General features: G+C 65.0%; 59 protein-coding genes, 2 pseudogenes and 1 other annotated feature (2 of these 62 cut by a window edge). Of the genes and pseudogenes, 32 read left to right on the top strand and 29 right to left on the bottom strand.

The window, feature by feature from the left end; translation table 11 throughout:
* The 7 genes from AC3WLM_RS20580 to AC3WLM_RS20550 all read left to right on the top strand — a co-directional run.
* Positions 1–456: the 3' portion of an RNA polymerase sigma factor gene (locus tag AC3WLM_RS20580; RefSeq protein ID WP_039335440.1), read on the top strand. It extends 111 nt beyond the left edge of the window; 456 of the gene's 567 nt are visible here — the last part of the coding sequence; its start codon lies off the left edge, out of view; its stop codon occupies positions 454–456.
* 67 nt (positions 457–523) lie between these two features.
* Positions 524–2452: a copper resistance system multicopper oxidase gene (locus AC3WLM_RS20575; RefSeq protein WP_039335437.1), complete on the top strand. Its 1929-nt coding sequence runs from the start codon at positions 524–526 to the stop codon at positions 2450–2452.
* The gene (locus AC3WLM_RS20570) at positions 2452–3570 is read left to right on the top strand and encodes a copper resistance protein B (RefSeq protein ID WP_039335436.1); all 1119 of its coding nucleotides are present in this window, start codon (positions 2452–2454) and stop codon (positions 3568–3570) included. The genes AC3WLM_RS20575 and AC3WLM_RS20570 overlap by 1 nt, the downstream gene beginning before the upstream one ends.
* Before the next feature lie 90 nt (positions 3571–3660).
* Positions 3661–4134, top strand: coding sequence for a DUF305 domain-containing protein (locus AC3WLM_RS20565; RefSeq protein WP_015449253.1), 474 nt, complete (start codon positions 3661–3663; stop codon positions 4132–4134).
* A 58-nt stretch (positions 4135–4192) separates the two neighbouring features.
* Positions 4193–5728, top strand: a complete 1536-nt coding sequence (locus AC3WLM_RS20560; protein WP_030089528.1) for a PAS domain-containing sensor histidine kinase — start codon at positions 4193–4195, stop codon at positions 5726–5728.
* Entirely contained in the window at positions 5718–6341 is a 624-nt protein-coding gene (locus AC3WLM_RS20555) for a response regulator transcription factor (RefSeq protein WP_015449255.1), read from the top strand. The genes AC3WLM_RS20560 and AC3WLM_RS20555 overlap by 11 nt, the downstream gene beginning before the upstream one ends.
* A gap of 81 nt (positions 6342–6422) precedes the next feature.
* Entirely contained in the window at positions 6423–6830 is a 408-nt protein-coding gene (locus AC3WLM_RS20550) for a response regulator (RefSeq protein ID WP_013039094.1), read from the top strand.
* Positions 6831–6891: 61 nt separating this feature from the next.
* Here the strand turns inward: AC3WLM_RS20550 and AC3WLM_RS20545 are convergent, their stop codons facing one another.
* From AC3WLM_RS20545 to AC3WLM_RS20535, 3 genes are all read right to left on the bottom strand, one after another.
* The gene (locus AC3WLM_RS20545; protein WP_236727151.1) at positions 6892–7125 is read right to left on the bottom strand and encodes a hypothetical protein; all 234 of its coding nucleotides are present in this window, start codon (positions 7123–7125) and stop codon (positions 6892–6894) included.
* A gap of 393 nt (positions 7126–7518) precedes the next feature.
* A complete protein-coding gene (locus tag AC3WLM_RS20540) occupies positions 7519–7836 on the bottom strand; it encodes a Rossmann-fold NAD(P)-binding domain-containing protein (protein ID WP_234792544.1) in 318 nt (105 codons plus the stop codon).
* Positions 7833–8348: an SDR family NAD(P)-dependent oxidoreductase gene (locus AC3WLM_RS20535; RefSeq protein ID WP_236727150.1), complete on the bottom strand. Its 516-nt coding sequence runs from the start codon at positions 8346–8348 to the stop codon at positions 7833–7835. Before AC3WLM_RS20535 ends, AC3WLM_RS20540 begins: the two co-directional genes overlap by 4 nt.
* Positions 8349–8417: 69 nt before the next feature.
* Between AC3WLM_RS20535 and AC3WLM_RS20530 the strand changes: the two genes are divergently transcribed.
* From AC3WLM_RS20530 to AC3WLM_RS20515, 4 genes are all read left to right on the top strand, one after another.
* Entirely contained in the window at positions 8418–8984 is a 567-nt protein-coding gene (locus AC3WLM_RS20530; protein ID WP_039335533.1) for a TetR/AcrR family transcriptional regulator, read from the top strand.
* Between the two features lie 738 nt (positions 8985–9722).
* A complete protein-coding gene (locus AC3WLM_RS20525; RefSeq protein WP_492478629.1) occupies positions 9723–12425 on the top strand; it encodes a TonB-dependent receptor domain-containing protein in 2703 nt (900 codons plus the stop codon).
* Between the two features lie 10 nt (positions 12426–12435).
* Positions 12436–13140, top strand: a complete 705-nt coding sequence (locus AC3WLM_RS20520; protein WP_015449260.1) for a PepSY domain-containing protein — start codon at positions 12436–12438, stop codon at positions 13138–13140.
* Positions 13137–13871: a PepSY domain-containing protein gene (locus AC3WLM_RS20515; protein ID WP_004213137.1), complete on the top strand. Its 735-nt coding sequence runs from the start codon at positions 13137–13139 to the stop codon at positions 13869–13871. Before AC3WLM_RS20520 ends, AC3WLM_RS20515 begins: the two co-directional genes overlap by 4 nt.
* Before the next feature lie 3 nt (positions 13872–13874).
* Here the strand turns inward: AC3WLM_RS20515 and hutC are convergent, their stop codons facing one another.
* The 20 genes from hutC to AC3WLM_RS20415 all read right to left on the bottom strand — a co-directional run bounded on the left by hutC (position 13875) and on the right by AC3WLM_RS20415 (position 31140).
* A complete protein-coding gene (hutC, locus tag AC3WLM_RS20510) occupies positions 13875–14564 on the bottom strand; it encodes a histidine utilization transcriptional repressor HutC (RefSeq protein WP_230588639.1) in 690 nt (229 codons plus the stop codon).
* Positions 14565–14755: 191 nt separating this feature from the next.
* Complete coding sequence (locus AC3WLM_RS20505) at positions 14756–15193, bottom strand: DUF411 domain-containing protein (protein WP_004213035.1); 438 nt, start codon at positions 15191–15193, stop codon at positions 14756–14758.
* A gap of 68 nt (positions 15194–15261) precedes the next feature.
* Entirely contained in the window at positions 15262–16503 is a 1242-nt protein-coding gene (locus AC3WLM_RS20500) for an MFS transporter (RefSeq protein ID WP_015449261.1), read from the bottom strand.
* Positions 16497–17483: a copper resistance protein B gene (locus AC3WLM_RS20495; RefSeq protein ID WP_174544608.1), complete on the bottom strand. Its 987-nt coding sequence runs from the start codon at positions 17481–17483 to the stop codon at positions 16497–16499. The genes AC3WLM_RS20500 and AC3WLM_RS20495 overlap by 7 nt, the downstream gene beginning before the upstream one ends.
* Complete coding sequence (locus AC3WLM_RS20490) at positions 17480–19186, bottom strand: copper resistance system multicopper oxidase (protein WP_015449263.1); 1707 nt, start codon at positions 19184–19186, stop codon at positions 17480–17482. The genes AC3WLM_RS20495 and AC3WLM_RS20490 overlap by 4 nt, the downstream gene beginning before the upstream one ends.
* 25 nt (positions 19187–19211) lie before the next feature.
* Positions 19212–20237, bottom strand: a complete 1026-nt coding sequence (gene adhP, locus AC3WLM_RS20485) for an alcohol dehydrogenase AdhP (RefSeq protein ID WP_037569599.1) — start codon at positions 20235–20237, stop codon at positions 19212–19214.
* A gap of 26 nt (positions 20238–20263) precedes the next feature.
* Complete coding sequence (locus AC3WLM_RS20480; RefSeq protein ID WP_039335428.1) at positions 20264–21784, bottom strand: aldehyde dehydrogenase family protein; 1521 nt, start codon at positions 21782–21784, stop codon at positions 20264–20266.
* A 252-nt stretch (positions 21785–22036) separates the two neighbouring features.
* Positions 22037–22366, bottom strand: a complete 330-nt coding sequence (locus AC3WLM_RS20475; RefSeq protein ID WP_039335426.1) for a hypothetical protein — start codon at positions 22364–22366, stop codon at positions 22037–22039.
* 147 nt (positions 22367–22513) lie between these two features.
* Positions 22514–22915, bottom strand: a complete 402-nt coding sequence (locus tag AC3WLM_RS20470; protein ID WP_015449265.1) for a hypothetical protein — start codon at positions 22913–22915, stop codon at positions 22514–22516.
* A gap of 318 nt (positions 22916–23233) precedes the next feature.
* Complete coding sequence (locus AC3WLM_RS20465) at positions 23234–23524, bottom strand: hypothetical protein (protein ID WP_007406388.1); 291 nt, start codon at positions 23522–23524, stop codon at positions 23234–23236.
* Positions 23525–23752: 228 nt separating this feature from the next.
* Complete coding sequence (locus AC3WLM_RS20460; RefSeq protein ID WP_438830636.1) at positions 23753–25054, bottom strand: glycoside hydrolase family 130 protein; 1302 nt, start codon at positions 25052–25054, stop codon at positions 23753–23755.
* Positions 25055–25308: 254 nt separating this feature from the next.
* Complete coding sequence (locus AC3WLM_RS20455; protein ID WP_015449267.1) at positions 25309–25749, bottom strand: four-helix bundle copper-binding protein; 441 nt, start codon at positions 25747–25749, stop codon at positions 25309–25311.
* Between the two features lie 14 nt (positions 25750–25763).
* Positions 25764–26207 carry a DUF1622 domain-containing protein gene (locus tag AC3WLM_RS20450; protein ID WP_007406411.1) on the bottom strand — a complete coding sequence of 148 codons (444 nt, stop codon included), beginning with the start codon at positions 26205–26207 and terminating at the stop codon, positions 25764–25766.
* Entirely contained in the window at positions 26194–26916 is a 723-nt protein-coding gene (locus AC3WLM_RS20445) for a cytochrome c3 family protein (protein ID WP_039335417.1), read from the bottom strand. Before AC3WLM_RS20445 ends, AC3WLM_RS20450 begins: the two co-directional genes overlap by 14 nt.
* The gene (locus AC3WLM_RS20440) at positions 26913–27641 is read right to left on the bottom strand and encodes a hypothetical protein (RefSeq protein ID WP_017503491.1); all 729 of its coding nucleotides are present in this window, start codon (positions 27639–27641) and stop codon (positions 26913–26915) included. The genes AC3WLM_RS20445 and AC3WLM_RS20440 overlap by 4 nt, the downstream gene beginning before the upstream one ends.
* The gene (locus tag AC3WLM_RS20435; protein ID WP_039335413.1) at positions 27641–29557 is read right to left on the bottom strand and encodes a 2Fe-2S iron-sulfur cluster-binding protein; all 1917 of its coding nucleotides are present in this window, start codon (positions 29555–29557) and stop codon (positions 27641–27643) included. The genes AC3WLM_RS20440 and AC3WLM_RS20435 overlap by 1 nt, the downstream gene beginning before the upstream one ends.
* A 23-nt stretch (positions 29558–29580) precedes the next feature.
* The gene (locus tag AC3WLM_RS20430) at positions 29581–29901 is read right to left on the bottom strand and encodes a hypothetical protein (protein WP_039335411.1); all 321 of its coding nucleotides are present in this window, start codon (positions 29899–29901) and stop codon (positions 29581–29583) included.
* Positions 29902–29961: 60 nt separating this feature from the next.
* Positions 29962–30183: a hypothetical protein gene (locus AC3WLM_RS20425; protein ID WP_039335409.1), complete on the bottom strand. Its 222-nt coding sequence runs from the start codon at positions 30181–30183 to the stop codon at positions 29962–29964.
* Positions 30180–30659: a heavy metal-responsive transcriptional regulator gene (locus AC3WLM_RS20420; RefSeq protein ID WP_004212654.1), complete on the bottom strand. Its 480-nt coding sequence runs from the start codon at positions 30657–30659 to the stop codon at positions 30180–30182. Before AC3WLM_RS20420 ends, AC3WLM_RS20425 begins: the two co-directional genes overlap by 4 nt.
* Positions 30660–30801: 142 nt before the next feature.
* On the bottom strand, positions 30802–31140 hold the full coding sequence (locus AC3WLM_RS20415) for a hypothetical protein (protein ID WP_037447968.1): 339 nt from the start codon (positions 31138–31140) through the stop codon (positions 30802–30804).
* Positions 31141–31400: 260 nt separating this feature from the next.
* On the opposite strand from AC3WLM_RS20415, the gene AC3WLM_RS20410 reads away from it, so the two are divergent.
* From AC3WLM_RS20410 to AC3WLM_RS20380, 7 genes are all read left to right on the top strand, one after another.
* Entirely contained in the window at positions 31401–31763 is a 363-nt protein-coding gene (locus AC3WLM_RS20410; RefSeq protein WP_039335402.1) for a hypothetical protein, read from the top strand.
* A 77-nt stretch (positions 31764–31840) separates the two neighbouring features.
* Entirely contained in the window at positions 31841–32098 is a 258-nt protein-coding gene (locus tag AC3WLM_RS20405; protein ID WP_039335400.1) for a hypothetical protein, read from the top strand.
* Between the two features lie 62 nt (positions 32099–32160).
* Positions 32161–33423 (top strand): TolC family protein, encoded by a 1263-nt coding sequence (locus AC3WLM_RS20400; protein WP_039335398.1) that lies wholly within the window; start codon positions 32161–32163, stop codon positions 33421–33423.
* Positions 33420–34910 carry an efflux RND transporter periplasmic adaptor subunit gene (locus AC3WLM_RS20395; protein ID WP_039335396.1) on the top strand — a complete coding sequence of 497 codons (1491 nt, stop codon included), beginning with the start codon at positions 33420–33422 and terminating at the stop codon, positions 34908–34910. The genes AC3WLM_RS20400 and AC3WLM_RS20395 overlap by 4 nt, the downstream gene beginning before the upstream one ends.
* Complete coding sequence (locus AC3WLM_RS20390) at positions 34907–38050, top strand: efflux RND transporter permease subunit (protein WP_039335394.1); 3144 nt, start codon at positions 34907–34909, stop codon at positions 38048–38050. Before AC3WLM_RS20395 ends, AC3WLM_RS20390 begins: the two co-directional genes overlap by 4 nt.
* The gene (locus tag AC3WLM_RS20385; protein ID WP_039335392.1) at positions 38047–38451 is read left to right on the top strand and encodes a copper-binding protein; all 405 of its coding nucleotides are present in this window, start codon (positions 38047–38049) and stop codon (positions 38449–38451) included. Before AC3WLM_RS20390 ends, AC3WLM_RS20385 begins: the two co-directional genes overlap by 4 nt.
* Positions 38452–38732: 281 nt before the next feature.
* On the top strand, positions 38733–39995 hold the full coding sequence (locus tag AC3WLM_RS20380; RefSeq protein WP_007683327.1) for a type II restriction enzyme NmeDI-related protein: 1263 nt from the start codon (positions 38733–38735) through the stop codon (positions 39993–39995).
* A 121-nt stretch (positions 39996–40116) separates the two neighbouring features.
* On the opposite strand, the pseudogene AC3WLM_RS20375 reads toward AC3WLM_RS20380, so the two are convergent.
* Both AC3WLM_RS20375 and AC3WLM_RS20370 read right to left on the bottom strand, forming a co-directional pair.
* Positions 40117–40248: pseudogene (locus AC3WLM_RS20375) on the bottom strand (integrase); the annotation flags it as partial.
* Between the two features lie 31 nt (positions 40249–40279).
* Positions 40280–41451, bottom strand: a protein-coding gene (locus AC3WLM_RS20370) for an IS3 family transposase (RefSeq protein ID WP_156135803.1) whose coding sequence is annotated in 2 segments (ribosomal slippage) — positions 40280–41187 and positions 41187–41451 — 1173 coding nt in all. Because the reading frame shifts where the segments join, the coding sequence is not laid out codon by codon here.
* Positions 41452–41567: 116 nt separating this feature from the next.
* Between AC3WLM_RS20370 and AC3WLM_RS20365 the strand changes: the two genes are divergently transcribed.
* From AC3WLM_RS20365 to AC3WLM_RS20340, 6 genes are read left to right on the top strand one after another with little or no spacing between them, the layout of a single operon-like run.
* Entirely contained in the window at positions 41568–42290 is a 723-nt protein-coding gene (locus AC3WLM_RS20365; protein WP_039335385.1) for a HupE/UreJ family protein, read from the top strand.
* A gap of 19 nt (positions 42291–42309) precedes the next feature.
* The gene (locus AC3WLM_RS20360) at positions 42310–42570 is read left to right on the top strand and encodes a hypothetical protein (protein WP_226018253.1); all 261 of its coding nucleotides are present in this window, start codon (positions 42310–42312) and stop codon (positions 42568–42570) included.
* Positions 42571–42963 carry a hypothetical protein gene (locus AC3WLM_RS20355; RefSeq protein WP_236727149.1) on the top strand — a complete coding sequence of 131 codons (393 nt, stop codon included), beginning with the start codon at positions 42571–42573 and terminating at the stop codon, positions 42961–42963.
* A 44-nt stretch (positions 42964–43007) separates the two neighbouring features.
* Positions 43008–43514, top strand: coding sequence for a YqaA family protein (locus tag AC3WLM_RS20350; protein ID WP_081856854.1), 507 nt, complete (start codon positions 43008–43010; stop codon positions 43512–43514).
* A 37-nt stretch (positions 43515–43551) separates the two neighbouring features.
* Positions 43552–44886, top strand: a complete 1335-nt coding sequence (locus AC3WLM_RS20345; RefSeq protein ID WP_039335384.1) for an MFS transporter — start codon at positions 43552–43554, stop codon at positions 44884–44886.
* A 5-nt stretch (positions 44887–44891) separates the two neighbouring features.
* Positions 44892–45338 (top strand): hypothetical protein, encoded by a 447-nt coding sequence (locus AC3WLM_RS20340; protein ID WP_492478628.1) that lies wholly within the window; start codon positions 44892–44894, stop codon positions 45336–45338.
* A gap of 114 nt (positions 45339–45452) precedes the next feature.
* Here AC3WLM_RS20340 and AC3WLM_RS20335 read toward each other — a convergent pair whose 3' ends face one another.
* Complete coding sequence (locus AC3WLM_RS20335) at positions 45453–45824, bottom strand: Rossmann-fold NAD(P)-binding domain-containing protein (protein ID WP_030541578.1); 372 nt, start codon at positions 45822–45824, stop codon at positions 45453–45455.
* A gap of 138 nt (positions 45825–45962) precedes the next feature.
* Positions 45963–46157, bottom strand: coding sequence for a heavy-metal-associated domain-containing protein (locus AC3WLM_RS20330; RefSeq protein ID WP_030541577.1), 195 nt, complete (start codon positions 46155–46157; stop codon positions 45963–45965).
* 134 nt (positions 46158–46291) lie between these two features.
* Between AC3WLM_RS20330 and AC3WLM_RS20325 the strand changes: the two genes are divergently transcribed.
* The 3 genes from AC3WLM_RS20325 to AC3WLM_RS20315 all read left to right on the top strand — a co-directional run bounded on the left by AC3WLM_RS20325 (position 46292) and on the right by AC3WLM_RS20315 (position 49630).
* Entirely contained in the window at positions 46292–48745 is a 2454-nt protein-coding gene (locus AC3WLM_RS20325) for a heavy metal translocating P-type ATPase (protein WP_052242504.1), read from the top strand.
* Between the two features lie 11 nt (positions 48746–48756).
* The gene (gene cueR / locus AC3WLM_RS20320; RefSeq protein ID WP_082013386.1) at positions 48757–49185 is read left to right on the top strand and encodes a Cu(I)-responsive transcriptional regulator; all 429 of its coding nucleotides are present in this window, start codon (positions 48757–48759) and stop codon (positions 49183–49185) included.
* A gap of 112 nt (positions 49186–49297) precedes the next feature.
* A complete protein-coding gene (locus AC3WLM_RS20315) occupies positions 49298–49630 on the top strand; it encodes a four-helix bundle copper-binding protein (protein ID WP_039335527.1) in 333 nt (110 codons plus the stop codon).
* Positions 49631–49756: 126 nt separating this feature from the next.
* Here AC3WLM_RS20315 and AC3WLM_RS20310 read toward each other — a convergent pair.
* Positions 49757–50143, bottom strand: a pseudogene (locus AC3WLM_RS20310) (FTR1 family protein); the annotation flags it as partial.
* A gap of 165 nt (positions 50144–50308) precedes the next feature.
* Positions 50309–50363, top strand: a sequence feature (sul1 is cis-regulatory element that is thought to sense ions involved in sulfur or methionine metabolism; They are found in Alphaproteobacteria).
* 87 nt (positions 50364–50450) lie between these two features.
* Between AC3WLM_RS20310 and AC3WLM_RS20305 the strand changes: the two are divergent.
* The 5 genes from AC3WLM_RS20305 to AC3WLM_RS20285 all read left to right on the top strand — a co-directional run bounded on the left by AC3WLM_RS20305 (position 50451) and on the right by AC3WLM_RS20285 (position 54098).
* The gene (locus AC3WLM_RS20305) at positions 50451–51935 is read left to right on the top strand and encodes a SulP family inorganic anion transporter (RefSeq protein ID WP_007684580.1); all 1485 of its coding nucleotides are present in this window, start codon (positions 50451–50453) and stop codon (positions 51933–51935) included.
* Positions 51936–51946: 11 nt separating this feature from the next.
* Positions 51947–52789 carry a universal stress protein gene (locus AC3WLM_RS20300; protein WP_004213296.1) on the top strand — a complete coding sequence of 281 codons (843 nt, stop codon included), beginning with the start codon at positions 51947–51949 and terminating at the stop codon, positions 52787–52789.
* A gap of 154 nt (positions 52790–52943) precedes the next feature.
* Entirely contained in the window at positions 52944–53138 is a 195-nt protein-coding gene (locus AC3WLM_RS20295; RefSeq protein WP_004213295.1) for a TraR/DksA family transcriptional regulator, read from the top strand.
* 18 nt (positions 53139–53156) lie between these two features.
* Positions 53157–53390, top strand: a complete 234-nt coding sequence (locus AC3WLM_RS20290) for a cold-shock protein (RefSeq protein WP_004213294.1) — start codon at positions 53157–53159, stop codon at positions 53388–53390.
* Between the two features lie 141 nt (positions 53391–53531).
* Positions 53532–54098, top strand: a complete 567-nt coding sequence (locus AC3WLM_RS20285) for a recombinase family protein (protein WP_004212894.1) — start codon at positions 53532–53534, stop codon at positions 54096–54098.
* Between the two features lie 6 nt (positions 54099–54104).
* Here AC3WLM_RS20285 and AC3WLM_RS20280 read toward each other — a convergent pair whose 3' ends face one another.
* Positions 54105–55323, bottom strand: the 3' portion of a protein-coding gene (locus tag AC3WLM_RS20280) for a transposase (protein ID WP_492478627.1). 206 nt of this gene lie beyond the right edge of the window; the window shows 1219 of its 1425 coding nt (coding positions 207–1425); the start codon falls outside the window, past its right edge — the gene reads right to left on this strand; its stop codon occupies positions 54105–54107.

Raw genomic sequence — 55323 nt, 5'->3', positions numbered from 1 at the left:
CGGCTCGTGCGCAGCCATGTCGGATCTATGGATGAGGCCTTAGATGTCACCCAGGCGAGCTTCGTCGCGGCCTTTGCCGCACTCAACCGCTATGACGCTGCGCGACCTTTTCCGGTCTGGATGTCCCGGATCGTCATCAACAAATGCCATGACTGGCGGCGCCGGCGCGCGGTCCGGAACTTCTTCTCCATGGCCCTGCCGCTGGGCGAGGCGGATGACGTCGCCGATGAGGCGCCGCTACCCGACCAGGCAATCGGCGCCGAGCAGCAACTGGCAGAGGCGATGAAAGCGATCGCCGCCCTGCCCGCCTCTCTCAAGGACACGCTCATCCTGCGGACGATCGACGAGAAGTCGGAAGCCGAAACCGCCGAGATTCTCGGCATCAGCCAGAAGGCAGTCGAGACCCGCCTCTACCGCGCCCGGGCGCGCCTCGCGGAAATATTGAAGAAAGTTTGAGGGGGATGAGGCCACGCTGCGTATTTCCAATAGGTCCGCCCTCTTTCTTAAAGCTGAGACAAACCGAATGATTTCTGCTCTCGACCGCCGCCAGTTCCTCCGCGGCGCGGCCCTCGCCGGCGGCGGCGCAGCATTGTCAGCCTGGCTGCCGGCCTGGGCGCAGACGATCTCGCCGGGGATGCGACCGACGCTGCCGACCGTGTCGGGCGAAGACATCACGCTCACCATCGCCCGGCAGTCGATGACCATCGACGGGCGCAAGTTCCGGGCAATCGGCCTCAACGGCACGGTCCCCGCCCCGCTGATCCGGCTGCGCGAGGGCCAGCGCGTGCGGCTCAACGTCATCAATCAGCTCGAGGAAGACAGCTCAATCCACTGGCACGGGCTGTTGGTTCCGGCGAAACACGACGGCGTGCCGGGCGTCTCCTTCCCCGGCATCAAGCCCGGCAGCAGCTATCTGTATGATTTTCCGGTGATGCAGAACGGTACCTACTGGTATCACAGCCATTCGGGCCTGCAGGAGCAAGAAGGCCATTACGGGCCGATCATCATCGACCCGGCGGGCACCGATCCGGTCGCCTATGACCGCGAACATGTCATCGTATTGGCCGATCACAGCGCGCTGTCACCGCAGGCGATCTTCCGTCGCCTCAAGGTCAATCCCGGCCATTTCAACTTCCAGCGCCAGACGCTGGCCGGACTTCTGTCTGGCAAGGACCAGCCGCTCAAGGATCGGCTCGACTGGGGCCAGATGCGCATGGACCCGACCGACATCTCCGATGTGACCGGATCGACCTACACCTATCTCGTCAACGGCCACGGTCCCATGGACAACTGGACTGCGCTCTTCACCCCGGGCGAGCGGGTGCGGCTGCGCGTCATCAATGCCTCGGCGATGACCACCTTCAATGTCCGCATTCCCGGCCTGCCCCTGAGCATCGTTCAGGCCGACGGGCAGAATGTGATGCCGGTCAGCGTCGACGAATTCCAGATCGGCGTCGCCGAGACCTACGATGTCATCGTAACGCCTAGCGAAGATAAGGCCTACACGCTCGTCGGCGAGGCAATCGATCGTTCCGGCATGGCGCGCGCGACGCTGGCGCCGCGGGCCGGCATGGCCGGCGAGGTGCCGCCGCTGCGCAAACGGCCGCTCGCCGACATGAAGGACATGGGCATGGACATGTCCTCGATGTCCGGCATGGAGGGCATGGACATGTCGGGCGGCACGACGCGGGGCGTCGATCCGACTGCCGAAAAGAACGCATCTGCCCGCCTCGCAACCGGTGCGGGGGCCGCGATGGCGTCCGGCATGGAGCAAGGCGCCATGGGAGACATGGACCACTTGGGGATGGATCACTCGTCGATGGCGGGCATGGACCACGGGGCGATGGGCGCCGATGGCCAGATGGCGGGCATGGATCATGGCGGGCACGCGATGGGCTCGATGAAGATGCGCGACTTCTCGAATGCGCCCCAGGTGAAGCGCGACCCGAGCGTCCAGACCATCTCGCCGATGCCCGTAGACCGCACCGGCGAGCCCGGCCAGGGCCTCGCCGACGTCGGCCACAAGGTGCTTGTCTACAGGGACCTGATGGCGCTCGATCGCAATCCGGACGTGCGCGCGCCGAGCCGCAGCATCGACATTCACCTCACCGGCAACATGGAGCGGTTCATGTGGTCGTTCGACGGCGAAAAAATGTCGGACCATCACGAGCCGATCCCCTTCATCGAAGGCGAGCGGGTGCGCGTCAATCTCATCAACGACACGATGATGGGGCATCCGATCCATATTCACGGGCATTTTTTCGAGCTGGTGACGGGGCATGGCGATCATGCGCCGCGCAAGCATACGGTGATCGTCCAGCCCGGCGGCAAGGTGACCTGGGACTTCACCGCCGACGCGGTCGGCGACTGGGCCTTCCACTGTCATCTCCTCTACCACATGCATGCAGGGATGATGCGGGTCGTGAGCGTCCGTCCGAAGGGAGACGCGTAATGACCCGCATCCTCACGCCGCTGGTGAGCGCGATCGCCCTTTTCGCTGCCGCGCCCGCCTTTGCCCAGGATCATTCGATGCACGGCATGCCCGGCATGGCGCCGCCGGGCGAAGTGGCGCCGGCGCAGGAGAAGAAGAAGGACAAGGCCGCCGCCAGGCCGCGCGCTCAGACACCAGCGCCGGACGCCACCTCGGCGATGGACCATTCGCAGCACCAGGCCAGTCCTGCGCCGCAGGGAGATGCGGCCGGTCAGCCGCAACCCGCGTCTCCCGCGATGCCGGAGATGCCGGGTATGGACCATTCGCAGCATGGCCAGACAACGATGCCGGGAATGCCCGCCATGCCCGGCATGCAAATGACCGGCACGGCGCTTCCGGCCGGCAATGCGCCCCCGCCGCCTCCCCCAAGCGACCACTTCGCCGATCGTGATTTTCCCGGCGGCGAGATGGCGCGCTCGCGCGACATCATGATGAAGGATAGCGGCGGCAACAATTTCGGGCAGGTGCTGCTCAACGTGTTCGAGTATCAGGCGCATAGCGGCCGCGATGGCTATCGCTGGGATGGCGAAGGCTTTTACGGCGGCGACATCAACCGGCTCTGGCTCAAGAGCGAGGGCGAAGGCGAGTTCGGCCGCGGCATCGACAGCGCCGAGGTGCAGGTGCTCTACAGCCGGGCCATCGACCCCTATTTCAATCTTCAGGGCGGTATCCGCCAGGACTTCGGCCGCGGGCCCGACCGCACCTACGCGACGATCGGCGTCGAGGGCCTGGCTCCTGGCATGTTCGAGGTCGAAGGCGCGCTGTTCCTCTCGACCAAGGGCGATGTTCTGGGCCGGGTCGAGGGCTATTACGACCAGCGCATCACCCAGCGCCTGATCTTGCAGCCGCGCGCCGAGGTCAATTTCGCCGCGCAGGATATTCCGGAGAACGACATCGGTTCGGGGCTGGTCAACATAGAGCTCGGCGCGCGCCTGCGCTACGAATTCAGCCGCCAGTTCGCACCTTACATCGGCGTTTCCTATCTGCGCAAAGCCGGAGACACGGCGCGGCTGTCGAGGCTTGCGGGCGAGGACGTCCATGCCACCAGCTTCGTCGCCGGCGTTCGCTTCTGGTTTTAGCATCAGGACGGTTGATGGCGGGGGCGAACAAGAGAGCGGGGCGTTACACTCATACCCAGGTCGGCCGGCGCCGAGCGAAGGAGATACGCCATGGACCATTCGTCCCACATGAACACCCGGAAGATGGGTGCCTATTGGAGCCTTGCCGTTCAGACCGTCATCAGCGGCGTCATCATGTATCTGGTGATGTTCGTCATGATCGACGGGCTCGACAGCTTCTACAACAACCTCAACATGCTCTACATGACGCTGATGATGGTCGCACCGATGGTGGTGCTGATGATCCTCGCCATGCGACACATGTTCGTGTCGAAGGCCGCCAACATCGCGCTGATCGCCGCGTCGCTGGTCGCCTTCTTCGGCAGCTTTGCACTCATCCGCACCCAGACCACGATCGGCGACACGGCCTTTCTGCGCTCGATGATCCCGCATCATTCCGGGGCGATCCTGATGTGCCAGGAAGCAAAGCTCAGCGATCCGGAAGTCATCCGGCTTTGCGAAGCGATCAAGCGCTCGCAGCGGCAGGAAATCGACGAGATGAAGGCCATACTCGCGCGGCGCTGAGTGGCACGGTCGGGCTACGCCCGGATACGTGCGCCCGGCCAGGTATGTGAGCCGGCCGATGGTCGACACGAGGCGCGGGGCGGACGAGATTGCCAGGGAGGTGGTGCGGCTTGCGCCGTTGTTCCTGCGACAGGCTGGCGGCCATGTCCTGACGCTGCTCGATCCTGCCGGGATCGTGCTGAGCTATAATGAAGAAGGCGAGCGTGCCGAATGCTGGCCCCTCGATCGCGTCCTGGGACAGCCCCATGACCTGTTCTACCCGCCCGACGAGATTGCGGCCGGCCGCCCGTGCGCAGACCTGGCGGCCGCCCTTCACGAAGGCACGCTGGAGCGCGAAGCGTGGCGGGTCTGCGAGAACGGAGCGGAGTATCTCGCGCGCCTGACGATCAGCGCCCTGTTCGAAGGCGACGCACATCGAGGCTTTGCCTGCATCAGTCGCGATGTCACCGACGAGGCGGCGGTCCGGGCGTCAATCGAGACCCGCGAGCAGCATCTCCAGTCGATCCTGGCGACCGTCCCCGATGCGATGATCATCATCGACGAGACCGGCGACATCACGTCGTTCAGCGCGGCCGCCCAACGCCTGTTCGGCTATTCGGAAACCGAGCTCGTCGGCCGCAACGTCTCCTGCCTGATGCCCCAGCCCGATCGCGACCGGCATGACGAATATATCGCGCATTATCTCCAGACCGGCGAGCGCCGGATCATCGGCCTCGGCCGCGTCGTGGTCGGCCAGCGCCGCGACGGCTCGACCTTCCCGATGCAGCTGTCGGTTGGCGAGGCCGGTGAAGACGGGCAGCGGTTGTTCACCGGCTTCATCCGGGATCTCACCGCCAAGGAGCAGGATGAGCTCAGGCTCAAGGAACTGCAGGCAGAGCTGGTCCATGTCTCCCGGCTGAGCGCGATGGGCACGATGGCCTCGACCCTCGCGCATGAGCTCAACCAGCCGCTTGCCGCGGTCGCGCTCTATCTCGAGACGATCCGCGACATGCTCGACGAGCGGGACGACGAACCCTTCGTGTCGCTACGGTCGGTGATGGATGATGCGGCACAGGAAACGCTGCGGGCCGGCCATATCGTCCGGCGCCTGCGCGATTTCGTCGCCCGCGGCGAGGTCGACAAGAGCCTCCACGATCTGCCGCAGGTTGTCGCCGAGGCGAGCGAGCTCGCGCTGGTCGGTGCACGCGAGCGCGGCATCCGCAGCTTCTTCGCGGTCGATCCCGCCGCGACGCCGGTTCTCGTCGACAGGGTGCAGATCCAGCAGGTGCTGGTCAACCTGATGCGCAACGCCATCGAGGCGATGGCGGCGTGTCCTGTTCGCGACCTCAAGGTAGCGACCAGGTTGCGCCCTGACGGGCTGATCGAGGTGACCGTGGAGGATACCGGCCCCGGCATCGCCGACGAGGTCCGGGAGCAGCTCTTCACGGCGTTCAAGTCGACAAAGGCCGACGGCATGGGCCTCGGCCTTTCGATCTGCCGGACCATCATCGAAGCGCATGGGGGCCGTATCTGGATGGAGCGCCCCGACCGCGGCGGCGCGCGCTTTCATTTTACCTTGATCCATGCGCGGGCGGAGGAGGAACATGGGGGATAGACGCGTCATCCATCTGGTCGACGACGAGGAGAGCATCCGCAAGGCGGCGAGCTTTGCGCTCAAGACCGCGGGCTACGACGTCGTGACCTATGCCTCGGGCGTGGAGTTTCTCAAGGAGGCGAAGTCGGCGGCCGTCGGCTGCGTCATCCTCGACGTGCGCATGCCCGAGATGGACGGTCTCGAGATTCAGGCCGCCATGGCAGCACGCGGGGTCAATATGCCGGTCATCGTCCTGACCGGCCATGGCGACGTGTCGGTTGCGGTGCAGGCCATGAAAGGCGGCGCGGTCGACTTTCTCGAGAAGCCCTTCGAGAAAGCCGCCCTGCTCGGCGCCGTCAGCCGCGCGTTCGCGCGTCTCGACGATGTCGACCTTCGCACTCTGGAAACCTCTGAAGCCGGCGTGCGGGTCGCTGCACTGACGCCCCGGGAGCGTGAAGTGCTGGAAGGGCTGGCGAACGGCCTGCCCAATAAGACGATCGCCTATGACCTGGGCTGTTCATCGCGAACGGTCGAGGTCCATCGCGCGAGCCTGATGGCCAAGCTCGAGGTCCGCAATTTGTCCGAAGCCCTGCGGATCGCCTTTGCCGCGGGCATGGGCCGCAAGCCGAAGTGACTGCGACCTCTACGTAGCGACGGGACGAGGCGCGATATGCGATCGATGGTGCAATCGTCACACGGGTGTCCGCTTCTCGCAATGCCATCGGTCCGTTCCACTCAGCATGATGGCAGATACACCATCCTCGTCTCCGACGACGATCCCGGCGTGCGGCGTGGCCTCCAGCTGCTGCTGAGATCGCGCGGCTATGCCGTGTGGGGATATACGACCGGCCACGCGCTGTTGGCCGACCCCCGCGCGAAGGAGGCAGACTGCGTCATCCTCGACTATCGCATGCCCGACATCGACGGATTCGCGATGCTGCGTCACCTTCGCGAGATCGGATGGTCGGGACGCGCCATCATGATCTCAGGCTTTCACGACACGCTGCTGGCCTCGCGGGCCGCCGAGGCGGGCTTCGATCACGTTCTCGCAAAGCCTTTGATCGGCAGGGCTTTGCTCGATGCGTTGGACCGGCACCGCGCCGAGACGCTTCGAAAGCATTGAATTGTGGCAACCTACCCCCGGCGGCCTCAGCCCTGCGCGATGTGGACAGCGGTCAGCGACGTCAAAGCCAGTGGTTGCGTTTGAACCGGATGTAGAGTCCGATGCAGACTGCGGCGATGACGCCGAGGATTACGCACACGAAGTCATCCTCGGCGATATGCTCGCACACCGGATCGATCAGGGTCACCGGCCGTAGCCGTTTGCCCTCATGATATAGAAAGGCGGCGACGACGCTCATGCCACTTTCCGGTGCCACCACCTGCGGCGGCGACCGGAAGCCGTGTGCCTCGCCCATTGAGACGCGTGCGCAAGCAGGCGCGCCTCGCCCTTTAACCCCAGTCGCAGGAAGACAAAGGCGGCGCGCAGCAATTCGAGCGAGAGCTTATAGAAAATGCGGCGGAGCGTTGGGTTTCGCAGAAGGCCGCTCCCGTTCATGTCGCGCGTGGCTGGGCGGCGCGCTGCCAAATCAAGGGCACGCAGACTGCGAAGGTCCACGCACCCTTGATTGGCGACCGCGAGGGTATTTTCCTCTCTTGCGATGGTACCAAGCGATTGCCCGTGTGGCGCCTCTGCAATCGTGTCGGATGACTATACCTAAGTATCGGATAACGGCGCTGACGACAGGGTTGCCGGGCCCCGGTGAGGCGCGTCGCACCGCGCGGAGACGAAAGCTGGAAGACGGAAAAGCTCAACTGTCGAAAGCGACCGAGCGCGCGAGCGCTTCCTGGGACTGCAGAAAGGCGAGCCGCGATTGCAGCGCCGCCTGGACAACGCCGAAAGCGTCACCCCCCAGAGTCACGCGCAGCGGCGGATGGTCGCTGGTTGCGACATCAACGATCGCTTGCGCGATCTTTTGCGGGTCGAGCGTGTAGAGCTCGTTTCCGGCGGTCTCGAACATCTTGCGGATATGGCCGGCGGGCGTATCGCGATACGCGGCGATCTCGCTGGCGAATTGCAGATTGTGGCTGAAGCTGGTGCGCGCCCCGCCCGGCTCGATCAGTGTCACGAACAGGTTGAAGGGTTCAAGCTCCTGGCGGAGGCATTCGCTGAAGCCTCCAGGCCCCATTTGGCCACATGATAGAGACTGCTCGTCGGAAGCGAGCCCTGACCACTAGCGCTGGAGATCTGGATGATCCGGCCGCTCCCGCGCAGCCGCATGGCGGGGACAAAGGCGCGGGTGATGTGGATGGGCGCCATGAGATTGAGCGCGATCTGGCCTTCGACCTCGGCGTCCGACATCTCTTCGGTGGCGCCGATCACGCCGCCGCCGGCGTTGTTGACCAGAATATCGACGGGTCGACGCGCCTGCGCCCGGGCCACGACCGCAGCAATATCGTCCTTGACCGTGACGTCGAGCGCTTCGACGCGCAGCTGGCTCGGATATTTCGCCGCGAGATCATCGAGGCTTTCGGGCTTGCGGGCCGTCGCGGTAAGGTCGTCGCCAGCGGCCAGGATCAGTTCGGCCAGATGGCGGCCGATGCCGCTGGACGCGCCCGTGAGAAACCAGTGATTGGACATATGTTACTCCATATATTACCAACTGGTAGGCAACTTGAAACCTGGAATGCGTCAATGCTTGGAGGTGTGATGAAGCAACGAACCCGGCGGAATGCCGCACAGAGCCGCGAGACGCTCCTGGCTGCAGCGACCGAGGAGTTCGCGTCCCATGGGCTGGCGGGCGCGCGGATCGACCGGATTGCGCAGGCGGCGGGTATCAGCAAGCCGATGCTCTACACCTATTTCGGGGACAAGGAGGCGCTCTTCGATGCCGCGCTGACGCAGGAAGTGATGGACGCGGCGCATGCCGATCGCTTCGATCCCAATGATCTTGAGGGTTATGCGGGGCGCACCTATGACTTGCTGGTCGAACGCCCGCGCCTGTGGAGGCTGCTGACCTGGCATCATTTGGAGCGTGGCCAGGATGTTCTGATGCTCCCGGCCGGCGAGGTCCTTCTCGGGGAGAAGCTGGACGGGATCGCAGCGGCGCAGGCCGAGGGGCGGATCGTCGCCGACTTCACGCCCCTGGATGTCGTCCGGCTTGTCGCCGCCCTCACCCAGCTCTGGTGCATGACCGGAGCTGCACGCGACGCTGCCGAGCACGCGGCGCGCCGGGCGACGATCATGCGGGCGGTGGGGCGACTGCTGCGCGTGTGATCGTGCGAGGCGCGAGCTGCACGCCCGCGCGCCGACCGGGACACAGCAAGCATTTTTCGCAACCTGCCGTACTGCCCAGCGGCAAAATCAGGGCGGCTCATGCACAAGCCGGCCCGTCGGCTCCGCGGATGCGATCGACGTTCGAGGACTGCGCCGCCACTGCCGAACCGGATTGGATCATCGCCAAGTGACCCAGTGGCTGCGCGACGATCTCAGGTCGCCGGACTCGTCGCACGACGTTTCGTCAGGAGTCGTTTCATCTGCCTCAAAAGGCGAACCTGCGGCTCAATCCGGAAGAAGGCGCGACACATCCAGGAAACGAGGATCAAATGCGGTCCGCATCGGTATTACTTTCCCTGGCGCGTGCAAGCTCAGCAAAGGACTAATGTTCCCGGAGCATCTCTAGCGCTATACCTAGGTATATCACGCCGACACCAATAACATGTGATCATGCCGCTTCGCATTCTTGCCGGCCAAATGTCCCGATCATCAAATCGAAGCGTGCGAGGCTGTATTACGATATGATATTCTATCTCCTATCTCAGCAGCTTTACAAATGAGCGCTCGCAAAAATATCTCTTCAGTCATGAGGGTTCGACGTCTGGCGTGCGTATTATAGCTATATCTATATCTAAATTTCACGAGAATAAGGTATTGGAAAAACAGGAAAAATACTGTTGACCTGTATATACAACTGATGTTGTCTGTGGCTGTTCTAAAACGTCAGGGGGATTGCACATGACCATCAGGATGGCCCTGCTCGGCAGCGCCGCCATCGTCGCGGGCTACGCCGCGCCGGCTCTCGCTCAGGCCGATCCGACACCGCAGCCAAAAGCACAAGTCCTGGGGGATGACAGCGACATCGTCGTTACCGGCTCACGAATCCGTCGGCAGGATCTGGCCGGGGTTGGACCGGCCACCGTGGTCACCGCCGAGCAGATCCAAAATACCGGCATCGTCAATATCGAAACCGCCTTGCAGCGTTTGCCGGCCAATGCCGGCTTCGCGGGCAACCAGACATCGGCCTACTGGACCAACAACGGTTATGGCACTGCTCAGGTCAATCTGCGCGGCCTCGGCATCAAGCGCACACTCGTGCTCCTCAACGGCCGACGCCTCGTCGCGGGCGGCACCGGCGCCAATTCCTCACCCGATCTCAACATGATCCCGGTCGTGGCGCTGGCACGCACCGATGTCCTCAAGGATGGCGCGTCCGCTATCTACGGGGCCGATGCCATGGCCGGCGTGGTCAACCTTGTCACGCGCACCGATTATGAAGGCCTGGGTCTCAGCGTCCGACAAGGCATTACCGAGCGCGGCGACGGCTCCGATCTCACCGCGGACCTACTTTGGGGCATTCGCAACGATCGTGGCGGGTTCATGGCAGCAGTCACCTACCAGAAGACCAGCGCCGTCAACATGGCCTCGCGTGCGCCCTGCTCGCTCGCTGAAACGACGCCGGGCTCGCTGAGCTGCGTCAACAGCGCCTCGACGATCGGCGGACGCGCGGTGCTGCCCAACGGCCAACAGATCAACTTCAACCAGGTACCCGGAGGGAACGGGAACTTCTACGAGCCTTACAGTCCCGCCAAGCACAACTTCAACTCGAACCCGTTTCTCAATGCGGTCAGCCCAGTCGAGCGCGTCAGCACGGCCTTCTTCGCGGACTATGCGCTGACCGACGGTATCCAGGCGTTCGGCGAGTTCCTCTATACGTTCCGCAAGTCGAATCAGATCGCTACACCCGGCACGCTGCGCAATCTCTCAATACCAGCCAGCAATCCGACCAATCCGACCGGCCAGAACCTGGTCCTGGCCCAGCGCCGCCTCGCCGAACCCGGCGCGCGCCACTTCTTCCAGGAGACCGATACCTGGCAAGGCACCTTCGGGCTGCGCGGCAAGCTGGCGAACGACTGGGCCTGGGAAGTCGCGGGCAGCTTCGGGCGTAACACGGCCGTCGACGGCTCGACCAACATCGCCAATCTCGAGCGCGTCGCGAACACGCTCGACAGGAGCAAATGCTCCAGCATGGCGGGCGCGGCCATCCCCTGCGGTGACTATCTTGGGTTCGGAGACCTGACACCTCAGGTTCTGGATTATATTCTGTTCACCTCGCGCGATCGCGGAGGCAACGAACTCGGCACGGTCACGGCTGACCTCAACGGCGATCTCTTCTCCCTTCCAGCCGGCGCGGTGTCCTTCGCCACCGGCGTGGTCTATCGGCGCGAAAAAGGCTGGCGCGATCCCGACCCGTTGACGGTGCTCGGCGTGGCGAACGTCAATCAGCAGGATCCTATTTCGGGCTCGAGCACCGCCAAGGAAGCCTATCTCGAGCTATCGGTGCCGGTGCTTGCCAACACAGCTTTCGCCAAGGCGCTCACGCTCGATGGCGCAGTCCGCTACTCAGACTATAATCTCTTCGGGAGCGACTGGAATTACAAGCTCAGTGCCGACTGGGTAGTCAATGACAGCATCCGTCTGCGCGGCACTTATGGGACGGGCTTTCGCATTCCCAACGTGCCGGAGCTTTTCGGCGGCGTCTCGGAAGGCAATCTGACCACGACCGATCCCTGCTCGCGCTACACCTCCAGCGGCAACGTGACCTTGATCGCCAATTGTCAGGCGTCCGGTGTGCCGGCCAACTATACGCAGCTCGGCACCACGATCCTCACCACAGTGGGCGGTAACCAGAGCCTTCGGCCCGAAAGCTCCACGACCTGGACCGTTGGTACGGTGATATCGCCGCGCGGCATCATCCCAGGGTTGTCGCTGACGGCAGACTGGTTCGACATCAAGATCAAGGACGCGATCCGGGCCATTCCCGGCTCGACCAAGCTCGCAGTCTGCTATGCGAGCCAGAACCTGTCGCACCCGTTCTGCAGCGACTTTACGCGCAGCGCGCTGACCGGCGAGGTCACTTACCTCTCCGCCCAGCCCATCAACACCGGCCGCGAGGAGATGAATGGTCTCGATCTGGGTCTGGTGTACAGTGGTGCGGTGGGCGAGGTGAAGATCTCCTTGGATCTCAACATGACCTATCTCAACAAATATGTCGTAAACCCCTTCCCCGGCGGCGCGCCGATCTATTTCGACGGGTTTATCGGGGGCGGCAATGGCGGCTATCCGAAATGGCGTGGTTATGGCGTGCTGACGGCGGAAAAGGACGGCATCAGCGCGACCTGGTCGACACAATGGATCGGCAAGGCGACCGACTTCAACGCATCGGCCGGCGACATCGGCTACCGCACGCCGAACGTCTTCTACCACAATCTTCAGCTTGCCTTCGCGATCGACGAGAAGACACGTTTCCAGATCGGGGCCGATAATCTGTTCGACCGCAAGGCGCCCTATATCCAGAGCTTCACCGATGCCAACACCGACACGATGACCTATGATCTGCTCGGACGGCGCTTCTACGCCGGCTTCCGAACCGCGTTCTGAAGGGCAGCACATGGCAATTCGCTGGCCTTTGGTCATCCGCCGGACGCACAAGTGGCTGGCCCTGATCGTCGGCGTCCAGGTTCTGCTCTGGACGCTGACCGGCTTCTATATGGTGGCCGTCCATATCGACATCATCCATGGCGACGATCTGGTCCGCCCACCGGTCGTCGCCCCCATCGACCTTGCGAGCTTCGTCCCGCCGGCGCGGATTGTTCAATCGGCTCCCGACGCGTCCGAGATCCGCCTGCAACGGTTCATGGATCAGCCCGTCTGGCGCGCGCAAACCTCGGGTGGTCCAAGACTCTTCGATGCAGGTTCGGGACAGCCCATCCCCGATTTGAGCGAGGCACAAATCCGCGCCGCCGCTCGGCGCATCTACAGCGGCACCGGGGACATCGTCGCAGCCCGGCTGCTGACGACGGCGCCACTGGAAATGCAGGCGCGCAAGCCTCCCTATTGGCAGGTCGAATTCGATGCCTGGAACCGGCCAACCCTGTATCTCTCTCCGCAGACCGGTGAGCTGATCTCGCGCCGCCATGCGCTGTGGCGCGTGTTCGATTTCGCGTGGATGCTGCACATCATGGACTATGACGATCGCTCCGACGTCAACAATCCGCTGCTGCGCGTGGCGACCTGGAGTGCCCTTGCCATGGCGCTGGCCGGGGCTTGGCTGCTGCTTTGGTCGTTCCCGCGGCGCAGGAAGAAGAAGGCATGAAGAAAATCCGGTTCACCCCGCTCTTTTTTCGGCGCATCCACAAATGGGTCGGCCTGATCCTGGGCGTGCAGTTTCTCCTTTGGGCTCTGAGCGGCTCGATGATGGCCTTGCTCGATCAGGAGAAGGTCGGCGGACACAGTGCGCAGGCCAGCCATCAGCACGCCCTACCTGCCGGTGACTATATTGCGCCGGCAAAGCTCGCTCTTGATGGTCCCGTGCTCGGCATCGCCTTGCGGTCCCTTGCCACACGCCCCGTCTACGAGCTTCGATCCACCACGGGCACGCGGCTAATCGACGCGACGAGCGGCGCCCCGGTTCGGGTCGACGAGCAGGTCGCGCGCGACGTCGCGACGATGGTGAATGAAGCACCGATCCGCAAGGCAACGTTGCTCGCCGAACCGAATGTGGAAGCGCGCGAGCACGAAGGCACCATGTGGCGACTGGATTTCGCGGACGCAGAGAACAGCAGCGCCTACATCTCCGCCGACACCGGCCGATTCCTGGTCATGCGCGGCGACACATGGCGCACCTGGGATTTCTTCTGGATGCTCCACAATATGGACTATGTGAACCGCACCAGCTTCAATCACCCGCTGATCGTCTTCGTTGCGTTCGGTACTTTGTGGCTGTCGGGGACGGGCTTCTACCTGCTGTTTAAGAGCTTCAGTCGCGCCGACGTGCGATGGTTGCGGCGCAGGCGCAAATCGGCCGTCAAGTTGGGCGCGGGCTGATCGCTAGGTCCCAACAGAAAAAGCCGCCGATAGCTCGAACCGATTGCCCGGGTGCGTGAGCCAAGCGTGCGATACGAGACGTCCGCGACTCCAGGTTCTGCGCGTCATCATTAGCACTGGTTCTCCTTCAGCGAGGCCCAGCATTGTTCGCATGGCTGTATCCGGCATCGCCGCGCACACCCGGTGCTCTACTCGCTCGAGCGGGGCAACACGTGTCAGATATTCATTCGGCGTCGAGGCGCTGAAATCCCTCTCTCCGTAGCGTGGCGCAGCAGATGCCAGCACAAAGCGCTCCTCGACCTGAATTGGGAATTCGGTCTCGTGATGGACGATAAGCGAATGGAAGAGGCGCGTGCCCAAGCCGACTTCCAGCAGAGCTGCCCTTTCCGCATCAGCCCGTATCTCGATATTATAAATGACGCGCGCGCGATAGGCGTGGCCCCTGCCGCGCACCTCCTCCGCGATGTTGCGGATCTCGATCAGCTGCCCGATCGGCCGGGGCTCGGCGACAAAGCTGCCCCGCCCCGCCCGCCGTACCACGACACCGGCCGATTGCAGTTCCCGCAACGCCCGGTTTGCGGTCATGCGCGAGACTTTGAACGTCTCGACGAGCTCGGCCTCTGACGGCGTCTGGTCGCCGGGCTTCAGGCGACCTTCCCGGATGTCCTCGAAAATGCTGTCTTTGATCGCCACATAGCGAGGTTGCTTCTCCGCACCGGCAGCGTCGACCGCGGGTTCGCCCACAGAAGCAGCTTTCGTCCGGGGAGCGGATGCGCGGCTATGGGGGCGAGCGGGAGCATGCATCAAATGACTATACAGGTGGGGGCGAGCAAGTCCCAGTCATTCAAACAGGAAATCACCAGCGAGAGCCGAGGCGTGCGTGATCAATGCCGCGCGAAGACCTTCTGGCCCGAACTGCCGAACGACACCACCGCATAGGGTTGGCGGGCGGCGCCTGCCACTTCCATGCCCTCCGAGCCGATCGGCATCCCCGCCACCGCAATGCCTCTGACGCCTACGGGACGGGTTGCCAGCAGGCGCTTGATATCGGCGACCGGGACATGGCCCTCGATCAGATAGCCATCAACCATCGCGCTGTGGCAGGATGCCAGCGTGCCCGGCATGCCGGCCCTCCGCTGAAGCGCCCCGCGCGACGCATCGTCGCGCATGACGACCGTGCGGCCCAGCTTCGCGCGAAGCGCCTGGGCCCACTTCTCACAGCATCCACAACCCGGGTCCCGGTGGACGACGACATCATTCGCCGCAAGCGCTGCGCCGGGCAGGGCGAGGAACAGCAAGGCGGCAGAAAGACGGGTCTTCATGAACGGCTCCCGGAAGCATGCGATAGGGTTCCTAATGATCTATACGCATTGATGCCCCCTACCCCTCATCACGCTGAAGATTTCACGATGGCGCGCGGCCTCCAGGCGAGCGGCAAGGACACAAGCAGCGCCAGCGACAGACCACCAATCCCCCACAAGACTAAGTGCTGCGCCCCGGGAGCGACGACGGCGATCGCCAGCGGCGCGAGCGCCTGCCCGATGCTGGCGGCGGAATGCTGGAGACCGAGCTTCAGACCCGAAGGGGCTGCCGCACCGCTGATCCAGAAGCTGGTGACCAATCGAAGGGTTGCCGAGCTCCAGCCGGCAGCAACGATGATCCCACTGAGTTCGGCCATGCTCGCGGCGACAGGGAACAGGAAGAGCGCCGCAGCCAGCAGGCCGAGCGTCAGCCCCGCAAGCCGCCTCGGCATGGTCACCAGCCAATCGAGCCTCGCATGGAAGATCTGTGCTGCCAGCATGCCCAATCCGCAGAGACTGAGCATCCAGGCGATCTCTTCGCGGCTCAGCGAAATGACGCTCCGCGTCACCAGGAGATTGACATGCATCGCCGCCAGCCCGCCGCCCGCGACGATCGTGACGAAAAGCAGGATCAGCGTCGCGCCGAGCGTCGGCGCGGGCAGGTCTCCGCCATCGATGCAAGGTGCACACCAGCGCGGCAGACGCACGGCGCAAAGCGCCGCCCCGACGGCACCGATGCCGAAAGCGAGGATCATGAGGGGAGCGCGGGGCAGGATCGCGGCCGAGACCTCCGCCACCAGCGGACCGGCGAGATCGCCCAGAAACAAGAAGGCGGTCAGCCAGGTGAAGCGCCGCGCCTGGTCCGCGCGCTCGTTTGCGGCAAAGCTCGCGCAGAGCAAGCCCAACGGTATGATGGCGGCCGACGCCATCCCCGCCACCAGGCGCAATGCATAAAGCTCAGGCAGCCCGACGAGGCCGATCGGCGCGGTCACCAGGGCGAGGATGACCAGCGCTGCGCGCAACATCGCCCGATAGTCGACCCGGTCCGCGATCCAGCCCCAGAGCGGCGCCGCCAGCAAGGCTGCCAGGGGATGGACCGCGGTCAGGCTCGCGACATGAAAATCATGAGCGCTTGACGATAGCGCGCCACGAGCCGGGTCGACCAGTGCCGGAAGGAAGGCGAGAATGGCCGTCTGTCCCGCCGACGCCGCAGCCGCCGCGAGCAACAAGACGAAAAAGGAGGCCGGCCAGCGACCGTTGGCTTGCGATCCAGCCTTGTCACGCGGCGCGTTCGCGGTCGACCCCTCGAGTGGCCATCCGCGGATCACCACCAGGCGCGCAAGCCGATCACCAGCCGGTGTTCGGATGACCCCTCGCCCCGCAGGCGTCGGAAGCCCGCCGTGCCATCGAACGCGCGCTCCCAGACGAAGCCGATATAGGGCGCGAACTTGCGCGACACCTCGTAGCGCAACCGTCCGCTCAGCTCGACATTGCTGAAGCCGCTGCCGAGCTGCCGATCGCTCGACCGCTTCGAATAGATATTGGTCTCCACCTGCGGCGTAAGGATCAACCGATTGGTGAACAAGACCTCATAGGACGCCTTGGCGCGCGCCGCGAGACGCCCATCGGTTCCTACATAGCCGGTGAGCTGGACGTCGAACCAATAGGGCGCCAGTCCCTCGACGCCGGCGGCCAGCCAGGTGGTCGCACCCTTGCCGAGATCCTGCCTGACCCCGAGCAGCGTGCCCCAGAACGGGTTCTTGCTGTGCCACCACAGCGCCTCGACGCTGCTCTCCGGATCGAGACGTTGGTCGCGGGAGTTCTTGAGCCCCTGGCTGCGCAGCCAGAGCTTGTCATTGTCCTGACCCTTGGTGACGAGCACGGTCCAGCCCACGCCCTGACCCTCGTTGCCGCTGGTGAACTCAAGCTCATCGACAAGTATCTTGGGGATTGAGAGCTTGTCGGCCATCTCATAGCCCGGCAGCGTCGAGTTGCGGTAGCCGTCGGCATAATCGTCCGAGTTGCGCGCGTCCGGCGGGGCCTGGCCGCCCTGCATCGAGCCCATGTCCATCGTGGCGCCGTTACCGGACGCCTTCGTGTCGGTCATATCCATGCCCGGCATGTCCATGCCCGCATGGTCCTGAGAGCCTTGCGCGGAAGGGGTGTGCTGAGCGGGAGTGGCCGTTTGGGCAGGGGTGGCGGCGGGCGACGGGGGCGAGGCATCCTGCGCGAGGGCGGGAGCCGTGATCGCCGGCGCCAGGAAGAGGGCAGCGCCAAGAGCGATGCCGCGCGAGGGGAAAATCCGGATCATGCGACCACCACCTCCCGGAACATGCCGGCCGCCATGTGATAGAGCAGATGGCAGTGGAAGGCCCATCGGCCCATGGCGTCGGCGGTGACGCGGAAGCTCACCCGCTGGGCGGGCTGGACCACGACCGTATGCTTGCGGACCTGGAAGGCGCCGTCCGGGCCTTCGACATCGCTCCACATGCCGTGCAGATGCATCGGATGCGCCATCATCGTGTCGTTGACGAAGGTGACGCGCAGCCGCTCGTTTGGCTTGAAATGAAGCGGCCTGGAATCGTTGAGCTTGATGCCGTCGAGCGACCAGATGAACCGTTCCATATTGCCCGTCAGATGCAGCTCGATGTCGCGCTCGGGCTCGCGCGGGTCGGGATCGCCGCCCGGCGTGCGCAGATCGGCCAGCGTCAGCACGCGCCAGCCGCGCCCGCGCAGCCCGGCGCCGGGATCGTCGAGATTGGTGCGCGGATAGTCGACGCGCATGTCGGTATTGGCGCCATATTCGGTGCGGGCGTGCCGTGCCCTGGCCGGCATCTCGGTCATGCCGTGCCCGGCATGCGCGTCGCCTCCCATTGCGCCCATCGTCGCCATCGCGCCCATCATGTCGACCGGCTCGAGCCAGGTCCGGGCATCGAGCGGCGGCACGGCTGCCGCCATGCCCGGGGCCGGTGCGATCGTGCCACGCGCATAGCCGCTCCGATCGATCGCCTGCGCGAAGATGGTGCGGGCGCCGCCCTCGGGCATGGTGAACTCGACGTCGTAGGTCTCGCCCGGGCCGATCCGGAATTCCTCGACCGTGACCGGCTCGACCGGCTGCCCGTCGGTCGATACGACCGTCAGCTCGACCCCGGGGATCCGCACGTCGAAGAACGTCGCCGTCCCCGCGCCGACGAAGCGCAGGCGCACGCGCTCGCCGGGCGCGGCGATACCGGTCCAGTTGCCGGCGGGCGGCGCGCCGTTCATCAGATAGGTGTAGGTCGCGGCAGAGACATCGCTGTAGTCGGTCGGGTTCATCCGCGAGCTGTTCCACATCCGCCGCCGCTCGAGCGCCTTGCCCAAGCCCATGGTGCCGACATCCTTGAGGAAATCGCCGGCGGTCGGCTGCGCAAAATTATAGTAGCTGCTCTGCTTCTTGAGATTGAGGAAGATCTGCAGCGGCGGCTCGTCCGACCAGTCGCTGAGCACGATGCAATAGTCGCGATCGGGCGCCCGCGCCGTCGGCACCTGTTTTGGCTCCACGATGATCGCTCCATAGAGTCCCGTCTGCTCGGCGAGCGTGTGAGCGTGATACCAGTAGGTTCCGCTCTGGCGGACCTCGAAGCGATAGGTGAAGGTCTCGCCCGGCGCGATGCCGGCAAAGCTGATGCCGGGCACGCCGTCCATCTCCGCCGGCACGATGATGCCGTGCCAATGGATGCTCGACATCTCCTTGAGGCCGTTGCGTACGCGCAGCGTGACCGTGTCGCCTTCGCGCAGGCGCAGGACCGGCGCGGGCACGCTGCCGTTCACGGCGGTCGCGATACGGCGTTTGCCGGTGAAGTTGACCGGCAGCTCGGCGATCTCGAGGTCGAACTCGGTCCCGCTCAGCTCAGCGGGCAAGGTTGGTGCGGATCGCGCGAGAAGCGCCGGGGCGAAACCGGCGACCGCGCCGCCGATCGCCAGCCCCTGGACGAAACGGCGCCGCGCGATCGGCCGGATATGTAAGGGAGACATGAACTGTACTTTCGCGAAGTCGGCTTCAGGCGAGGTCGAGGACGATCCGGCCCTCGATGTCGCCATGATGCATGCGGGAGAAGACGTCGTTGATGTTCTCGAGCCTGTCCGCATGGACCGTGGCCTTGACCTTGCCCTCGCCGGCGAACGCCAGTGCCTCGAGCAGATCGAGCCGCGTGCCAACGATCGAGCCGCGCACGGTAATGCCGTTCAGCACGGTGTCGAAGATCGACAACGGGAAGTCGCCCGGCGGCAGGCCGTTGAGCGCGACCGTGCCGCCGCGCCGGACCATGCCGAGCGCCTGCTGGAACGCCTTGGGCGAAACGGCGGTCACCAGCGCCCCGTGCGCGCCGCCAATGGCTTTCTTGAGCGCTGCCGAAGGGTCCTCGTTGCGCGCGTTGACCGTCAGTGTGGCGCCAAGGCGTGTAGCGAGGTCGAGCTTGCTATCGTCGATGTCGACCGCGGCCACATTGAGACCCATGGCTCGGGCATATTGCACCGCCATGTGGCCGAGCCCGCCAATGCCGGAGACGACCACCCACTCGCCGGGTCGGGCCTCGGTGGCCTTCAATCCCTTGTAGACGGTGACGCCCGCGCAGAGGATCGGCGCAATGTCGAGGAAGTCGACATTGTCGGGAAGGTGACCAACATAGTTGGGATCGGCGAGGACATATTCGGCAAAGCTGCCATTGACCGAATAGCCGGTGTTCTGCTGTTCGTGGCAAAGCGTCTCCCAGCCACCCAGGCAATGCACGCAGTGCCCGCAGGCGGTGTAGAGCCAGGGCACACCGACCCGGTCGCCTTCCTTCACATGGGTGACGCCTGCACCGACGGCGGCGACATGCCCGACGCCTTCATGGCCAGGAATGAAGGGCGGGTTGGGCTTGACCGGCCAGTCTCCTTCTGCCGCGTGCAGGTCGGTATGGCACACGCCGGTTGCCGCAATCTTGACCAGGATCTGCCCGGGGCCGACCGCCGGGATCGGCGCCTCCTCGATGACCAGGGGCTTGCCGAATTCGCGGACGACCGCCGCTTTCATGGTTTTCGCCATGTCCGTTTCTCCTTTTAAGCGGGGGGTCAGAATAGGCCGAGCGCGTGCTCGTCATAGGAGACGAGCAGATTCTTGGTCTGCTGATAATGATCGAGCATCATCCGGTGGTTTTCACGCCCGAAGCCCGATGCCTTGTATCCGCCGAAGGCGGCATGGGCGGGGTACTGATGATAGCAGTTGGTCCAGACCCGCCCGGCCTCGATCGCGCGGCCGAGCCGGTAGGCGGTGTTGCCGCTCCGGGTCCAGACGCCCGCGCCAAGACCGTAGGCGGTGTCATTGGCAAGTGCGATCGCCTCCTCGACCGTCTTGAACGTGGTGACCGACAGGACGGGACCGAAGATCTCCTCCTGGAAGATGCGCATGTGGTTCTGACCCACGAACACGGTCGGCTGCACGAAATAGCCCTGGTCGAGCGCACCGCCCGGCAGCGCCCTGGCGCCACCGACCAGACACTGCGCGCCCTCGGCCTTGCCGATATCGATATAGCCCAGGATCTTGTGGAGCTGGTCCTCCGACGCCTGCGCGCCGACCTGGACCGACGGGTCGAGCGGATCGCCCTGGCGGATCGCGGCGACGCGCGCCACGGCGCGCTCGATGAAGCGGTCGAAGATCGACTCATGGATCAGGGCGCGCGACGGGCAGGTACAGACCTCGCCCTTGTTGAAGGCGAACAAAGTAAAGCCTTCGAGCGCCTTGTCGAAGAAGGCATCGTCCTCGTCGAGCACGTCCGCCATGAAGATGTTGGGCGACTTGCCGCCAAGCTCCATCGTCTGGGGGATCAGATGGTCCGCCGCGGCGTGCATGATCTGCTTGCCGGTGACGGTCTCGCCGGTGAACGAGACCTTGGCGATGCGCGGATTGGCGGCGATCGCCTGGCCAACGGTCCGTCCCGGGCCGGTAACGACATTGAGCACGCCGGGCGGCAGGATGTCGGCGGTGAGCTCGGCGAACATCAGCAAGGTGAGCGGCGTCTGGGATGCGGGTTTGATGACGGTGCAGTTGCCCGCCGCCAGCGCCGGGGCGATCTTCCACGCCGCCATCAGCAGCGGGAAGTTCCACGGGATGATCTGGCCGACGACGCCGAGCGGCTCGCGGAAATGATAGGCGATGGTGTCCGCATCGATCGTCGAGATGCCGCCTTCCTCCGCCCGGATGCAGCCGGCGAAGTAGCGGAAATGGTCGATCGCGAGCGGCACGTCGGCAGCGCGCGTCTCGCGGATCGGCTTGCCATTGTCGATCGTCTCGGCAAGTGCCAGCAACTCCAGATTGTCTTCGAGCCGGTCGGCGACGCGATTGAGAATCCTGGCGCGTTCGGCGGGCGCGATCCTTGCCCATTGGTCCTTGGCGGCGTGCGCCGCATCGAGCGCGCGCTCGACATCTTCCGGCGTCGACAGCGCGAACTCTGCGATCTGGGCGCCATTGATCGGGCTCGTGTCGGCGAAATACTCGCCGCCCGCAGGAGCGCTCCAGCGGCCTCCGATGAAATTATCATAGCGGTGTCGGAAGGAGGCCGCCGCGTTAATGGTCCCGATCGCCTCCTCGAACATAACCTGACTCCATCTCTATCGATGGCCTGACGGAGTAATCTCTTTGCCCGGGTGGCCTATAAGTAAGTTCCGCAGAAGGTAGTCTGGTATCGGGGTCGCGGGCTTGAGGGTCAGACACGCCAACAGAGCCGATGACTATTCATCGACTCCTGAACGTATTCGCGCACGCCTGATCGGAATTATGCCGAGACAGGCGTTACTCGGCCGAGTCTTCTTTTGGCGAGGGCGGCGCTTGGCATTCCAATTCTGGCGTTACGCCCGGACGCACTTTAGGCTCACCCAATCGCCTTTCTGAAGCGTCCCGTCCCTCACGCGGAAATGAGCATAATGGTCGTCGAAAATCTGGTCGACTTCGACATGACCGACAAGACGGCGGTGGCGCGGCGTTGCGTGATAGACTTCGAGTATCTGCCCGATGTGCGCGCCATCGGCCTTACCCAGGCAGGCCACTGTGCCGCCCGCATCCATACGGACGATCTTGCCGCGCATGAACAAGCTATGGCCGATACCCTGTGCGAGGAGCGGCGTGCTGCCAAAGAGCAGAAAGCCAACAGCAGCACCGACGCCAAGATGTTTTCGCATCGCTGTTTCCTCTGTCAAGTCAGACGCTCGGACCCGGTTTTGAAAGCTGGGAGCACGGGGCGACGCTGGGCATCGTCAAAGAACTGGCCCGCCGCGGGGGAACGGCGGGCCCTCAGCCCCTGGGGTCTGTTCTCGGGGCTGGAAACCTCACATGTCGCTCATCGGCTTGTCGGCCATGGGCTTGGCGGTCTTCTTCTTCGCCGCCGGCTTGGCCTTCTTCATCGGCATCTTGCAGCAGCCACTCTTCGCCTTACCGGCCATGCCCGAGCCGTTCGATGCAGGCGAGCCGCCGGACATGCCGGCCATCCCCGACATGCCCTGTTGATCCTGCTGGGCCGGTTGCCCCTGCTGCTTCTGCGCGCCGGCCTGATGATCCTTCATCATCTGATCGTGCATCTGCTGCCCGCCATGATCCATGCCCTGCTGGTGGGCATGGGCCGGCGCAGCCTGCGCGGGCGCGGGCGTCGACTGGGCGAGAGCGGTGCCGGCGGCGAAGGTTAGCGTCGCGAAGAGGCTGACGGGCGCCGCGAGAAATGTCGTCTGTCGCATTGAGGGTCTCCGAGTGTTCTTCCTGTTGCCCGATCGACGTTCCGATCCCGGCAATTCCGAAGCTTCAATGCTGCTAGCGAGACGCAGTCTGTATACGTAACTTACGAATCGAAATCCGATCGGCCGTGTGCCTGCTGGAGCAGGCGCGTAAAATGATGATCCGGGATCGATCAAAAATGTGACCCGGCCTGGTTTTCTCGTCCTGAGACCGGCCAGAAAAGCGATTGGCCCGCCGTGGGAACGGCGGACCAAGGCTTCGGTTGAAAGCGGCCATGATCTTGTCCGTCAACCTTGTCGTCTGATGGAATGATGGCAGGGTCAGCAACCACCGTCCGACCTGTGTGACATGCCGGAGGCGCCGTCCTGGTCCTGCGAATCCCGCATCGCCATTCGATGGCCCTGCATCATCTGGCCGTGCATCTGCTCCTTACCGTGAGCCATGCCCTGCATGTGGGCAGGATCGGGCTGGGCAGGCGCCGGCCTGGCCTTGAGGGTCTCCTCAAGATCGGGCATGCCCGGCGGCATCCCGTCCGCCAGCACCGGTCCGGCACTGACGGCGAGGAAGCCGAGAGCTGCGAGCGAAGCGATCATTGCCGTCTTCTTGCGCAAGTATCCATTCCTTCAAGTCTGGGTTTCCCGTTCGATCGAGCATATGCCCGGTCGATTGTCGCCCCTTCCGGAGCTTGCCCGTGAAATGGTGTCACCTTCCGCCTTGCTGTATACGTAATGTGCGAAGTCCGTCTCTGAGATGGCCATAAATTATCGCACTGGCATCGTTGTTGTGCCGATGTGTAACTATGGTTCGGACTCGAGAGCAGGACAGGTCGGCAACAGTGACTAATCCATGGCGGCCAGCAGACGCTCGAGAGGAATAGTGGCAAAAGTGGTGAAGCTGTCAGCAATGGCATAAGGCAGTACCAGCACCCGATTATGTACCATCGCGCCGCAGCTGTAGGCTACGTTTGGCACATAACCTTCGCGCTCATCCATGTCCGACCGCAAAAGCGGTAGCTTCGTCCGCGCCAGCAGCTTCGAGGGATCGTCACGGTCCAGCAGGCACGCCCCGATGCAATAGTTCCGAACGGCGCCGACTCCATGAGTTACGACCAGCCAGCCTTCGTCGATCTCGATCGGCGATCCGCAATTACCGATCTGGACAAACTCCCAAGGCCAGCGAGGTTCGATGGCTTTCGCTCCGCCACTCCAGTCGTGAATGTCCGCGGACGTCAGGAACCAGATATTTTCGTTATCCTCGCGCCCAAGCATGGCAAAGTGCCCGGCAATGCGTCGGGGGAAAAGCGCCATGCCCTTGCTACCGGTGGCATCCCCACGCAGCGGTCTGAGTTCGAATGTCCGGAAGTCCGGCGTGGACAACAACTCCTGCCGGACGGACTGGCCGCTAAATGCCGTATATGTACCGAAATAGGTGGCTCGGCCATCGTCGTCCAGGAAGCGGACCAAGCGAAGGTCTTCGATGCCACCACGCTGGCTGGGGGTTGTCGGAAAGATCACGATCTCCGAGAGATCGTGGCTGCCATCGCACTTGATCCGAATGCCCGCGTCCGGCCCGTCCTCGCCGGAGATGTTTTCAGTCTCCAGCACGAGCGGCATGGGGCTCGGAGGATTGATTGCTATGGTTCCGTCCGCGGCGCAAAACCCGGTGCGAAAGGTGACGGAGGAGATATGCCCCTCGCCCACGCCTCGCAGGGAAAGAATGAATCGGAGAGAGTTTTCAGGTACAGCAGACTGATCAGGATGCAGGACGATGCTCGGATTGAAAAGCGCTGCTGCCTCATAGGAATATTCGTTGCAAAAATGGGCACCGATCAAGAGCGCCTGTTCATGGGTGACCTCGCAATCACAGACGATGATGCCATCAACCTCGTGGAACCGCCGCAAAAACAGGGACGGAACCTCACGATGCCTTCCCGAGAAATCATCAAGAATGCGTTGCAACTCATCGTGGAGCGATGCTGGGTCGAGCGCCAGGACGCGGTCGGCGATGCGCTGCGCACGTGGCTGATCCGGTACCGCATATTTATAGGTTTCCGTCGACGGCATATAGGGTCTGATCACTACCCTTGCTGGATTGGGGCGGAGCAATTCGGGTAGCCGGTTGACAAATTCGGCGGTTGACACTGACTTCTCCAATACAGATCGACCGTGGAGCGTTCACGCAATCGTAAAGATGGTGCTCGGCATTACCCGACTATCGGGTGGCGGCACGGAAGGCTCCGGCGATGGCGGGTGCGATGATTTCCGCCGTTGCCGGATACTCGGACTTTGTGCCACGTGCCATGATCGCTGTCCTGGCGTAGTTGTCGGACACACAAGCTGTGACCGGGGGCTCTGGCCTGAACGTGACTATGTGGGGCACGTGCGAAGCGCGCCGCTCAGCTCGACATGTCCGCCATCGTTCGGCAGCTCGCCGCGCATTTCTTGCAGGTGGCCGAGCAACGCGCGATCCGCTGGTCCGCGCTATGGCGTCCGCATTCCTCGGCGCAGCGCTCGCAAGCGTCGGCGCAGGCGCGGCAGACGATGCGGTGCAGGGCAGATTCCCGCAGCATCGAGTTGGCGGTCGCCTGGCACAGTTCCGCACAGTCGTTCAGCATGGCGATCAGCGACGCCGTAGCTGACGCGCCGCCTTGCTTCGTCAGCCAAGCGGCGGTTTCCAGGCACATGCGGTGCGAAGCCACGCAATCGTCGATGCAGTCCGTCATCGACATCGCCATCCCTTCCATTCGATGCTGCTGCGCCGCCGCCGGCACAGCCAGCGTTCCGGCGGCGGCAAGGCCGGCGCCGGCCATCAGCAATTCGCGTCTCTCGATCATCATGCACCTCCCATCTGCTATCCCTTGAGCGCTGTGCCGCATCCGGCGGCCTCAGCCGTCGCAGGCGACCCATCCGACGCCGCACGCGCCTTCTCCCGCGCCATCCGGGTTTCCTCCCAGGGCCAGTGGCCGTTGATCTCGACCCCGAGCGAGATGCTCAGGAAGGTCCGCACCAGCACCAGCCCGGCCAGAACGATGAGATCGTCGAGCGTTGGGTTGATCACCAGCGACTTGACGATGTCGCCGGCGACCAGAAATTCCAGGCCGAGCAGGATGCTGCGGCCGAGCGCCGAGCGGAACGCGCTATAAGCCTCGGTCCGGTCGCCCGCCCTCGCCCGCCGCGCAAACAGAAAGGTTGCGAGCCCCGCGCCGACCAGGATGGTCAGCGTGCCCGCCAGTTCCAGGCCAATCACCGCGAGCCGGAAGAAGGCGCTCAGCCAGTCGGCCTCAATGGTGATCATACCAGCCTCGCTTGCGGATATTGTTGAAGCTGTCGGTGGCGTGACAGGCATAGCATTGGTCGACGCGCGCCTTCGATCCGGCTGCGCGCTGCGAGACCATGCTGAAATGCTCCATGAAGTGACTCGGCGGCGCCTTGTGGCACTCGGCGCACTGCGTCGAATTGACCGATGGATGGCGATAATTGACGATCTTCCAGCTGTCGGTCTTGTGGCAGCTCGCGCAGTCGGTGCCGAACAGGGCCTGGTGCGGATCGCGGAACGCATGGCAGCTCGCGCAATTGAGCGCGGTCTCGGGAGTCAGGCTTCTAGTGTTTGTCGACATGCCCGCCGAAGGCTGCCGCCACTTTGCCATGTCGAGCAAGGCGGCGTGATCCATGCGGATGATGCCGCGCTCTCCCTCATGTTCGACGTGGCAGGAGGTGCACTGCGTCGCTTTCGCGTGGAACTGAGTCGACTGCTTCGTCCCGAAATCCGTGCCCGCATGGCAGGTGAGACAGGTCCGGGTTTCGACGCCCTTGCCCGGCGTGTGGCAGGCCGTGCATTGGCCGGCGAAGGACTGGTGCGCGCTCGAGAGCGGGCCGGGCGAGACGAGCTGCGCCATCAGGCCGGCATCCCTCGGCGCGTCCGATCGCATCCGGATCGCGACCGCGGCGACCATCACCAGCAGGGCCGCGATGAAGACGGCGTAGGAAAGACGCTGCCAGCTCATAGCCAGCGCAGCCCGTAATAGATCGCCGCGCCGACGTGGAGCGCGAGCAGCGCGAAGATGAGACAGCCCAGCAGGATGTGCAGGAACCGCCATCGCGCGAACAGGGTGTTGGTCGCCTCTTCGGCGCGGATCGCGAATTCGGTATCGGCCAGCGCCGCGGCGATCCCCGCCTTGTCCTGGGGGTGCTGGCCCGCGGGCGCATCCCCGGCGACGAACAGATAGCGCCTCCAGCCCGACAGCGGCGCGGCTGCGGTATCGGCCTGCGTCGGCGCGGCCGGCTCCTCGAGGAAGGCGGCGCGAAGCGAAGCCAGTTCCGACCTGCGTCCGCGCAGCGCCCGACCAAGCTGGGCAAGCAGGTAGCGGCCGATGAAGCCGGTGATGACCGTCATCAGCAGAAGGATGGTCAGAAGCAGTCCGACCGGGCTTTCGAGCTTGTGCGCGGCGTGGACCAGACCCAGGATCGGCGCCAGCACGCCGGCATAGATGTGGATGGCGAGCAGGGTCGGCTTGCTGACGAGCCGGGAGAGCGCCTTGTCGACCCAGGCGATATGCTTGGCCGCGACATAGGGAAGCGTCAGCAGCATCAGCACGAGCGCTGCGATCCCGATGATCCCGCCGGCCAGGCTGCCCGGAAAGCGCGGTGACACATGCACGAGGTAGCCGAACGGGAACAGCAGCAGGAACGCGACCAGCAGGCCGACGGCGATGTCGCTGCGTTCGCGCATCAGGCTTCGACCACGAGCGGCGTGCCCGTGCCCTTCGCCTGGCACGCGAGCACATAGCCCTGCGCCTTGTCGGCGGGCGCGAGGCCGGACTCGACCTCCATCGTCACCTCGCCCTGCAGCAGCTTGACGACGCAGGCGCCGCATGTGCCCGCACGGCAGGCATAGGGGATCTCGACGCCCGCGCCCTCGGCCGCCTCGAGCACGGTCTCGTCCGCGGGCAAAGCCGCCGACACCCCCGACACGGAGAAGGTCACCGTGCTCGGTGCCACCTCGGCGCTCGGGGCCGGCTTAGCTGCTGGCGCGGGCGCGGGCTTGACCTCGAGATCCTCGTGGTCGGCCGGCAGCGAGGCCGGACCGAACGCCTCGGTGTGCAGCTGCGCTTCGGGGACGCCGAGTTCCGCCAGCACGCCGCGCATCGCGCCCATCATCGCCGGCGGGCCGCACATATGGATCCGCCGGCTCGCGATCTCCGGCACCGCGGCCAGGATCATCTCGCGGGTGATCGGCCCTTCGGGGCCCATCCAGACGGTGCCGGGCGCGCGCTGCATCGCGGCGACGACATGGAGGTTGGGAAAACGGCGTTCGAGCCGTTCGAGCTCGTCGCGGAACACGAATTCCTCGGTCGACCGTGCGCCGTAGAAGAAGAAGATATCACCCTTCCACGCGGTGTCGGTGAGATAGCGCAGCACCGACATCATCGGGGTGATGCCGACCCCGCCCGCGATCAGCACGATGCTCTGGGCATCCGTTCCCGTGAAGGTGAAGGCGCCGAACGGTCCGCTGACCTTCAGCAGATCGTCGGCGACGACCTTGTCGTGCAGGTATCGCGAGACCACGCCCTGCTCCTCGCGCTTGACCGTCAGTTCGACATAGGCCCGCTGGGTCGGCGAAGAGGCGATCGTGTAGGAACGGCGCGCGGTCTTGCCCGCTTCGGGCTCTACCTCGACCTGCAGGAACTGGCCCGGCAGGAAGTCGAACGGCAGCCGGTCGGCGGCCGGGTCCGCGAGCCGGAAGGTCAGCACGCTCGGCGTCTCTCGCACGATCTGGACCACGCGCAGCTGCCCCGCCCAGCTTTTGGGCTTGCGCAGCGAAGCTCCCGCGGGCGCGGCCGCATTGCTCGAGGCGAGCCCGGCGCTGCCGGCAACGGGGGCAGGTGCGTGCGCGAGCTTCGCAGCGGGCGGGACAGCCTTCGGCTCCGGCTTTTCCGAGGTCTTGGCGGTGGCGACACCGCCGGCGATCGCCCCGATCCGCCGGAGGCGGAAGATCTGCAGCGCGATCAGCGTGGCGCTCACCAGCCCCAGGAAGAGCATGAGAAGGAGGTGTGAGGGCGAGATGCCGAACCAGTGGTCGGCATGGCCGGGCGCGGCCTGGTCGATGTCGAGCTGATCGCGCAGCCAGGCAAGGCCGACCTCCCGGGGCGGCTGCAAGCCCCCGATCGCGCCCTGCGCGGCGGTGCCGGACCGGAACAGGTCGGTTCCATCGCGCAGGCGGCGCGCCGCATCGAGCCGGGCCGAGACCGTGGTTGCACGCGCGCCGTCGGCCGAGGCGGCGTTGATCATCGCCAGACCGGTGCTTACCCGTTCGCCGGCCTGCGCAGCGACCCGCTGCCTTGCCGCTTCGTCGAGCGCGGGAAAGGCGAGCAGCTGCGAGATGAAGCCGGTCCGGCGCGATTCGTGGCCGTGCTCATTCTCCCCTTCCCCATTGATCATGCGATCCATCATGGGGTTCATCATCTTCGCCATGTCCGACGACCCCGGCTCTGCCGGTGCGGACATGCCCCCGCCGGCCGGCATGCCTGCGCCATGATGCGCGGCATGATCCTCGCCCTCCTGCGCGCCCGCGCTCGCGCTCGCGGACAGGCTGAGAGCGATTGCGCAGCCGAGGCTCAAGCGTCGAAGGCTGATCCGCCTGGACATCCTCATCCCCTTAGTGTGCGAGCCTACATATCCTTCATCGGCATCGCCGCATTGCCCGGCGCGGGATCGGGTGCCGGCGCGGTCTGGTTGCCGGCCCCGGCGCGCATCGCGTCATGGTCCATCGCCTGACGGTGATGCCGCTCCATCTCGGCCTGGTTGCTCATCGCGTCCATCGACGCCGCGTCTGCAGCGTTGCCGCTGTCGGTCAGGACCGGGGTGGCGGCGACGCTGTTCGCCGCGGGCGGCACCGTCTGGTCGGCCTGGCGGTCGCAGCCCGAAAGCGCGAGCGCCAGCAACAGGCTTCCGCCGACAAGCGGAAGGGCTTTTTTCGCATGGTTGATCATAGCTTGCTCCTTGGCTTGAAAACTGTGGTCCCGGGCGCCGGGGATGGCGCCCGGACCGGCTCATTGCGCGCTGCGCAGGATCTGAAGGCACCGGTCGTGCGAGAGGTTCATCGGGTTGCGCCCCTGCCCCTTCATCTCGCCATGATCATGCGGCGTCTGGAGACCCATATTGCCCTCCATCGCCCGGCAACTCTCGACCTGCGCCGAGGTCGGCCGCGTGGTTACACAGGCGCCTAGAAGCAGCGCCGGCGTGAGGACGGCGATCAAACGCATTTTCGTCATGACAAAACCCCTTTCGCTAGTGATGATCGTTCGTCCTGCGCTGCCTGATGTTTCTTGTTATGCTGCTGGTCTTTCCGCCGCGCCGTCAGGAAGGCGAGGATCGGGCAATCGGAGACGGGCACTTCGCCCGGGCATTCGTCGGCGAGCATCCGCAGCATGTCGCGGATATCCGACAGGCGCTCGAGCCGGGCTTCGGCGTCAGCGATCTTGGCAAGCGTGATATCGAGCACGGCCTGGGCATGCGCGGTGTCCGACGCCCTGAGCGCCAGCAGCTGCCGGGCCTGTTCGAGTGTGAAACCAAGCTCCTGCGCCGAGCGGATGAAATTGACGCGCTCGAGGTCGGTCGCGTCGTAGAGCCTGTAGCCCGCTGCCGTGCGCGCGGGCTCGCGCAGCAAGCCCATCCGCTCATAATAGCGGATCGTATCGCGGCCCACGCCTGCCGCGGCGGCCAGTTCGCCGATCTTGAAATTGCCCATGTCATCCGCTCGATCATGCCGGTAGGACCATGGTCCAGGGTCAAGCGGTTTCGCCTCGATCCCGAACGGTCCGTTGCCGCCGGCAACCCGCTGCCCCGATGCCTCGCATCAGGGCAGCGTGTGCCGCCGGGCCACCGGCGCGTCAGTTCTTGCGAAGCTCGACGATGTCGTGCTTGGCAGGCGTACCGTCGGCGACGGACACATGCGCGAAGTGATCATCGAAGATATGATCGATCGTCACATGGCCGACGAGCTGGCGGTGATAGGTCGGCGCCACGCCCTTGGGCGGACCCGGATGGGTCACGACGCGATAGACCTCGAGCTTCTGGCCGACCTCGGCGCCATCGGCCTTGCCGATGCAGACGACCGTGCCGTTGCTGCCCGTGTCGACGATCGAGCCGCGCATGAACAAGCTGTGCCCGATGCCCTGGGCCATAGCGGGGACGGCAGCAAGCATCGAAATGCCGGCAAGCCCGACCATGAGAGTTTTTCTGACCATATTCACCTCCTTGGATGGTAAGCCACCGCCCGGACCTGCCGGGGGGAAGAGCGTCTCTTCAGGCTTGGGACTACGGTCCCGGGTCCAGCCTCGATATACGTAGAGCCCGCAGCCGGTCTTCTTCCCCGGGCCAGATCTTTATTGACGCGGAGTTGACGGAATCAGCCGTCAGCACTTCAAAACCCGCGCGGCGCGAGACTTTGGTTGGCTGCGCCAGCGAAACCCGCTAGATATCGAGGCTCGTGAAACGCCTGCTCGCCCTTCTGCTCGTCATCGGAGCGCTGTCCGGTCTCTTCGGAGCCCAGATGGCGGCCGCGCACAGCGTGCCGCAGGCGGCAGGCGCGCCGCTGGCCAAGGGCATGGATGCAGACTGCATGGCAATGATGGCCAAGCAGCAGCCTGCGCCCAGCGAAAAGCCTTGCAAGGGCCTGACGCTCGATTGCATCGCCGCGATGGGGTGCGTGATCCCGCTGGTCGCAGCGGACCTGGCAGGCGGCGTTGCGCCTGCGCGTCTCTACGACGCGGCCAGCTTCTGGACGACCGACACGATATTGACCGGCAAGGCGGTTGTGCCCGAGCCGGATCCTCCCACCAGCCTTGTCTGATTGAACGAGCACGGGCTGCGCGCATCGATCGATGCGTGCGCGCCCGGTTTCCTTCTTTTCAGTCAAAGGTCTTCGTGATGATCAAAATGCTTCCGGCCGCCCTTGTGGCGGCCCTCGGTCTCGCCGCGCCTGCGCTTGCAGCCGACGCGAGCCGCACGCCTCAGGGCCATTGGGAATGGCGCTCGGCGCCGCAATATGGTCCGCGGGCGACCGGCCCTGCGCGTGTCCGCATATGGGTGCCCCAGAGCCGGGACATCGCCAGCTGCGATTGCGCGATGATGCAGGCAAGCGCCGCCGACTGCATGCGCGGCGCAGTCAGGTCGGACAAGGGCTAACCCACTCCGGAGCGGCGCGTCACATGGTGGCGCGCCGCCTCTGTCATGAGGGGATGATATCCATGATCATGATGCCGAGGCGCGCTGTGCGACGCCTGTTGCTCCCACTCGGTGCGACGCTTGCGAGCGCCTGGGCCGTGCCGGTGTCGGCCGGCCCGCTCACCTACGAGCAGGCACTGAGGCTCGCTGCCGCCAATGCGCCAAGCCTCAAGGCGCGCGCGGCGGCGACAGCTGGCGCCCGCTCCTCGGCGGTCGCGGCCGATCGCCTGCCCGATCCGACGCTCGACCTGGGCCTGCAGAACTTCCCGGTGAGCGGCCCCAATGCCGGCAGCTTCACGCGCGACGATTTCACCATGGCGACGATCGGGTTCAGCCAGGCCTTCCCCAATCTCGCCAAGCGCCATGCACGCGCCGCGCGCGCCGCGGCCGATATCGGTGTCGCCGAGGCGGGCGAGCTGGTCGAAGGCCGCAACGTGCGGCTCGAGACCGCGCTCGCATGGATCGATCTCTATTATGGCGAACGCCGGCTCCGGCAGCTCGACCTGCTCGATGCCAGTCTCGACGACCTGCAGAAGACCGTGACCGCACGCCTGGCGTCGGGCAGCGCGCGCCCGAGCCAGGCGCTCGAGCCCGACCAGCTCCGCGCCGCCATCGCCGATCGCCGCGCCGAGATGGCTGCGGTGGTGGCGCAGGCGCGGGCCCGGCTCGCGCGCTATACCGGCGACCCCGACCCGCAGGCGACGGGCGACCCGCCGATGCTCGATGTCGATCCGATCCGGCTGCGGGCCGGGATCGATGCGCTTCCCGCCCTGCGCGCGCAGGACGCGCGGATCGCAGTCGCCGAAGCGGACGTGCGTCTCGCGCGCGCCGACAAGCGCCCCGACTGGAAGGTCGGCGTCACCTATGGCCGGCGCGATCCCATGTACGGCGACATGGCCTCGGTCGGCGTGTCGATCGACCTGCCGCTGTTCGCCGGCAAGCGCCAGAACCCCAGGATCGCTGCAAGCGAGAGCCTTGCGCAAGGGGGTCGGTTCGACCGCGAGGCGATCCGCCGCGAGCTGGTGGCGCAGCTCGACGCCGATCTCGCAGACCATGCCATGCATCTCTCCCGGTTGCGCAATGCCCGCGAGACGCTGGTGCCACTCGCCAGGCACCGCGCCGAGCTCGACCGCGACAGCTATGGCGCCGGCAAGCTCGACCTTGGCGCCGCGCTGCTCACGACGCTCGGGCTCGCGGAGGCCGAGGTCGAGGCGCTCAACCGCGAAGCCGACGTCGCGCGCGACGCGGTCCGCATCACTATCACCTATGGGGAGGAGCGGCCATGACGCTCGATAAATCCGCGCTGCGCTGGGGCGCATCGATCCTGGCTGTCGCGCTGCTGGCCGGCGGCACAGGCTATTGGGCTGGCCATCGCCAGACACCGCAATCGGAGGCGACCACGCCCGCCGGGGCAGGCAAAGTCCTTTACTGGTACGATCCGATGTTCCCCAACCAGAAGTTCGACAAGCCCGGCAAGTCGCCCTTCATGGATATGCAGCTCGTGCCGCGATACGCGGACGGAGGAAGCGCCGGCGCGGCCCCCACGGTCGCCGTCGATCCCGCCGCGCGGCAGAGCCTGGGATTGCGGGTCGTCGCGGCGAAGATGGGCAGCCTTGCCTCGGCCCTCGAGGTCACCGGCACGATCGACTTCAACCAGCGCGACGTCGCCGTCATCCAGGCGCGTTCGGGCGGGTTCGTGAGCCGCGTCTATGCGCGAGCGCCCGGGGACGTGGTCCGCGCCGGCGCGCCGATCGCGGACCTGCTCCTGCCCGAATGGGGCGCCGCGCAGACCGAATATCTGAGCGTCAGGCGGCTCGGCAAGCCCGACCTCACCGCGGCCGCGCGCCAGCGACTGCGGCTGATGGGCATGTCCGACGGCCTCATCGCCAGCGTCGAGCGGAGCGGACGCCCGAACGGCGTGGTGACGATCACGACGCCGATCTCGGGCACGATCCAGACGCTCGACGCCCGTGCCGGCGTGACGCTCGCCATGGGCCAGACGCTCGCCCAGGTAAGCGGGCTCAGCACCGTCTGGCTCAATGCCGCGGTGCCCGAAGCGCGCGCGGGCGATGTCCGGGTCGGCCAGAATGCCAGCACCACGCTGGCGGGCTTCCCCGGCGAGCGCTTCGCCGGCCGGGTGATCGCGATCCTGCCGACCACGCAGGCCGACAGCCGCACGCTCACCGTGCGGATCGAGCTGCCCAACCGGGACGGCCGGTTGCGGCCGGGCATGTTCGCCAGCGTCGCGCTTGGCGGCGATGCCAAGCCGGCGCTGCTGGTGCCGAGCGAAGCGGTGATCCGCACGGGCAGGCGCACGCTCGTCATGCTGGCCGCAGGCGACGGGCGCTATCATCCCGCCGAGGTCCGCATCGGCCGCGAGGCAGGCGGCGAGACCGAGATCCTTGCCGGCCTGTCGCCCGGCGAGAACGTCGTCGTCTCGGGGCAGTTCCTGATCGATTCCGAGGCGAGCCTGTCGGGAATCGAGGCGCGGCCGATCGGCGGCGGTGCGGCATCGGCGACCATCGCCGCGCCGGCGTCGAAAGCCACGCTGTACGAGACGACGGGCAAGATCGAGCGGATCACGGCCAATTCGGTGACGCTCAGCCACGAGCCCGTTCCCGCGCTCGACTGGCCGGCGATGACGATGACCTTCGCGCTCGCCAATCCGGGCATCGCGCGCGGCTTCAAGGCGGGTGACCGGGTCCGGTTCGGGTTCGACCGGCCCCCGGCGGGACCGACGCTGCGGCATATGGCGAAGGTGGCGGGCCAGTGATCGCCCATCTCATCCGCTGGTCGGTGAGGAACCGCTTCTTCGTCGTGCTCGGCATGCTCGCGCTGGTCGGCGCGGGCCTGTGGGCGGTGCGCTCGACCCCGATCGACGCGCTGCCCGATCTTTCCGACGTGCAGGTCGTGATCCGCACTTCCTATCCGGGTCAGGCGCCGCAGATCGTCGAGAACCAGATCACCTATCCGCTCACCACCACCATGCTGTCGGTGCCCGGCGCCAAGACGGTGCGCGGCTATAGCTTCTTCGGCGACAGCTTCGTCTATGTGATCTTCGAGGACGGCACCGATCTCTACTGGGCGCGCAGCCGCGTGCTCGAATATCTCAACCAGGTCCAGGGTCGGTTGCCGGCCAGCGCCCGCAGCGCGCTCGGGCCGGACGCGACCGGGGTCGGCTGGGTCTATGAATATGCGCTGGTCGACCGCACCGGCCGGCACGATCTCTCGCAGCTTCGCGGGTTGCAGGACTGGTTCCTGCGCTACGAGCTGAAGACCGTGACCGGCGTGGCCGAAGTCGCCAGCATCGGCGGCATGGTCAAGCAGTACCAGGTGCTGCTCGATCCGGTGAAGCTCGCGGCCTACGGCGTAACCCACGCCCAGGCAGTGCAGGCGATCAGCCAAGCCAATCAGGAAGCCAGCGGCTCGGTGCTGGAAATGGCCGAGGCCGAATATATGGTCCGCGCCTCGGGCTATCTGAAAACGCTCGACGATTTCCGGGCAATCCCGCTCAAGACTGCGGCGGGCGGCGTGCCCGTCCGGCTCGGCGATGTCGCCACGATCCAGGTCGGCCCCGAGATGCGGCGCGGCATCGCCGAACTGAACGGCGAAGGCGAGGTCGCCGGCGGCGTCGTTATTCTTCGGTCAGGCAAGAACGCCCGTGAGACCATCGCGGCGGTCAAGGACAAGCTCGCCGATCTCAGGAAAAGCCTGCCGCCGGGCGTCGAGGTGGTCACGGTCTATGACCGCTCGCAGCTGATCGATCGCGCGGTCGAGAACCTCACCCGCAAGCTGGTCGAGGAGTTCATCGTCGTCGCATTGGTCTGCGCCCTGTTCCTCTGGCACGTCCGCTCGGCGCTGGTCGCGATCCTGACCTTGCCGCTCGGTGTGCTGGCCGCGTTCGTCGTAATGCGGTTCCAGGGGGTGAACGCCAACATCATGTCGCTGGGCGGCATCGCCATCGCCATCGGCGCGATGGTGGATGCGGCGGTCGTCATGATCGAGAACGCCCACAAGAGGATCGAACGCTGGGAGCAGGATCACCCGGACAGACATCTCGATGGCGAGATGCGCTGGATCGTCGTCACCGAGGCGGCGGCCGAGGTCGGGCCGGCGCTGTTCTTCAGCCTGCTGATCATCACGCTGTCGTTCATTCCGGTCTTCACCCTGGAGGCGCAGGAAGGCCGGCTGTTCGCGCCGCTCGCCTTCACCAAGACCTATGCGATGGGCGCGGCCGCGATCCTGTCGGTGACCCTGGTGCCGATCCTGATGGGCTGGCTGATCCGGGGCCGCATTCCGGCCGAGCAGGCCAATCCGGTCAATCGCTGGCTCACCAATATCTACCGGCCCGCGATCGACTGGACGATGAAGCGGCCCAAGGCAGTGCTGCTGATCGCGGCTCTGGTGTTCGCCACCACGGCCTGGCCGCTCAGCCGGCTCGGCGGCGAGTTCATGCCCAATCTCGACGAGGGCGACCTGCTCTACATGCCCTCGGCGCTGCCGGGCCTCTCGGCCGCCAAGGCGAGTGAGCTGCTCCAGCAGACCGACCGCCTGATCAAGACCGTGCCCGAAGTCGAAAGCGTGTTCGGCAAGGCCGGCCGCGCCGAGACCGCGACCGATCCCGCGCCGCTCGAAATGTTCGAGACGACGATCCAATTCAAGCCCCGCGACCAGTGGCGGTCGGGCATGACGCCCGAACGCCTTGTCGACGAGCTCGATCGCCGGGTGAAGCTTCCGGGTCTCGCCAATATCTGGGTGCCGCCGATCCGCAACCGCATCGACATGCTCGCGACGGGCATCAAGAGCCCGATCGGGGTCAAGGTGTCGGGCAGTGACCTCGCCGAGCTCGACCGCATCGCGCATGATGTCGAGACCGTGGCCAGGAGCGTGCCCGGCGTCAGCTCGGCGCTCGCCGAGCGGCTGACCGGCGGACGCTATGTCGATGTCGACATAGACCGCGCCGCCGCCGCGCGGTTCGGGCTCAACATCGCCGACGTCCAGGCCATCGTCTCCGGCGCGATCGGCGGCGAGACGATCGGCGAGACGGTCGAGGGCCTCGCCCGCTATCCGATCAGCGTGCGCTATCCGCGCGAATTGCGCGACAGCCTCGAAAGGCTGCGGGCGCTACCGATCCTGACGCCCGCGGGCCAGCAGATCACCTTGGGCACCGTGGCAAACGTCTCGATCGCCGAGGGACCGCCGATGCTCAAGACCGAGAATGCCCGGCCTTCGACCTGGGTCTACGTCGATGTGCGCGGGCGCGATCTTGCCTCGGTGGTCGGCGATCTGCAGCGTGCGGTGGCGAAACAGGTCAGGCTCTCGCCTGGGGTCAGCATCGCTTACTCTGGCCAGTTCGAATATCTCGAGCGCGCGGTCGACCGCTTGAAGCTGGTCGTGCCCGCGACGCTGCTGATCATCTTCGTGCTGCTCTACCTCATCTTCGGCCGCTTCGACGAGGCGGCGCTGATCATGGGGACGCTGCCGTTTGCGCTGACCGGCGGCATCTGGACGCTTTATCTGCTGGGGTTCAACCAGTCGATCGCCACCGGGGTCGGGTTCATCGCGCTCGCCGGCGTCTCCGCCGAGTTCGGGGTGGTGATGCTGATCTATCTCAAGAACGCGCTGGCCGAGCGCGGCGCACATCCGGACGCTGCCGAGGTCGAGGCCGCCGTGCGCGAAGGCGCGCTGCTGCGCGTCCGTCCCAAGGCGATGACGGTGGCGGTGATCCTGGCCGGCCTGCTGCCGATCCTGCTGGGATCAGGCGCGGGTTCGGAGGTCATGAGCCGGATTGCCGCGCCGATGATCGGCGGCATGCTGACCGCGCCCTTGCTCTCAATGTTCGTCCTGCCCGCCGCCTACCTGCTGTTGCGCCGGCCCAAGACCGATCCCATCCCTCAACCCGTTTCATCATGAAGGAGAAGACGATGAACCATGCACGACTGACCATTGCCCTCGGCCTCGCCGCCCTGACTGCCGCGTGCGGCAAGAAGGCGGAGGCCCCCGTTGCGACTGAGACCAACGAGGCGGAGCCCGCCGCGACCATGAGCGGCGACATGGGCAACATGTCGATGGCGCCTGACGCGAACGCCGCGATCAAGGCCAAGGGCCATGGCACCGTCACCGCGATCGACAAGGCGGCAGGCACGATCACGCTCGATCATGGTCCGATCCCGGAGGCCAAGTGGCCCGCGATGACGATGGCGTTCAAGGCCGCGCCGTCGATCACCGATGCGGTCAAGGTCGGCGACAAGGTCGATTTCGACCTCTCGCTCAAGGGCAGCGATGGCGAGGTCACCGCGATCGCAAAGCAGTGATCCGCTAAGTTCGACCGGAAAAAGCTGGTTGCGTCGCCGCTCCCGGGCGGCGACGCCCGTGCCGGCCGTCTGCCTGGCTGTGCGCCCGGTCGACGGTTGCGACCGGCAACGCCCAATGCCAGCGGCGTTTCCCTGCGCGATCACCGACAATTTGAGCACGCTTCGCGGATCGCACATTGAACGTGCAAGCCGCCCTTGCTCGCGATAGCCTGAACGGCAAGGAGCCCAGTTTAGATGACCCAGCCAGTATGACCTTGTTACCCGCGACACATCATGATCTCGTGAGCGAGCTTGTCCGTCGTTGGCGAGACGATCCCGGCGCCACCTATCGCTCCTGGTTTCTGTGGGACGAACGGCTGAAAAACTTCCGCTCCATCCGTCGCGGGCTGCAGCAGGTGGTCGCAGAAATCGAAAGTGGGCGGTTCGGCGTCGCCTATCGCGGCTCGTCACTGGAAACGGTTGTCCACTCGATCGCCGAACAGCGGCAGATCTTCAAGGGCGCCGACCATGCCTGGCTGTGGAAGCCCAAGCTGCGCATTCCAGACATCTACGAAAGCCCGGACAACCAGCGGGCGTTCGGTCGCCTGCTCGACAATTGCTCGTGCTGCGATACCGCCGAGGAGATCATCAGCCACATCCGCAGCATAGACGCGCTCAAGATCAAGGGGCTGGGGCCGGCGGCGGCCAACCTGCTCTATTTCCTTCACCCGACGCTGGTGCCGCCCTTCAATACCGCGATCGTCAAGGGCTACAATGCCGTCACCGGCGCCAAGGTGAAGCTCGGGTCATGGGATCATTTTCTCGCCATGCGCGCCGGCATCCTCGACCTCAACGACCGTTACCGCGAGTTGCTCTCCAACGATCTCGGCGCGATCGGCGGACTGTTGTTCGACATTGGCTCGGGCCGCTATCCCGCGCCACCGCTGGAGGATGACGCAACGGCGGCCGACGACTGGCTCGGCAGATTGGAACATGCCAGAGCGGAGGCAAGCCGGCTCGACAAGACAGCCGCCGCGCAGGGCGAAACCGATCGCACGCACGCCGAAATCCAGGCCTGGCTGCGCGACCTCGGCCATGCCCTCGGTTACGATGTGTGGATCGCCGCCAATGACCGCGGTCGACTTCACGCTGGCTGCCCGCTTGGACAGGGATGCCTCGAGCGCCTTCCAGACGCCATTGCGACCTCTCCCGGAGCGGACTCGATCCGCCTCATCGACGTGTTGTGGCTGGCGAAGGGTGGCGACGGCGTCGCCGCCGCGTTCGAGGTTGAACATTCGACCTCGATCTACTCGGGGATCGTGCGCATGCTCGATCTGGCGCTGTCGGGGAGCGATCTGCACGCTGCCGCCGGGCTATTCCTGGTCGCACCGAATGCGCGCGAGCAGGACGTTCGCGCGCAACTCCGTCGCCCGGCTTTCAGCCGTATTGCCGATCTCGACTTCGCCTATCTGCCCTATGGCGAGCTGGAGAGAAACAGGGACGCGATCGCTCGTTTTGGAACGGGATTGAAGGCCATCAAGGCGATCTCAAGCCCCCTTCCCTGAAACACGGACCATTGTGCCGCTGCTGGCAAGGGCCACCGGCCAGCTCCATAAGCTCATGCCGGTCCGATGAGGTTGCTTGGGGAGCGACGCCCTCCTGCAATCGAGTCGACCAGCGACCCCATCAGCCGATCTTCGCCATCAGCCTGCCCGCTGCGCCCTGCTCTGCAGCAAGGTTGCGATTATAGGCGAGTGGCATTCGCGGTGACTTCCACCGCAATGCATCCATGATCCCAGCCAGATCCTCTCCGCTTGAGCAGCCCCCACCGGGTGGTCCGGGTTGATAGTTAGTGCATTGTCGTCTCCGCCGCCATTGCCGGTCGGAGGTGGAGCGAAGCGGAACCGGAGGCCGGCAATGGCGGTGTTGCCGCTTCCGGAGCCGGTGGTCGGTAGCCAAGGCTGCTGTGCGGCCGGACGGTGTTGTAGTGACGCCGCCATGCCTCGATCAGCACCCTGGCCTCGGCGAGGCTGTAGAAAATCTCGCCGTTCAGCAGTTCGTCGCGCAGCGAGCCGTTGAAGCTCTCGTTGTAGCCGTTCTCCCATGGCGAGCCCGGCGCGATGTAGAGCGTCTTCACGCCGATCTGCCCGAGCCAGGTTTGGACGGCGGTGGCGATGAACTCGCTGCCGTTGTCGGATCTGATATGCGCTGGCGGACCACGCTCGATGAACAACTCGGCCAGCGCTGCCAGCACGTCTTCGTGGCGGAGCTGGCGCGCGACGACCAGCGCCAGGCACTCGCGGCTGGCCTCGTCGATGATGGTCAGGATGCGGAACTTGCGTCCGTCATGGGTTCGTTCCTCGACGAAGTCGTAGGCCCATACATGCCCCGGATACTCCGGCCGCAGCCGGATGCATGAGCCATCGTTCAACCACAGCCGGCCGCGTTTCGGTTGGCGCTGAGGCACCTTGAGCCCCTCGCGCCGCCAGATCCGCTCGACCCGCTTATGGTTCACCGACCAGCCGGACGCATGCAGCAATGCTGTCACCCGGCGATAGCCATAGCGCCCATACTGCTTGGCCAGCGCGACGATGTCGTCGGTCAGCGCCTCCTCGTCATCTGCCCCGCATGGCACCTTGCGTTGCGTCGACCGGTGCTGGCCGAGCACGCGGCACACTCGCCGCTCGGATACATCCAGCACCTCCCGGACCTGGTCGATGCAGCGCCGACGCCGTGCGGGGCTCAGAAGTTTCCCTTGGCGGCCTCCTGAAGGATGAGCTTATCCAGCGTCAGATCGGAGATCGCGCGGCGCAGCCGCAGATTCTCCTTCTCCAGGTCCTTCATCCGCCGCACCTGATCCGTTTCCAGGCCGCCATATTCCTTGCGCCAGCGATAGTAGGTCTGTTCGCTGACCGCGATCCGCCGGCACGCCTCGGCAGTCGTGCCGCCCTGGCCCAGCATAATCTCCACCTCACGCAGCTTGCCGATGATCTCCTCCGGCTTGTGCTTCTTCGCAGGCATACGTCGTCCCTTCCTTGGTCCAGACTCTCATAGTCAATGGACCACTCAGAAGGGGGCAGCTCACCGCTCCCGCCTGCGCCCGGCGGCGCGCGAGAGACCGGCCAAGGAGTTCTCCGATGAGCTTATACGCAACCCTTACCCAGCATATCTCACGAAGCAGGCTGATGATCGCCCTCGGGCTGCTTGCTTTTTCCTTCTGCCTCAGGGTCGAGGCGTTCGCCCACAATGTCGCGGAAGGCGACAAGGGCTATATCCAGGAAAGCAGCGGCGTCCTGTTTCTCCCGTTCGTGTATCTGGGCGCCAAGCACATGGTCACGGGCTACGACCATCTGCTGTTCCTGTTCGGCGTGATCTTCTTCCTCTACCGGATGAAGGACATCGGTCTTTACGTGACGCTGTTCGCGGTCGGCCATTCGACGACCATGCTGTTCGGCGTGCTGATGGGGATCAGCGCCAACGCCTATCTCATCGACGCAATCATCGGCCTGTCGGTTGTCTATAAGGCGCTCGACAATCTTGGCGCGTTCCAGCGCTGGTTCGGCTTCCAACCCAATACCAAGGTCGCGACGCTGGTGTTCGGCTTCTTCCACGGGTTCGGCCTGGCGACAAAGATTCTTGAGTTCGAGATTTCAAGTGACGGCCTGCTCGCCAACCTGATCGCCTTCAATATCGGCGTCGAGATCGGGCAACTTCTCGCGCTCGGCGCCATCCTGATCCTGATGGGCTACTGGCGCCGGACCTCAAGTTTCATGCGCCACGCCTTCGCCGCCAACACCATCCTGATGGCCGCCGGCTTCGTGCTGGTCGGCTACCAGCTCGTCGGCTTTGCCGTCGCCTGATTTCAAGGAGGTTTCGACCATGTTCAACGCCCAACGTCCCAATCTCGACGACCTGCCCACCAATCGGCAATTGATCCGGGCGACACTCGTTGCCGCCATCTCCGCCAGCGCCCTTCTCGTCGCGGTCATTCTGCCCTCGGAATATGGTGTCGATCCCACCGGAGCCGGCCGCGCGCTGGGCCTTACCCAGATGGGCGAAATCAAAGTCCAGCTGGCTGAAGAAACAGCACAGAACGCCGCCGCCGATGCAGTGGCGGCGCAGGCGCCAGCCCTCGCATAGGTGGAGCAGGCTGCAGGCGGCAGCGTGCAACCGGTAGCCGCGCCCCCGAAGGTGCCCCTCGCGAGCGAAGCCGATGGGCGCACCGACACGACGCGCCTGACACTTGCGCCAGGCGAAGGCGCGGAGGTCAAGTTCAAGGCCAGTAAGGGCGCCCGTGTCGTCTTCAAGTGGTCGGTAGAGGGCGGCCACGTCAATTACGACACCCACGCGGACGCTCCGGGCATCTCCTATCATGGTTATGGCAAGGGCCAAGCGTCGACCGGCGAGCAAGGCGATCTCGTCGCCGCATTCGACGGCAGCCACGGCTGGTTCTGGCGCAACCGTTCGGGTGCCCCGGTGACGATCATGCTACGCACCGAGGGCGCCTATAGTGAGATCAAGCGGGTTGTCTGACATCGCTGCATCTCGTCCGATCGAATCCCGCCGTGCGAGCCCTCATGAACAGCGCGGTGGGATCGTCGGCGTCATGCGTTTTACCGGAGAGTTTTCAGCTGCCGGACATCGATCTTCTCGCGCTGGGTTATCCTGGCCTGTTTCTGGCTGCGCTGGTTGCTGCAACCCTGCTGCCGGCACAATCCGAACTGCTGCTGCTCGCCATGCTGGCTTCCGGAAGGTTCGAGCCGGTCCCGCTGCTCCTGGCCGCGTCGGTGGGCAATGTGCTGGGCTCAACACTCAACTGGGCGCTTGGCCGCTTTCTCGCGCATCATCGCGGCGCCCGCTGGTTCCCGGTCTCGGAGACCGCAATGGCGAAAGCGGAAAGGCGCTATCGCCGGTTCGGCGCGCTTTCCCTGCTGTTCTCATGGCTGCCCATCATCGGCGATCCCCTGACGCTTATCGCCGGCGTCTTGCGCACGCCGCTTTCCCGCTTCCTCCTGCTGGTCACGATCGCCAAATCCGGACGCTATCTAGTGCTGATGGTGGCGCATGGTTATCTGACCGCATGAGGCTGCAGACCAGTCTCACGGGCCCAACGAGGTAGCCATGCTCAAAATATTGGCCAACCGAACCTATCGCCATCTGTTCTTGGCCCAGATCATCGCGCTGATCGGCACCGGCCTCGCTACCGTCGCGTTGGGCCTGCTCGCCTATGACGTCGCTGGTGCTGACGCGGGTGCCGTGCTGGGCACAGCGATGGCGATCAAGATGATCGCTTATATCGGTGTGGCCCCGATTGTCGGCGCCTATGCAAACCGATTGCCGCGCCGTAGTTTCCTCATCGCGATGGACCTGATCCGTTGCCTGGTCGCGCTCGCGCTGCCCTTCATCGATCAGGTGTGGCAAATCTACGTACTGATCTTCGTGCTGCAATCGGCTTCGGCAGGGTTCACGCCGACCTTCCAGGCGACCATCCCTGACGTGCTGCCCGAGGAACAGGACTATACTAAGGCGCTGTCCCTCTCTCGCCTCGCCTATGACATGGAAAGCCTGACAAGCCCGATGCTCGCTGCCGCGCTGCTTACGGTTATGAGCTTCCACTGGCTGTTCTCAGGCACTGCAATCGGTTTTGCCTGTTCGGCCCTTCTTGTGTTGACGACCGTGCTTCCGCGGGCCGCTGCCAGCCGGCCGACGGGCGGCATCTATTATAATACCACGCGCGGCGCCCGGCTTTACCTCAAAACGCCTCGGCTTCGTGGCCTGCTCGCCGTGACTCTTGCAGCCGCCGCGGCCAGTGCGATGGTGATTGTTAATACGCCAGTGCTGGTACAGTCGGCCCTTGGGCGTGGACAGAGCGCGATGGCGATCACGCTCGCCGCTTTCGGTGGCGGCTCGATGCTGGCGGCGCTGTTGCTGCCGCGTTTGCTTGAACGGCTCTCCGATCGGACAGTGATGCTGTCGGCCGCTTCGGCTATGACGGTCACGCTGGCGGCGCTCGCCTTGTCTTGGCAGGACCACGCCGCCCCCCATTATTGGGGCGTGATCCTCGTGGGCTGGTTAGCACTTGGCATTGCCTATTCGGCCAGCATTACGCCTGGTGGCCGGCTGCTACGCCGCTCTTCGGGCGGGCAGGATCGGCCCGCCCTGTTTGCAGCGCAATTCGCGCTTAGCCATGTGTGCTGGCTAATTGCCTATCCACTGGCAGGTCAGATCGGCGCATTCGGCGGCATGGGCGCCGCGTTCGCTGCGGCCGCTGTGCTGGCGCTAATCGGCACGGTGATTGCGTTCCGCATCTGGCCCAGTGAAGACGCCGAAGTGGTAGCACACAGGCATGACGATCTGCCACTCGATCATCCCCATCTTCTCGAAGGGCATCCGGGCGGTCGCGCCCGCCACGCGTTCGTGATCGACGAGCTGCATCCACGCTGGCCGATCCAGTAGCGGCAGTGAGTGTGAAAGCGAGCGGTGACGATCGCGGGCAGCGTGTCGCGGAGACTGTGTTTCGGCTACCATCCGAGCAGCGAACGCGCGCGGGAGATATCGAGGATATAGTGGTCGTTGCTGCTGTCGATCATCCAGGGCTGGATGAAGTCGTCGCTGCCGAGCGCTTCGTTCTGCAGGATGATCCCGGCCTTCGCGAGCGGCTACGGAATCCGGATAGTCTTCCGGACCTCGCCGTCGAGCGCCTCGCCCACGATGTCCTGGATCTCGGCATAGCCGGGCGCGCCGATGAGCAGCGGCAGCTCGGCCGAAAGGTCGTGCCGCCGATCGACCAGGCGAAGCACGGCATCGGCCAAGTCGTCGCGGTGCGCCGATGCCGCACGCAGCATCCCGTGATAAAAGTGCGAGATCACGCGATGCTCGTAGATCTGGGATATCTGCTGCGCGAGTAACGCCGAGCGCCCGTCGCCGTCGTAAACTCCGGCGGCGGGGAGGAAGACGACGGGAATCTTACCGCGCCTCGCGTGCAGCAGTGCTTCGGCAACAACTTTCGACTGTGGATACGCCTAGGACGCACCGATTGGCGACTCCTCGCTGATGCGCTCTTCCGGAGTGGCGGCAGGCTTATGAACCAGCATTGTGCTGGCGAAGACGAATTGCTCGACGTCGAACGACCGGAGCCCGTCAATCAGCCGGCGGGTGTCGTGCACGGTGGCCTTGTCGTAGAGCGGATTGGGGTTGCCCGTGATGTCATAGCCGATTGCCGACGCGGGCGGCCGCGGGTCTGGAGGACCGACACGATCCAGGCCGACAACCGTGTAGCGTTCCCTCGGCTGGGCAACTAGCGCGGCGGCTGTAAAGCCGCTCGCACCTGTGATGAGGACGACTTCGAGGGCGTCCTTGTCGCTCCCTGACCCACTGCGCTCACCGTCGGTCATCAATCTGCCACCCTCATTCATTGTGCTGCGGAACGCATACAGTCCCCCTGTACTTATGATCGCGAGGCGGGCGCGTGCGGATCACCGCACAATTGTTTTACGCGCCCGCCCCGCAAATCCCTTAGGCAAAATGGGGCTTTATTGCGTCACCGCGAAGCCGGCTTTCTCGATGGCCTGCTTGAGCTGCTGTACATCGGCCGTCGAGTTTACCGAAACGGTCTTTCTCGCCAAATCGATGTTGACGACGGCATTGGCATCGACGCGCTGAAGCGCGTTGGTCACACCGCGCGCACAGCCTCCGCAGGTCATTCCCTGAACTTTGAAGTCGATCATCTTCGTTCTCCCATAAGGTGGATGAAACAAATATGGGGCTTGACACTGTGTCAGGGTCAAGAGGTGAATTTAGCTGTTGACCTTGACACAATGTGAGGGACCATAAGGCCGTCGACTCAGTAGTGGAGACGACCATGAACGCCCGGGCGCAGCTGCCAATGCAGGCACAGACGAGAAGCGACGAAAGGCTGTCGCTGGCCATCGATGGCATGACCTGCGCGACGTGCGTCGGGCGGGTGGAGCGCGCCATCGCCGGGGTGCAGGGCGTTGCCGGCGTCTCGGTCAATCTCGCGACGGAGCGCGCGAATGTCGAGTTCGTCGATGGACGATCCGATGTCGCTGCCGTAGCCGATGCGGTTCTTGCGGCGGGCTACACCCCGGTGACACAGACGACCGAGCTGACGATCACCGGCATGACCTGCGCGTCCTGCGTCACCCGGGTCGAGAAGGCGCTGCTGAAAGTGCCCGGCGTCCGCTCCGCGAGTGTCAACCTGGCGGCCGAGACGGCGCGGATCGAAACGGCGGGTGACGTCCCCGCTTATGTCTTGGTCGAGGCTGTCGAAAGTGCTGGCTACACTGCATCAGCGCGCACCGGATCGGCGGAGGCGGAACGCGGCGCCGAGGACGCCCGGCGCGACGCCGCCGCAACAAGAGAGCTCCGCCATGTGCTGATCGCCGCGGCGCTGTCGCTGCCGCTTGTCTTTCCGATGCTGCTGGCCCCGTTCGGTATCGAGGTGGCCGTGCCGGGCTGGATCCAGCTGCTGCTCGCGACGCCCGTGCAGTTCTGGCTGGGCGCGCGCTTCTATCGCGCGGGTTGGAAGGCCGCGCGCGCCCGAACCGGCAATATGGACCTGCTGGTCGCGATCGGCACATCGGCCGCCTATGGGCTCAGCCTCTACCAGCTGCTGTTCGCGCCGATGCACGGCATGGACGCGCATTATTACTTCGAGGCTTCGGCCGTCGTCATCACCCTTATCCTGCTCGGCAAATGGCTCGAAGGCCGCGCCAAGCGTCAGACCGGAGAGGCGATCCGCGCGCTGATGGCGCTGCGGCCCGACCAGGCTCGCGTTGTCGGCACCGACGGCAGCGAACGAGAGATTGCCCTGGCGGAGGTGCGCTCGGGTGACCGCGTCCGCGTCCGGCCCGGGGAGCGCATCCCCGTCGATGGACGACTGATCGAGGGAGCGACCCATGTCGATGAATCCATGCTCACCGGAGAGAGCCTTCCGGTCGCCAAGGCCGCTGGAGACCCAGTGACCGGCGGATCGATCAACGCGGACGGGCTCATCCTGGTCGAGACGACGGCGGTGGGGGCTGAGACCACCCTCGCCCGCATCGTGCGCCTGGTCGAAAGCGCGCAAGGCGCCAAGGCTCCGATCCAGCGGCTCGTCGACAAAGTCAGTGCCGTGTTCGTGCCAATCGTCCTCGTCATAGCCGCGCTTACCCTCGCCGGATGGCTGATCGCCGGCGCCGGAGTGGAAGTCGCGATCCTGAACGCGGTCGCGGTGCTCGTCATCGCCTGCCCGTGCGCGCTCGGCCTAGCCACTCCGACCGCGATCATGGCCGGTACGGGCGTTGCCGCGCGGGCCGGCGTGCTCATCAAGGATGCCGAGGCGCTGGAGACCGCGCACCGCATCAATGTCGTTGCGTTCGACAAGACCGGCACGCTGACCGAAGGCAAGCCCTCGCTGCTGGCCGGACTGCCCGCCGCCGGGGTCGAGCGCACCGATCTCATCGCGCTCGCCGCGGCGCTTCAGGCCGGAAGCGAGCATCCGCTCGCACGGGCCGTCATGGCGTGGGCCAGCTCGGAAGGCGTCGAACCCGCCCGCGCCAGCGGGATGCGCGGCCTGCCCGGCCGCGGGGTTGCTGCAGACGTCAACGGCCGCGACCTGATCCTCGGCAGCACGCGCTTGATGGAGGACGAAGCTATCGCACTGACGCCGCTGGCCACCGAGGCGGCCAGGCTGGAAGCCGAGGGACGGACGGTCTCCTGGGTTGCGGAGCGCGCGCCCGAACGCCGCCTCCTCGGCCTGCTGGCGTTCGGCGACGAGGTGAAGGCTTCCGCCGCGGCCGCCGTGGCGGCGCTGCATGGCCGCGGCATACGCAGCGTGATGCTGACCGGAGACAATGCGGGAAGCGCCCGCGCAGCCGCAGCCAAGCTCGGCATCGACGACTTCGTCGCCAATGTCCTGCCGGAAGGAAAGTCGGATGCGGTAGCGGCGTTGCGGGCCGAGGACCGCACGGTCGCCATGGTCGGCGACGGCGTCAACGATGCCCCTGCCCTCGCTGCAGCGGATGTCGGCATCGCCATGTCGACTGGCACTGACGTCGCCATGCACGCAGCGGGCATCACGCTGATGCGGGGCGATCCACGCCTGGTGGCGGACGCGATCGACATCTCGAAGCGGACCTATGCCAAGATCCGCCAAGGCTTGTTCTGGGCGTTCATCTACAATCTGATCGGCATTCCGCTGGCGGCGTTCGGTTATCTAAGCCCGGTGATCGCCGGCGCGGCGATGGCGCTGTCGAGCGTCAGCGTCGCTGCCAATGCGCTGACGCTTCGCCGTTGGCGTCCGACAGCGGCTTGAGGAGACAATACGTGAATATAGGACAAGCTGCCAAAGCTTCGGGCGTCAGCCAGCGGATGATCCGCCATTATGAGGCGATCGGCCTCATCCCCAAGGCCACGCGGCGTGATTCCGGCTACCGCGACTATGACGAACGCGAGGTGCACATGCTGCGTTTCATCCGACGCGCGCGCGATCTCGGCTTCCCAATTTCGGAGATCGGCCAGCTCGTTGCGCTGTGGCAGGACGGCGATCGGGCGAGTGGTGAGGTCAAGGCCCTCGCGCTTGCACGAGCCGCGGAGATGGAGCGCAAGGAGCACGAGCTCCGAGCGATGCGCAAGTCGCTCGAAGATCTGGCGCGTCGCTGCGCGGGCGGAGATCGGCCAGATTGCCCTATCCTGGACGATCTTGCGGTCGGAGTTCAACATGTTACTCTCCGTTGTGCGCAAGAAAAGGGTTGACCTTGGACGATGGTCCGAGCCGTAAGGACGGTGAAGTCCAAACCGCGGCGAGGGATAGCGCCAAGTACCGCGTATCTATGAGGGGAGCGGGGCGCATATGGAAGGAAAGACAATGCATCAGATCGATCCCGAGATGAAGGCGTGCATCGACGCCTGCCACGAATGCCACATCACCTGCCTTCACATGGCGATGAATCACTGCCTGGAGGCGGGAGGGCGGCACGCCGAGCCGCAGCACATGAAGCTGATGCTGGACTGTGCCCAGATTTGCAGCGTGGCGATCGACTTCATGGCGCGCAAGTCCGAACACCACCGGCATATCTGCCGCGAGTGCGCCGAGATTTGCCGGGCGTGCGCGTCGAGCTGCGAAGGGCTGGACGGCATGGAGGATTGCGTCGCCGCATGTCGCAAGTGCGCCGAGGCTTGCGACAAGATGGCCGCGTAAATGGCCCGAGGGCGGCGCTTTCCCCGCCGCCCTCCCGTTACATTGCGAGCCAAGGCGCGTGAGACGGTGCGATGCACGGTCAGGGTTGCGGCAACGCTTTAGAGAGGGGCGTTGTCTGCCCTGCCGCTAGTAGGCTAGCGGCCCGCCCGCCCGCGGCTTGGCGCGGCGGTTCCAGGCAAACCCGATCACGATCACGGCAAGCATCAGGAGTTGTGCCAGCACCGACTGAAATGTCGGGAACAGGCCCAACATCGAGATACGTGGCACGCTGGCGAGCGGCGCTATGTCGATGATCCCCGCCTCTTGGAGGGCAGCGACTCCCTTACCGGCCAGCACGACCGTCAGAGCGGCCATCAGCCACGAGCTGTAGCGGAAGAACTGCGTAATCGGCAGCGTCCGGCTGTAGCGGAGCATGGCCCAGGCGATGACGGCGAGAAGGCTGATCGCTGCGCCGGCGCCGGCCAGCAGCATCGCGGTGTTACCCTGTGTCGAGAGCGCGGCGTAGAAAAGGATCGGGGCTGTTGAAAAATGCGCCGCTCGCGGCCGGGTACGGTTGAGGGCGGAATGACACCCTAAGGTTTTGCGATCCCGTCTCGCATGGGATGGTATTATGGGAATGCAGGCTGCTGATGTTCGCAGTTGCAATATGGTCCGATCAGTGACTATCTAGAGGCCTTCGACGGACCCGGATTGATTCGGGTGGCTCGGCCCGGCGCCTATCCCCGGGATAACCTTAGCGAATTTGGGCCTCGCTTCCGAGTATCGTTGATTGAACGCGTCTGACGGCGTGCGCCCCTCGCTATTGCGATCAGGTTTCTACATGACATTTGCTACTTCGCTTCGACGCGAATGGCTCTCGAACCCGCGCGCCGACGTGCTTGCGGGTATCGTCGTCGCGCTCGCGCTGATCCCGGAGGCCATCGGCTTCTCGATCATTGCCGGCGTCGATCCAAGCGTCGGGCTGTTTGCCTCCTTCTCCATCGCCGTCATCATCTCGCTCGTGGGCGGACGCCCCGGCATGATTTCGGCCGCAACCGCCGCCATTGCGGTTCTTGTCCTGCCGCTGATCCGCGATCACGGCGTCCAGTACCTCTTTGCCGCCACCATCCTCATGGGACTGATCCAGGGCGTCGCCGGCTTCCTGAAGCTCGACCTGCTGATGCAGTATGTGTCACGCTCGGTCATCACCGGCTTCGTCAACGCGCTCGCGATCCTAATCTTCATCGCGCAGCTTCCCCAGCTAACGAACGTCGGGTGGGAAACCTACGCGATGGTCGCGGCGGGCCTGGCGATCATCTACCTGTTCCCGCGTCTGACCAAGGCGATCCCGTCGCCGCTGGTCGCGATCGTGATCCTGACGATCGTCTCGATCTATGCCGGCATCAAGGTCAACACGGTGGGCGATATGGGCAAGCTGCCCTCGTCGCTGCCAGCGTTCGGCATCCCACAGGTGCCGTTCACGCTGGAAACGCTGCGCATCATTTTCCCCTATTCGCTGACGATGGCGGCGGTTGGCCTGCTGGAATCGATGATGACCGCGCAGATCGTCGATGATCTGACCGACACGCCATCGAACAAGCGCCGCGAGATGAAGGGGCAGGGTATCGCCAATTTTCTGACCGGCTTCCTCGGCGGGATGGGCGGCTGCGCCATGATCGGGCAGTCGGTCATCAACGTGAAGTCGGGCGGCTCCACCCGCCTTTCCACCTTTGTGTCGGGCGCGTTCCTGCTGTTCCTGATCGTCGTACTGGGGCCGCTGGTCGCCCGCATTCCGATGCCGGCGCTGGTCGCGGTGATGATTATGGTGTCGATCGGCACCTTCTCCTGGGGATCGATCAGGAACCTCAAGAGCCATCCGTGGCAGTCGTCGGTTGTCATGCTGGTGACGGTGCTGGTTGTCGTCTCGACGCACGATCTGGCGCAAGGCGTGGTCGCAGGCGTGATCCTGTCCGGTCTGTTCTTCGCCAGCAAGGTCAAGCGCCTGTTCGACGTGGCATCCGAGCTGAGCGCGGATGGCAGGACGCGGACCTACCGCGTCTCGGGTCAGGTGTTCTTCGCCTCGTCCGAGCGGTTCGCCGACGCCTTCGACTTCAAGGAGGTGCTGGACAATGTGGTCATCGACCTGACCGCCGCGCACTTCTGGGACATTTCGGCGGTGGGGAGCCTCGACAAGGCGATCCTCAAGTTCCGCCGCGAAGGCACCCATGTCGAGGTCATCGGCCTCAATCAGGCGAGCGCGACGATGGTCGATCGCTTCGCCGTCCATGACAAGCCCGGCGCCGAAGCAGCGCTCGGCGCCCACTGAGGAGAGGGCTTATGAACCGCATATTGGCCTGTATCGACGCATCCACCTACGCGACCAGCGTCGTCGATCTGGCGGCCTGGGCCGCTACCCGGCTCGGGGCCGATGTCGAGCTGCTGCACGTCGTCCAGCGCAAGGATGCCGTGGCATCGCGCAACGATCATAGCGGCGCGATCGGCCTCGGTGTCAAAAGCGAGCTGCTGGAAGAGCTGACCCGCATCGAGGAAGCGGCGGGGCGTCTTGCCATCGAGGAAGGGCGCATCCTGCTGGACGCAGGCGGCACTCGCTTGAAGGAGCAGGGCATCACGGTCGCGTCGATGCACCTGCATGGAGGGATCGTGGAGACGATCGTCGAGCGTGAAGCCGATGCTGCATTGGTCATCATCGGCAAGCGCGGCGCGTCGGGCGAGTTCGCGACCGACCATATCGGCTCCAAGGTCGAACGGGTCGTGCGTGCCAGCGACAAGCCGGTGCTGATCGCCTCACGCGAAGCCAAGGCACCTGACGCGGTGGTGATCGCCTTCGACAACAGCCCCGCCGCCTGCCGCGCTGTCCGTCATGTCGCTACCTCGCCGCTGTTCGGTGGTTTGCCAGTACACCTCGTCATGGCGGGGCCGGATGATGGCAAACACCGCGACCAGCTCGGCGCAGCGGCAGCAACGCTGCCCGCCTGTTCCGAAACCGTCCTGCGTGACGGCAAGGTCGATGCGGTGATCGGCGATCATATGGCGGCGCATCCCGGCGCGATGCTGGTGATGGGTGCCTATGGACACTCGCCGCTTCGCACCCTGATCGTCGGCAGCACGACGACAACGATGATCCGCACCGTTCGCGCCCCGGTACTGTTGGTACGCTGACATAGCCGGGGACGCGCCGGACCTTGATGCGCGGCGTCGGCAACTGCTGGCGCTTCGCGATCAGCTCGTCGCCGATGATGCGGCGGCCGAGGAAACGCGCGCCCCGGTCACGCTCGATCAGGAAAGCGTCGGCCGCCTGTCGCGGATCGACGCCATGCAGGTGCAGGCAATGGCACTGGCGGCGCAGCGGCACCGGCAAGCCGAATGTAGCCGCATCGACGCCGCACTGATGCGGATCGACAGCGGCGATTATGGCTGGTGCGTCCGCTGTGGTGAGGAAATCGAGGCCAAGCGCCTCGATCGTGCGCCCGCGACGACGATGTGCCTCGCCTGCGCCAAGGAGGGCTAGGCCCGAAAGGAAGGCATCATGCCGACCGGAACGATCAAATACCTCGACCGTGGTGGGGCCTGGGGCTTCATCTCTCGTGACGACAAGCAGCCCAAGGTCTTTGTCCACGTCCGAGCGGCGGAGCGCGCCGGGTTCACTGAGCTACGGCGCGGGCAGCGATGGCGCTTCACGCTCGTCGAGCGCCCCAAGGGCGGGTTTGAGGCCGATGATCTGGAAATGCTGTTCGACGAACCGCCCCCGCCCGGACGATAAGCAGTTTCCCAAAAACGAACCTCCAACGGGAAGACCGGCACCGGCACAAAAACACGCCCTATCCCCGCTGGGGCTTTCCCAAAATATGTTCCCGAAATATAAGTCCCGAAATTCGCTGTTTGAGATGGGATAACGGGACTCATGCTGGTTGGTTATGCGCGTGTCTCGACTTCCGATCAGGACCTGACGCTACAAACCGATGCGCTGACCAAGGCTGGCTGTGAAAAGCTGTTCACCGACAAGGTGAGCGGCGCGAAGCTGAACCGTCCCGGCCTGACCGAAGCTCTCAATTTCGTGCGGGCGGGCGATACGCTGGTGATATGGAAGCTCGATCGCCTTGGCCGTTCGATTGGGGGCCTGATCGAACTGGCGGCGGACCTGTCCGCTCGCAAGATTGATTTCCGATCCCTGACGGACGGGTTCGACACGGCCACCCCATCGGGCCGGCTGCTGTTCCATATCCTCGCTTCCGTCGCGGAGATGGAGCGAGAACTGATAAAGGAACGGACGATTGCTGGTTTGGCAGCGGCACGGGCCAAGGGCGGCACGGGCGGGGGCCGCAAGTCCGTCATGACGCCCGACATGCTCGATACCGCCCGCAAGCTGCTCAAGGCCGGCGATAAACCAGCGAAGGTCGCGAAGCTGCTACAGGTCGGCCGTTCCACCTTCTATCGCCACTTCCCTGCGGCCGAGCGCGAACCTGGCTAATTGGTGTCAGAAGATCGTCGCGTAGTAAGATTGCTCGAACCGGCCCCGGCTGATCCGGGCCATGTGATCGATCCGTTCCGGCACCGGGGGTGGGCGGCGGGTCCGTGCCGGTCGTGCGGCGGGGCGGGCCAGCAGTACGAGATTGGCAATGGCCGCGCCCAACAGAAACTCTTCCTCGGCACCGCGCAGGCCGCGAAGGTGCAAACGGGTTAGCCCCCGCTTACCCTTGGCATCGGCAAACACCCGCTCGACGCCCCGACGCAGTCGCATCGACCGCTTGAATAGGGGCGTCTGCATCTCGCCGCGCACCAGCTCGCAAACGTCCTCATGTTCGCTGTGCGTCACCGACCTGTTGCTGCCTGCGGTGCATTTCCGTTTGAGGTGACAGGCGCGGCAGTCGGAGGGACTGGCGCTGTATCGGAGAAAGCCCGCCCGACGATCGGCACCACGAAAGGGCAGTATCTTGCCAGCAGGACAGACATAGCGGTCCTGCTCCCGTTCATAGCGGAAGGCTTCGCGGGGGAATTTGCCCTTGGTCTGTTCGGATCGTTCCAGCACCGGGATATGCGGGATGGTGCCGCGATCGGTGACAAACGCCAGGAACGCGGCGCTGCCGTAGGCGGTGTCAGCCGCGACGCGCTTTGGCCGGTAGCCGAACCGATCATCGGCCCGTGCCAGCATGGTCCGCCCCGCATCGACTTCCGCCGCGAAGCGGGCGGGACTGGCCTCCACGTCGATCGTCACCCCTCCCGGCGTGTCGATCAGGATATTCAGGGCATAGCCGAACCGGCCCCGCGCCGTGCGCGCAGACCAAGCCGACGCCGGATCGGTGCGTGACACCTCGGCCGGCTTGCCACGCGGCACGCCATGTTCCTGCGGTAGAGCATTGGCCTGATCCGCCAGCCATTCGCAAACCGGGCGGGGAAGCCGGGGCGCGGCTATGTCGGCGTCCCGCATCTTGCGCTGCCAGCTTGCGTCGGCCGCGACAAACGATGCGTCGATTGCGGCATCCTTGTGGGCGATCAGCCGCGCGTCGGCGCAGCGCCGAACAGTCTGCTCGAACAGGATGCGGAAGATGCCGGCATCGCGGAAGCGGCCATGCCGGTTCTTGCTAAACGTCGAGTGGTGCGGCACCCGCGCGTCGGGCGGCAATCGGCAGAACCAGCGATAAGCGAGATTGAAGCGGACTTCCTCGCACAGCCGGCGTTCCGACGTGATGCCATAG

Source organism: Novosphingobium sp. FW305-C-30-35, assembly GCF_058783135.1.
The sequence above is the reverse complement of the archived record's forward strand: the minus strand, read 5'-3'. Positions and strand labels throughout refer to the sequence as shown.

Bases quoted from the DNA above. Each gene is read 5' to 3' on its own strand.
- AC3WLM_RS20430 (WP_039335411.1), bottom strand. From the start codon at position 29,901: ATGATCAACCATGCGAAAAAAGCCCTTCCGCTTGTCGGCGGAAGCCTG.
- AC3WLM_RS20345 (WP_039335384.1), top strand. From the start codon at position 43,552: ATGCTCAAAATATTGGCCAACCGAACCTATCGCCATCTGTTCTTGGCC.
- AC3WLM_RS20295 (WP_004213295.1), top strand. From the start codon at position 52,944: ATGCAGGTGCAGGCAATGGCACTGGCGGCGCAGCGGCACCGGCAAGCC.
- AC3WLM_RS20490 (WP_015449263.1), bottom strand. From the start codon at position 19,186: ATGTCTCCCTTACATATCCGGCCGATCGCGCGGCGCCGTTTCGTCCAG.
- AC3WLM_RS20515 (WP_004213137.1), top strand. From the start codon at position 13,137: ATGAAGAAAATCCGGTTCACCCCGCTCTTTTTTCGGCGCATCCACAAA.
- AC3WLM_RS20455 (WP_015449267.1), bottom strand. From the start codon at position 25,749: ATGATGATCGAGAGACGCGAATTGCTGATGGCCGGCGCCGGCCTTGCC.
- AC3WLM_RS20415 (WP_037447968.1), bottom strand. From the start codon at position 31,140: ATGGTCGGGCTTGCCGGCATTTCGATGCTTGCTGCCGTCCCCGCTATG.
- AC3WLM_RS20290 (WP_004213294.1), top strand. From the start codon at position 53,157: ATGCCGACCGGAACGATCAAATACCTCGACCGTGGTGGGGCCTGGGGC.
- AC3WLM_RS20530 (WP_039335533.1), top strand. From the start codon at position 8,418: ATGAAGCAACGAACCCGGCGGAATGCCGCACAGAGCCGCGAGACGCTC.
- AC3WLM_RS20470 (WP_015449265.1), bottom strand. From the start codon at position 22,915: ATGCGACAGACGACATTTCTCGCGGCGCCCGTCAGCCTCTTCGCGACG.
- AC3WLM_RS20555 (WP_015449255.1), top strand. From the start codon at position 5,718: ATGGGGGATAGACGCGTCATCCATCTGGTCGACGACGAGGAGAGCATC.
- AC3WLM_RS20305 (WP_007684580.1), top strand. From the start codon at position 50,451: ATGACATTTGCTACTTCGCTTCGACGCGAATGGCTCTCGAACCCGCGC.
- AC3WLM_RS20570 (WP_039335436.1), top strand. From the start codon at position 2,452: ATGACCCGCATCCTCACGCCGCTGGTGAGCGCGATCGCCCTTTTCGCT.
- AC3WLM_RS20575 (WP_039335437.1), top strand. From the start codon at position 524: ATGATTTCTGCTCTCGACCGCCGCCAGTTCCTCCGCGGCGCGGCCCTC.
- AC3WLM_RS20545 (WP_236727151.1), bottom strand. From the start codon at position 7,125: ATGGGCGAGGCACACGGCTTCCGGTCGCCGCCGCAGGTGGTGGCACCG.
- AC3WLM_RS20440 (WP_017503491.1), bottom strand. From the start codon at position 27,641: ATGCGCGAACGCAGCGACATCGCCGTCGGCCTGCTGGTCGCGTTCCTG.
- AC3WLM_RS20400 (WP_039335398.1), top strand. From the start codon at position 32,161: ATGATCATGATGCCGAGGCGCGCTGTGCGACGCCTGTTGCTCCCACTC.
- AC3WLM_RS20550 (WP_013039094.1), top strand. From the start codon at position 6,423: ATGCCATCGGTCCGTTCCACTCAGCATGATGGCAGATACACCATCCTC.
- AC3WLM_RS20420 (WP_004212654.1), bottom strand. From the start codon at position 30,659: ATGGGCAATTTCAAGATCGGCGAACTGGCCGCCGCGGCAGGCGTGGGC.
- AC3WLM_RS20495 (WP_174544608.1), bottom strand. From the start codon at position 17,483: ATGATCCGGATTTTCCCCTCGCGCGGCATCGCTCTTGGCGCTGCCCTC.
- AC3WLM_RS20385 (WP_039335392.1), top strand. From the start codon at position 38,047: ATGAAGGAGAAGACGATGAACCATGCACGACTGACCATTGCCCTCGGC.
- AC3WLM_RS20445 (WP_039335417.1), bottom strand. From the start codon at position 26,916: ATGAGCTGGCAGCGTCTTTCCTACGCCGTCTTCATCGCGGCCCTGCTG.
- AC3WLM_RS20325 (WP_052242504.1), top strand. From the start codon at position 46,292: ATGAACGCCCGGGCGCAGCTGCCAATGCAGGCACAGACGAGAAGCGAC.
- AC3WLM_RS20285 (WP_004212894.1), top strand. From the start codon at position 53,532: ATGCTGGTTGGTTATGCGCGTGTCTCGACTTCCGATCAGGACCTGACG.
- AC3WLM_RS20335 (WP_030541578.1), bottom strand. From the start codon at position 45,824: ATGACCGACGGTGAGCGCAGTGGGTCAGGGAGCGACAAGGACGCCCTC.
- AC3WLM_RS20425 (WP_039335409.1), bottom strand. From the start codon at position 30,183: ATGACGAAAATGCGTTTGATCGCCGTCCTCACGCCGGCGCTGCTTCTA.
- AC3WLM_RS20535 (WP_236727150.1), bottom strand. From the start codon at position 8,348: ATGTCCAATCACTGGTTTCTCACGGGCGCGTCCAGCGGCATCGGCCGC.
- AC3WLM_RS20350 (WP_081856854.1), top strand. From the start codon at position 43,008: ATGAACAGCGCGGTGGGATCGTCGGCGTCATGCGTTTTACCGGAGAGT.
- AC3WLM_RS20480 (WP_039335428.1), bottom strand. From the start codon at position 21,784: ATGTTCGAGGAGGCGATCGGGACCATTAACGCGGCGGCCTCCTTCCGA.
- AC3WLM_RS20450 (WP_007406411.1), bottom strand. From the start codon at position 26,207: ATGATCACCATTGAGGCCGACTGGCTGAGCGCCTTCTTCCGGCTCGCG.
- AC3WLM_RS20435 (WP_039335413.1), bottom strand. From the start codon at position 29,557: ATGTCCAGGCGGATCAGCCTTCGACGCTTGAGCCTCGGCTGCGCAATC.
- AC3WLM_RS20560 (WP_030089528.1), top strand. From the start codon at position 4,193: ATGGTCGACACGAGGCGCGGGGCGGACGAGATTGCCAGGGAGGTGGTG.
- AC3WLM_RS20395 (WP_039335396.1), top strand. From the start codon at position 33,420: ATGACGCTCGATAAATCCGCGCTGCGCTGGGGCGCATCGATCCTGGCT.
- AC3WLM_RS20360 (WP_226018253.1), top strand. From the start codon at position 42,310: ATGTTCAACGCCCAACGTCCCAATCTCGACGACCTGCCCACCAATCGG.
- AC3WLM_RS20330 (WP_030541577.1), bottom strand. From the start codon at position 46,157: ATGATCGACTTCAAAGTTCAGGGAATGACCTGCGGAGGCTGTGCGCGC.
- AC3WLM_RS20315 (WP_039335527.1), top strand. From the start codon at position 49,298: ATGCATCAGATCGATCCCGAGATGAAGGCGTGCATCGACGCCTGCCAC.
- AC3WLM_RS20405 (WP_039335400.1), top strand. From the start codon at position 31,841: ATGATCAAAATGCTTCCGGCCGCCCTTGTGGCGGCCCTCGGTCTCGCC.
- AC3WLM_RS20520 (WP_015449260.1), top strand. From the start codon at position 12,436: ATGGCAATTCGCTGGCCTTTGGTCATCCGCCGGACGCACAAGTGGCTG.
- AC3WLM_RS20565 (WP_015449253.1), top strand. From the start codon at position 3,661: ATGGACCATTCGTCCCACATGAACACCCGGAAGATGGGTGCCTATTGG.
- AC3WLM_RS20525 (WP_492478629.1), top strand. From the start codon at position 9,723: ATGACCATCAGGATGGCCCTGCTCGGCAGCGCCGCCATCGTCGCGGGC.
- AC3WLM_RS20300 (WP_004213296.1), top strand. From the start codon at position 51,947: ATGAACCGCATATTGGCCTGTATCGACGCATCCACCTACGCGACCAGC.
- AC3WLM_RS20475 (WP_039335426.1), bottom strand. From the start codon at position 22,366: ATGCGAAAACATCTTGGCGTCGGTGCTGCTGTTGGCTTTCTGCTCTTT.
- AC3WLM_RS20505 (WP_004213035.1), bottom strand. From the start codon at position 15,193: ATGAAGACCCGTCTTTCTGCCGCCTTGCTGTTCCTCGCCCTGCCCGGC.
- adhP (WP_037569599.1), bottom strand. From the start codon at position 20,237: ATGGCGAAAACCATGAAAGCGGCGGTCGTCCGCGAATTCGGCAAGCCC.
- AC3WLM_RS20365 (WP_039335385.1), top strand. From the start codon at position 41,568: ATGAGCTTATACGCAACCCTTACCCAGCATATCTCACGAAGCAGGCTG.